The sequence below is a fragment of the Ewingella allii genome, assembly GCF_044430645.1.
Taxonomy (GTDB): domain Bacteria; phylum Pseudomonadota; class Gammaproteobacteria; order Enterobacterales; family Enterobacteriaceae; genus Ewingella; species Ewingella allii.
The window spans coordinates 56649-113621 of record NZ_JAWUDN010000008.1; the positions used below are offsets into that span (position 1 = coordinate 56649).

The 56973-nt window shown below is 54.1% G+C and carries 53 protein-coding genes, 2 tRNA genes and 1 pseudogene (2 of these 56 running past the window's edge); 30 read left to right on the plus strand and 26 right to left on the minus strand.

What is annotated here, in order from left to right:
* A protein-coding gene (gene pmrA, locus SBO83_RS16640; protein WP_353500675.1) for a two-component system response regulator PmrA crosses the window boundary here: on the minus strand, nucleotides 1-637 show its 5' portion. The gene continues 26 nt to the left of window position 1, outside the view; only the first 637 of its 663 coding nucleotides appear in the window; the start codon lies at nucleotides 635-637; its stop codon lies beyond the left edge, outside the window.
* A gap of 10 nt (nucleotides 638-647) precedes the next feature.
* The gene (gene dacB, locus SBO83_RS16645) at nucleotides 648-2081 is read right to left on the minus strand and encodes a serine-type D-Ala-D-Ala carboxypeptidase (RefSeq protein ID WP_396132294.1); all 1434 of its coding nucleotides are present in this window, start codon (nucleotides 2079-2081) and stop codon (nucleotides 648-650) included.
* A gap of 282 nt (nucleotides 2082-2363) precedes the next feature.
* Here dacB and greA point away from each other — a divergent pair, with 282 nt between their 5' ends.
* Entirely contained in the window at nucleotides 2364-2840 is a 477-nt protein-coding gene (gene greA, locus SBO83_RS16650) for a transcription elongation factor GreA (protein ID WP_353500677.1), read from the plus strand.
* Between the two features lie 194 nt (nucleotides 2841-3034).
* Here greA and yhbY read toward each other — a convergent pair whose 3' ends face one another.
* Nucleotides 3035-3331, minus strand: a complete 297-nt coding sequence (yhbY, locus tag SBO83_RS16655; protein ID WP_034795256.1) for a ribosome assembly RNA-binding protein YhbY — start codon at nucleotides 3329-3331, stop codon at nucleotides 3035-3037.
* 183 nt (nucleotides 3332-3514) lie between these two features.
* Here yhbY and rlmE point away from each other — a divergent pair, with 183 nt between their 5' ends.
* The 17 genes and pseudogenes from rlmE (at nucleotide 3515) to SBO83_RS16740 (ending at nucleotide 21584) form a co-directional block, all read left to right on the plus strand.
* Nucleotides 3515-4144 carry a 23S rRNA (uridine(2552)-2'-O)-methyltransferase RlmE gene (gene rlmE, locus SBO83_RS16660; protein WP_034795258.1) on the plus strand — a complete coding sequence of 210 codons (630 nt, stop codon included), beginning with the start codon at nucleotides 3515-3517 and terminating at the stop codon, nucleotides 4142-4144.
* Nucleotides 4145-4200: 56 nt separating this feature from the next.
* Nucleotides 4201-6144, plus strand: coding sequence for an ATP-dependent zinc metalloprotease FtsH (ftsH, locus tag SBO83_RS16665; RefSeq protein WP_396132295.1), 1944 nt, complete (start codon nucleotides 4201-4203; stop codon nucleotides 6142-6144).
* 119 nt (nucleotides 6145-6263) lie between these two features.
* A pseudogene (gene folP, locus SBO83_RS16670) lies at nucleotides 6264-7119 on the plus strand (dihydropteroate synthase).
* A complete protein-coding gene (glmM, locus tag SBO83_RS16675) occupies nucleotides 7106-8446 on the plus strand; it encodes a phosphoglucosamine mutase (protein WP_353500680.1) in 1341 nt (446 codons plus the stop codon). The pseudogene folP and the gene glmM overlap by 14 nt, the downstream one beginning before the upstream one ends.
* Nucleotides 8447-8701: 255 nt before the next feature.
* Nucleotides 8702-9040 carry a preprotein translocase subunit SecG gene (gene secG / locus SBO83_RS16680; RefSeq protein ID WP_034795265.1) on the plus strand — a complete coding sequence of 113 codons (339 nt, stop codon included), beginning with the start codon at nucleotides 8702-8704 and terminating at the stop codon, nucleotides 9038-9040.
* A gap of 99 nt (nucleotides 9041-9139) precedes the next feature.
* A tRNA-Leu gene (locus SBO83_RS16685) sits at nucleotides 9140-9226 on the plus strand.
* 59 nt (nucleotides 9227-9285) lie between these two features.
* Nucleotides 9286-9362, plus strand: a tRNA-Met gene (locus tag SBO83_RS16690).
* Nucleotides 9363-9576: 214 nt separating this feature from the next.
* On the plus strand, nucleotides 9577-10029 hold the full coding sequence (gene rimP, locus SBO83_RS16695; protein WP_072009938.1) for a ribosome maturation factor RimP: 453 nt from the start codon (nucleotides 9577-9579) through the stop codon (nucleotides 10027-10029).
* 21 nt (nucleotides 10030-10050) lie between these two features.
* Entirely contained in the window at nucleotides 10051-11538 is a 1488-nt protein-coding gene (gene nusA / locus SBO83_RS16700; RefSeq protein ID WP_034795271.1) for a transcription termination factor NusA, read from the plus strand.
* Between the two features lie 24 nt (nucleotides 11539-11562).
* Nucleotides 11563-14256 (plus strand): translation initiation factor IF-2, encoded by a 2694-nt coding sequence (gene infB / locus SBO83_RS16705; RefSeq protein ID WP_353500681.1) that lies wholly within the window; start codon nucleotides 11563-11565, stop codon nucleotides 14254-14256.
* 80 nt (nucleotides 14257-14336) lie between these two features.
* Nucleotides 14337-14747 (plus strand): 30S ribosome-binding factor RbfA, encoded by a 411-nt coding sequence (rbfA, locus tag SBO83_RS16710; protein ID WP_034795277.1) that lies wholly within the window; start codon nucleotides 14337-14339, stop codon nucleotides 14745-14747.
* A 2-nt stretch (nucleotides 14748-14749) separates the two neighbouring features.
* Nucleotides 14750-15694 carry a tRNA pseudouridine(55) synthase TruB gene (truB, locus tag SBO83_RS16715; protein WP_278877706.1) on the plus strand — a complete coding sequence of 315 codons (945 nt, stop codon included), beginning with the start codon at nucleotides 14750-14752 and terminating at the stop codon, nucleotides 15692-15694.
* Between the two features lie 123 nt (nucleotides 15695-15817).
* Nucleotides 15818-16087 (plus strand): 30S ribosomal protein S15, encoded by a 270-nt coding sequence (gene rpsO, locus SBO83_RS16720; RefSeq protein ID WP_034795283.1) that lies wholly within the window; start codon nucleotides 15818-15820, stop codon nucleotides 16085-16087.
* A gap of 273 nt (nucleotides 16088-16360) precedes the next feature.
* Entirely contained in the window at nucleotides 16361-18481 is a 2121-nt protein-coding gene (gene pnp, locus SBO83_RS16725) for a polyribonucleotide nucleotidyltransferase (RefSeq protein ID WP_353500683.1), read from the plus strand.
* 132 nt (nucleotides 18482-18613) lie between these two features.
* Nucleotides 18614-19498, plus strand: a complete 885-nt coding sequence (gene nlpI / locus SBO83_RS16730; protein WP_034795290.1) for a lipoprotein NlpI — start codon at nucleotides 18614-18616, stop codon at nucleotides 19496-19498.
* A gap of 120 nt (nucleotides 19499-19618) precedes the next feature.
* Nucleotides 19619-19693 (plus strand): protein YrbN, encoded by a 75-nt coding sequence (gene yrbN, locus SBO83_RS16735; protein ID WP_223499600.1) that lies wholly within the window; start codon nucleotides 19619-19621, stop codon nucleotides 19691-19693.
* Nucleotides 19683-21584: a DEAD/DEAH family ATP-dependent RNA helicase gene (locus SBO83_RS16740; RefSeq protein WP_353500684.1), complete on the plus strand. Its 1902-nt coding sequence runs from the start codon at nucleotides 19683-19685 to the stop codon at nucleotides 21582-21584. The genes yrbN and SBO83_RS16740 overlap by 11 nt, the downstream gene beginning before the upstream one ends.
* A gap of 93 nt (nucleotides 21585-21677) precedes the next feature.
* On the opposite strand, the gene SBO83_RS16745 is transcribed toward SBO83_RS16740, so the two are convergent.
* A complete protein-coding gene (locus tag SBO83_RS16745; RefSeq protein ID WP_396132296.1) occupies nucleotides 21678-22703 on the minus strand; it encodes a luciferase-like monooxygenase in 1026 nt (341 codons plus the stop codon).
* A gap of 333 nt (nucleotides 22704-23036) precedes the next feature.
* Between SBO83_RS16745 and SBO83_RS16750 the strand changes: the two genes are divergently transcribed.
* Genes SBO83_RS16750 through SBO83_RS16760 form a run of 3 tightly spaced genes read left to right on the plus strand, consistent with a single transcriptional unit; the run spans nucleotide 23037 to nucleotide 26328 of the window.
* Nucleotides 23037-24008, plus strand: a complete 972-nt coding sequence (locus SBO83_RS16750) for an efflux RND transporter periplasmic adaptor subunit (RefSeq protein ID WP_396132297.1) — start codon at nucleotides 23037-23039, stop codon at nucleotides 24006-24008.
* Nucleotides 24009-24013: 5 nt separating this feature from the next.
* Entirely contained in the window at nucleotides 24014-25162 is a 1149-nt protein-coding gene (locus SBO83_RS16755) for an ABC transporter permease (protein WP_396132367.1), read from the plus strand.
* Nucleotides 25159-26328, plus strand: coding sequence for an ABC transporter permease (locus SBO83_RS16760; protein WP_396132298.1), 1170 nt, complete (start codon nucleotides 25159-25161; stop codon nucleotides 26326-26328). The genes SBO83_RS16755 and SBO83_RS16760 overlap by 4 nt, the downstream gene beginning before the upstream one ends.
* Nucleotides 26329-26375: 47 nt before the next feature.
* Here SBO83_RS16760 and SBO83_RS16765 read toward each other — a convergent pair whose 3' ends face one another.
* On the minus strand, nucleotides 26376-27254 hold the full coding sequence (locus tag SBO83_RS16765) for a U32 family peptidase (protein WP_396132299.1): 879 nt from the start codon (nucleotides 27252-27254) through the stop codon (nucleotides 26376-26378).
* 14 nt (nucleotides 27255-27268) lie between these two features.
* Nucleotides 27269-28264 (minus strand): ubiquinone anaerobic biosynthesis protein UbiU, encoded by a 996-nt coding sequence (gene ubiU, locus SBO83_RS16770; RefSeq protein ID WP_396132300.1) that lies wholly within the window; start codon nucleotides 28262-28264, stop codon nucleotides 27269-27271.
* Nucleotides 28265-28573: 309 nt separating this feature from the next.
* On the opposite strand from ubiU, the gene ubiT reads away from it, so the two are divergent.
* The 4 genes from ubiT (at nucleotide 28574) to SBO83_RS16790 (ending at nucleotide 30563) form a co-directional block, all read left to right on the plus strand.
* Entirely contained in the window at nucleotides 28574-29095 is a 522-nt protein-coding gene (gene ubiT / locus SBO83_RS16775; protein WP_353500690.1) for a ubiquinone anaerobic biosynthesis accessory factor UbiT, read from the plus strand.
* The gene (locus tag SBO83_RS16780) at nucleotides 29089-29592 is read left to right on the plus strand and encodes a GNAT family N-acetyltransferase (protein ID WP_396132301.1); all 504 of its coding nucleotides are present in this window, start codon (nucleotides 29089-29091) and stop codon (nucleotides 29590-29592) included. The genes ubiT and SBO83_RS16780 overlap by 7 nt, the downstream gene beginning before the upstream one ends.
* 176 nt (nucleotides 29593-29768) lie before the next feature.
* Nucleotides 29769-30038 (plus strand): type II toxin -antitoxin system TacA 1-like antitoxin, encoded by a 270-nt coding sequence (locus tag SBO83_RS16785; protein WP_396132302.1) that lies wholly within the window; start codon nucleotides 29769-29771, stop codon nucleotides 30036-30038.
* A 3-nt stretch (nucleotides 30039-30041) separates the two neighbouring features.
* On the plus strand, nucleotides 30042-30563 hold the full coding sequence (locus tag SBO83_RS16790; protein ID WP_396132303.1) for a GNAT family N-acetyltransferase: 522 nt from the start codon (nucleotides 30042-30044) through the stop codon (nucleotides 30561-30563).
* An 8-nt stretch (nucleotides 30564-30571) separates the two neighbouring features.
* On the opposite strand, the gene SBO83_RS16795 is transcribed toward SBO83_RS16790, so the two are convergent.
* Nucleotides 30572-30868 carry a GIY-YIG nuclease family protein gene (locus SBO83_RS16795; RefSeq protein ID WP_396132304.1) on the minus strand — a complete coding sequence of 99 codons (297 nt, stop codon included), beginning with the start codon at nucleotides 30866-30868 and terminating at the stop codon, nucleotides 30572-30574.
* Nucleotides 30869-30972: 104 nt separating this feature from the next.
* Here SBO83_RS16795 and SBO83_RS16800 point away from each other — a divergent pair, with 104 nt between their 5' ends.
* On the plus strand, nucleotides 30973-31413 hold the full coding sequence (locus SBO83_RS16800) for a YhbP family protein (protein WP_396132305.1): 441 nt from the start codon (nucleotides 30973-30975) through the stop codon (nucleotides 31411-31413).
* Nucleotides 31414-31502: 89 nt separating this feature from the next.
* On the opposite strand, the gene SBO83_RS16805 is transcribed toward SBO83_RS16800, so the two are convergent.
* Nucleotides 31503-32021, minus strand: a complete 519-nt coding sequence (locus SBO83_RS16805; RefSeq protein WP_034795315.1) for a type 1 glutamine amidotransferase domain-containing protein — start codon at nucleotides 32019-32021, stop codon at nucleotides 31503-31505.
* Between the two features lie 193 nt (nucleotides 32022-32214).
* On the opposite strand from SBO83_RS16805, the gene SBO83_RS16810 reads away from it, so the two are divergent.
* On the plus strand, nucleotides 32215-32853 hold the full coding sequence (locus SBO83_RS16810; RefSeq protein WP_396132306.1) for a hypothetical protein: 639 nt from the start codon (nucleotides 32215-32217) through the stop codon (nucleotides 32851-32853).
* Between the two features lie 12 nt (nucleotides 32854-32865).
* Here SBO83_RS16810 and phnP read toward each other — a convergent pair whose 3' ends face one another.
* The 13 genes from phnP to nrdD form a co-directional block, all read right to left on the minus strand.
* Nucleotides 32866-33615, minus strand: a complete 750-nt coding sequence (gene phnP, locus SBO83_RS16815) for a phosphonate metabolism protein PhnP (RefSeq protein ID WP_396132307.1) — start codon at nucleotides 33613-33615, stop codon at nucleotides 32866-32868.
* Between the two features lie 23 nt (nucleotides 33616-33638).
* A complete protein-coding gene (locus tag SBO83_RS16820; RefSeq protein WP_396132308.1) occupies nucleotides 33639-34274 on the minus strand; it encodes a DapH/DapD/GlmU-related protein in 636 nt (211 codons plus the stop codon).
* Nucleotides 34271-34858 (minus strand): ribose 1,5-bisphosphokinase, encoded by a 588-nt coding sequence (gene phnN, locus SBO83_RS16825; RefSeq protein ID WP_396132309.1) that lies wholly within the window; start codon nucleotides 34856-34858, stop codon nucleotides 34271-34273. Before phnN ends, SBO83_RS16820 begins: the two co-directional genes overlap by 4 nt.
* A gap of 14 nt (nucleotides 34859-34872) precedes the next feature.
* On the minus strand, nucleotides 34873-36009 hold the full coding sequence (gene phnM / locus SBO83_RS16830; RefSeq protein ID WP_396132310.1) for an alpha-D-ribose 1-methylphosphonate 5-triphosphate diphosphatase: 1137 nt from the start codon (nucleotides 36007-36009) through the stop codon (nucleotides 34873-34875).
* Entirely contained in the window at nucleotides 36006-36713 is a 708-nt protein-coding gene (gene phnL, locus SBO83_RS16835; RefSeq protein ID WP_396132311.1) for a phosphonate C-P lyase system protein PhnL, read from the minus strand. The genes phnM and phnL overlap by 4 nt, the downstream gene beginning before the upstream one ends.
* A 13-nt stretch (nucleotides 36714-36726) precedes the next feature.
* Nucleotides 36727-37518 carry a phosphonate C-P lyase system protein PhnK gene (phnK, locus tag SBO83_RS16840; RefSeq protein ID WP_396132312.1) on the minus strand — a complete coding sequence of 264 codons (792 nt, stop codon included), beginning with the start codon at nucleotides 37516-37518 and terminating at the stop codon, nucleotides 36727-36729.
* Complete coding sequence (locus SBO83_RS16845; RefSeq protein ID WP_353500701.1) at nucleotides 37518-38408, minus strand: alpha-D-ribose 1-methylphosphonate 5-phosphate C-P-lyase PhnJ; 891 nt, start codon at nucleotides 38406-38408, stop codon at nucleotides 37518-37520. Before SBO83_RS16845 ends, phnK begins: the two co-directional genes overlap by 1 nt.
* Entirely contained in the window at nucleotides 38395-39492 is a 1098-nt protein-coding gene (locus SBO83_RS16850; protein WP_396132313.1) for a carbon-phosphorus lyase complex subunit PhnI, read from the minus strand. The genes SBO83_RS16845 and SBO83_RS16850 overlap by 14 nt, the downstream gene beginning before the upstream one ends.
* Nucleotides 39492-40073 carry a phosphonate C-P lyase system protein PhnH gene (phnH, locus tag SBO83_RS16855; RefSeq protein ID WP_396132314.1) on the minus strand — a complete coding sequence of 194 codons (582 nt, stop codon included), beginning with the start codon at nucleotides 40071-40073 and terminating at the stop codon, nucleotides 39492-39494. Before phnH ends, SBO83_RS16850 begins: the two co-directional genes overlap by 1 nt.
* Nucleotides 40074-40076: 3 nt before the next feature.
* Nucleotides 40077-40520, minus strand: a complete 444-nt coding sequence (gene phnG, locus SBO83_RS16860) for a phosphonate C-P lyase system protein PhnG (protein WP_396132315.1) — start codon at nucleotides 40518-40520, stop codon at nucleotides 40077-40079.
* Nucleotides 40521-41246 carry a phosphonate metabolism transcriptional regulator PhnF gene (gene phnF, locus SBO83_RS16865; protein WP_034795434.1) on the minus strand — a complete coding sequence of 242 codons (726 nt, stop codon included), beginning with the start codon at nucleotides 41244-41246 and terminating at the stop codon, nucleotides 40521-40523.
* A gap of 311 nt (nucleotides 41247-41557) precedes the next feature.
* Complete coding sequence (gene nrdG / locus SBO83_RS16870) at nucleotides 41558-42022, minus strand: anaerobic ribonucleoside-triphosphate reductase-activating protein (RefSeq protein WP_396132368.1); 465 nt, start codon at nucleotides 42020-42022, stop codon at nucleotides 41558-41560.
* Nucleotides 42023-42026: 4 nt separating this feature from the next.
* Nucleotides 42027-44162: an anaerobic ribonucleoside-triphosphate reductase gene (gene nrdD / locus SBO83_RS16875; RefSeq protein WP_396132370.1), complete on the minus strand. Its 2136-nt coding sequence runs from the start codon at nucleotides 44160-44162 to the stop codon at nucleotides 42027-42029.
* Between the two features lie 486 nt (nucleotides 44163-44648).
* Between nrdD and SBO83_RS16880 the strand changes: the two genes are divergently transcribed.
* A complete protein-coding gene (locus tag SBO83_RS16880; protein WP_034795356.1) occupies nucleotides 44649-45176 on the plus strand; it encodes an NAD(P)H-dependent oxidoreductase in 528 nt (175 codons plus the stop codon).
* Between the two features lie 24 nt (nucleotides 45177-45200).
* Here SBO83_RS16880 and treC read toward each other — a convergent pair whose 3' ends face one another.
* From treC to treR, 3 genes are all read right to left on the minus strand, one after another.
* Nucleotides 45201-46838, minus strand: a complete 1638-nt coding sequence (gene treC, locus SBO83_RS16885; protein ID WP_396132316.1) for an alpha,alpha-phosphotrehalase — start codon at nucleotides 46836-46838, stop codon at nucleotides 45201-45203.
* A 33-nt stretch (nucleotides 46839-46871) separates the two neighbouring features.
* Nucleotides 46872-48290 carry a PTS trehalose transporter subunit IIBC gene (gene treB, locus SBO83_RS16890; protein WP_353500707.1) on the minus strand — a complete coding sequence of 473 codons (1419 nt, stop codon included), beginning with the start codon at nucleotides 48288-48290 and terminating at the stop codon, nucleotides 46872-46874.
* Nucleotides 48291-48475: 185 nt separating this feature from the next.
* A complete protein-coding gene (gene treR, locus SBO83_RS16895) occupies nucleotides 48476-49426 on the minus strand; it encodes a trehalose operon repressor TreR (RefSeq protein WP_353500708.1) in 951 nt (316 codons plus the stop codon).
* 437 nt (nucleotides 49427-49863) lie between these two features.
* Here treR and mgtA point away from each other — a divergent pair, with 437 nt between their 5' ends.
* Nucleotides 49864-52578: a magnesium-translocating P-type ATPase gene (gene mgtA / locus SBO83_RS16900; RefSeq protein ID WP_396132317.1), complete on the plus strand. Its 2715-nt coding sequence runs from the start codon at nucleotides 49864-49866 to the stop codon at nucleotides 52576-52578.
* Nucleotides 52579-52709: 131 nt separating this feature from the next.
* Nucleotides 52710-55103, plus strand: a complete 2394-nt coding sequence (locus SBO83_RS16905; RefSeq protein ID WP_396132318.1) for a family 20 glycosylhydrolase — start codon at nucleotides 52710-52712, stop codon at nucleotides 55101-55103.
* A 132-nt stretch (nucleotides 55104-55235) separates the two neighbouring features.
* Here SBO83_RS16905 and sstT read toward each other — a convergent pair whose 3' ends face one another.
* Both sstT and SBO83_RS16915 read right to left on the minus strand, forming a co-directional pair.
* A complete protein-coding gene (gene sstT, locus SBO83_RS16910) occupies nucleotides 55236-56447 on the minus strand; it encodes a serine/threonine transporter SstT (RefSeq protein WP_396132319.1) in 1212 nt (403 codons plus the stop codon).
* A gap of 126 nt (nucleotides 56448-56573) precedes the next feature.
* On the minus strand, nucleotides 56574-56973 hold the final stretch of the coding sequence (locus SBO83_RS16915; RefSeq protein ID WP_034795384.1) for a TerC family protein. Its footprint extends 572 nt past the window's final position; the window shows 400 of its 972 coding nt (coding positions 573-972); the start codon falls outside the window, past its right edge; it ends in the stop codon at nucleotides 56574-56576.

Sequence of the window (56973 nt, forward strand, 5' to 3'; positions counted from 1 at the left end):
CGTTACCGCGAATGGTGCGGATAACCTCTTTGCCTAATTTGCGGCGCAGGTTGTGCATATGCACTTCCAGCGTGTTTGAGCCGAGATCGTCATTCCAGGTGTAGAGATCTTGCTGTAGAAGTTCGCGATTCACGGTTTGGCCTGCCCGCATCATCAGCCGGGAAAGGATAGCGAACTCTTTCGGCGTCACTTCGACGGGAGCGCCATCTTTATAAACTTGCTGGGTGGAGAGGTTAATTTTGAGGTAGCCGACGATAACCTGATTATCGCTCTGCCCCTGATAGCGGCGGATTAAGGCTCTGACCCGCGCCAATAGCTCGACCAGCGCGAAAGGTTTAATCAGATAATCATCTGCACCGGCATCAAGGCCGTCTACGCGATCCTCAAGGGCATCGCGCGCTGTGAGGATCAGCACGGGGATGGAGATATGCTCCCGGCGCCACTGGCGCAGGAGAGAGGCGCCATCGCGATCGGGTAGGCCCAGGTCTAACACCACCAAGCTGTACTGGCTTGCCAGAATTAGGCCATGGGCCTCTGCCGCTGTCGATGCGCAATCACAAGCGTAATTCTCTCCGCTGAGGGCCAGTGCCAGACCCTGACGTAAGAGTTCATCATCTTCAACGATCAGTAATTTCATCGTTTAGAACTCAGTTATTTTGATATACATCCCGATAGAGACGGCTTTCAAAACGAACCAACGGTGCTCTACGCGTGCGCTGATCTTCCGGCGGAACAGCATAGCCAGATAAGAACTGCACAAAGGCCATACGTTGGCCGCTGGCCGTCGTGATGAAGCCCGCGAGGTTATAAACGCCAGCCAGTGAGCCGGTCTTCGCAGAAACTTTTCCATCCACGCCCGCTTCGTGCAAACCACCACGATATTGCAATGTACCGTCATGGCCCGCCAGAGGGAGCATTGATATGAAGTTTAGCTCCTGATCGTGTTGAGCAATGTATTGCAGCACTTGCATCATGGTCGCAGGTGACAACAGGTCGTGGCGCGACAGGCCAGAGCCATCTACCTGAATAGAGTTACCTAAATCGATACCGGCTTTCTGGCGAAGGATCTGACGCACGGCGTCGGAGCCCGCACGCCACGTGCCCGGCACGCCAAAACGCTGGTGTCCTATGGTGCGGAACACGGTATCAGCAATCATGTTGTCTGACTTCTTCAACATGATGTGCAGCAAATCGTGCAGCGGCGCGGACTGCGTTTGGGCCAGAACCGTACCCACTGGCGTCGGCTGTGTCTGGCGCTTCAGCGTGCCGTCGATTTGAATCTCAGCCTGTTGCAGCTCATCTTTAATGATGGCACCGGCATAGCTCGCTCCGTCTTGAATGGCGAAGGCCAAAGGCAGAGGTTCGCTGCGCTGGGTCAGGCAGCCCGTCAGCGTGTAACGGTTGAGTTCGCCAGGCACCACGTCCAGCTCGCAATATTGCGCATCAGGTGAGCCTTTCGCCAGTGTCCGCACTTCGCTAAACATGTGGACTGGATAGTATGATGCGACGCGAATGAAGGCGTTATCATTAGGTTTTGGCGCACTGTAGAGCGAAACCGAGAAGCAGTTTCGATCGACAATTGCCGCCGCCGGCGGTGCGCTGAAGCACTGGGTAATATCGTTCCACGGCCAGCCTGGCGCTTTGTCATGGCTGGCGAAAACCGAGCTGTCGATGATCACATCGCCAGTAATTTGTTTGATGCCCTGCTTGCGTAATGCAGCCACCATATTGCGAATATTCTGACGCTTAAAGGTGGGATCTCCACCGAAACGCGCGACCAGATCGCCTTTCAGCACACCATCGCTGACGGTGCCTTTGGTTTCGAATGTGGTCGTAAACCGGAAATCCGGGCCTAGCTGGAGCAAGGCTGCCAGCGCGGTCAAAATTTTCATCGTACTGGCGGGCAAAGCCATCTGCTGCCCGTGATAGTCTATCGAAGGGGTTGTGGCTCCAATCTTCTGTACCAGTAACGCCAGGTTTGTACCGTCGGGCAGATACTCGGTGTAATTTTCGACCTGAGCTGCGTTTGCGTTCAAAACAAACGCGCAAGCTAATCCACTGACAATTTGTAAAAAACGCATTATTTTGAGTAAGGGCCTTGGGTAACTGCGGAATGACGTGCCGCCATACTACGATGCTACGAAGTGGGGTGCAACGAGGGCGAAAGTAAACGATGACCCTCAGGGAACTCTACGTTAAAATACGTATCAAAATGCAAAACCAATCCTGACTTGGGTCTTTGACTCCGGGTTAGGTTTTTTTTGTTTTTAGCCAGAGAGAGTCGGTCAAGAGCACTGACTTATTTCTACCTGATTCGATCAGGACGGTGTTTACCGAAAGGACAAGTTAGAGGTAGTTAATATATGAAACCGATTCCGATGACATTACGTGGCGCAGAAAGATTACGTGAAGAACTTGATCATCTTAAGAGCGTTCGTCGCCCGAAGATCATTGCAGATATCGCCACTGCACGTGAACATGGCGACTTGAAAGAGAATGCTGAATATCACGCCGCTCGTGAACAACAGGGCTTCTGTGAAGGACGTATTCAGGAGATCGAAGCCAAGCTTTCTAATGCTCAGGTGATCGACGTAACCAAAATGCCGGCAACGGGTCGCGTGATTTTTGGTGCCACGGTATCCGTGATGAACCTTGATACTGAGGAAGAGCAAAAATACCGCATCGTGGGTGATGATGAAGCAGATTTTAAGCAAAATCTGATTTCTGTTAACTCGCCTATTGCCCGTGGTTTAATTGGCAAAGAACAAGATGACGTCGTGGTGATTCGCACGCCAGGCGGCGATGTTGAGTATGAAGTGTTGAAGGTCGAATATCTTTAATCCGCCTCAGCCAACCTGAATAAAAGGTGCCATTCTTCGAGCTCGGCCCCCATTCAAAACTCTCACTTCCCGCGTGAATTACCTCACAGGGAAGTGAAAACTAACGTAAAAAGGCCGCGAGCGGCCTTTTATTGAAAGTAATAACGTGTCACCGTTCCACTTATCTACAGCGTTTTTCGTTAAACCTTAAACAATTAACGCGGTAAGATAATTTTGCGGTCTTCAGTCGAAGGGCGATAAAGTACCAGAATATTGCCGATGACTTGCACATTGCTCGCCTTGGTTTCACGCACAATAGCGTCAACAATCAAGGTCTTCGTTTCACGCTCTTCAGCGGCTACTTTCACTTTGATAAGTTCGTGGTGTTGCAGAGCCAGTTCGATTTCTGCGAGCACACCTTCGGTAAGGCCGTTATTACCTAGCATGACAACCGGTTTGAGTGGATGTGCCAGACCTTTCAGGTACTGTTTTTGCTTATTGTTAAGATTCATCGTCTTTTTTGCTTAAGTTGGGATTGAAAACGGGTCATTCTACCGCCATCTCATGGTTATCACCAAATCGGACTGCTTTGGCGCGAAGATTTGAGTGGCTTTAGCTATCGACGTAATGACGCTAAGAGCTTGTTCCAAATGCTCTATATGAGTGTTAATGGAAAATTAAATGGTTAATAAATAATGTCTAATAAAAAGCGTTCTGCAAGTTCCAGTCGCTGGTTGCAGGAACACTTTAGCGATAAATATGTGTTACAAGCACAGAAAAAGGGCCTACGTTCCCGCGCCTGGTTTAAACTGGATGAGATACAGCAAAGCGACAAACTGTTCAAACCAGGAATGACCGTGGTTGACTTGGGCGCTGCGCCGGGTGGTTGGTCACAATTTGCTGCCACCCAAATCGGGCATAAAGGCCGCATTATCGCATGCGATCTTTTACCTATGGATCCCATCGTTGGAGTCGACTTTCTTCAGGGCGACTTTCGTGATGAATTAGTTCTCAAAGCTCTGTTGGAAAGAGTGGGAGATAACAAAGTTCAGGTGGTCATGTCCGATATGGCCCCGAATATGAGCGGTACTCCGGCAGTCGATATTCCAAAATCGATGTATCTGGTTGAGTTAGCGCTGGATATGTGTCGTGATGTATTGGCACCAGGTGGAGGTTTCCTGGTGAAGGTGTTCCAGGGAGATGGCTTTGATGAATACCTACGGGAAATTCGCTCCCTTTTTACGAAGGTGAAGATTCGTAAGCCAGACGCTTCTCGTGCACGTTCGCGTGAAGTGTACATCGTAGCGACAGGGCGGAAACTGTAATACCCTAACGCTGTTTGTTAACACAGTTGTAATATGAGGTTAATCCCTTGAGTGACATGGCGAAGAACCTGATTCTCTGGTTAGTCATCGCGGTTGTATTGATGTCTGTATTTCAGAGCTTTGGGCCCAGCGAGTCTAATGGCCGTAGGGTAGATTATTCTACCTTCATGTCCGAATTGACCCAAGACCAGATTCGTGAAGCACGTATCAATGGACGTGAGATTGACGTTGTTAAAAAAGATAGCAACAAATACACGACCTACATCCCAGTTGATGACCCTAAATTGCTGGATACGCTGCTGAGCAAAAACGTGAAAGTTGTTGGCGAACCGCCAGAACAACCTAGCCTGCTGGCCTCTATTTTTATTTCATGGTTCCCGATGCTGTTGTTGATTGGCGTCTGGATATTCTTTATGCGGCAGATGCAGGGCGGCGGCGGCAAAGGGGCAATGTCCTTTGGCAAGAGCAAGGCGCGCATGCTGACGGAAGACCAAATTAAAACCACTTTTGCTGACGTCGCTGGTTGTGACGAAGCCAAGGAAGAGGTTAGCGAACTGGTAGATTACCTTCGCGAACCAAGCCGTTTCCAAAAACTGGGCGGTAAGATTCCAAAAGGCGTGTTGATGGTAGGCCCTCCAGGTACCGGCAAAACCTTGCTGGCGAAAGCTATCGCGGGTGAAGCAAAAGTACCTTTCTTCACGATTTCCGGTTCCGACTTCGTTGAAATGTTCGTGGGTGTGGGTGCATCTCGTGTGCGCGACATGTTCGAACAAGCGAAAAAAGCAGCGCCATGCATCATCTTCATCGATGAGATTGACGCCGTAGGTCGCCAACGTGGTGCTGGTTTGGGCGGTGGTCACGACGAACGTGAACAAACGCTGAACCAGATGCTGGTTGAAATGGACGGCTTTGAAGGCAACGAAGGCATTATCGTTATTGCTGCAACTAACCGTCCAGACGTACTTGACCCAGCGTTGCTGCGTCCAGGTCGTTTTGACCGTCAAGTGGTTGTTGGCCTGCCAGATGTTCGCGGTCGTGAGCAGATCCTGAAAGTCCACATGCGTCGTGTGCCACTGGCACCAGATGTTGACGCATCTGTGATTGCACGTGGTACGCCGGGCTTCTCTGGTGCTGACTTAGCTAACTTGGTTAACGAAGCGGCTCTGTTCTCTGCTCGTGGCAACAAACGCGTTGTTTCGATGGTTGAGTTCGAGAAAGCCAAAGACAAAATCATGATGGGTGCGGAACGTCGCTCCATGGTGATGACCGAAGCGCAGAAAGAATCTACGGCATATCACGAAGCGGGCCACGCCATCATTGGTCGCCTGGTTCCTGAGCATGACCCAGTACACAAAGTCACTATCATCCCTCGTGGACGTGCTTTGGGTGTGACCTTCTTCCTGCCAGTAGGCGATGCGATTAGCGCCAGCCGTCAGAAGCTCGAAAGTCAGATCTCTACCCTGTACGGTGGTCGTCTTGCTGAAGAGATCATCTACGGTGTAGAAAAAGTCTCTACCGGTGCATCCAACGACATCAAAGTGGCGACTTCCATTGCGCGTAACATGGTTACCCAGTGGGGCTTCTCTGAGAAATTGGGTCCATTGCTCTACGCTGAAGAAGAAGGCGAAGTGTTCTTGGGTCGCTCAGTCGCGAAAGCCAAACACATGTCTGACGAAACTGCTCGTATCATCGATCAGGAAGTTAAATCTCTGGTTGAGCACAACTACCAACGTGCCCGTAAGCTGTTGATGGAAAACATGGACATCCTGCATTCAATGAAAGATGCATTGATGAAATATGAAACCATTGAAGCGCCACAGATTGATGACCTGATGAACCGCAAAGATGTTCGCCCGCCAGCTGGCTGGGATGAGTCTAGCGCGAAAAATGGTAACGACAGTTCCAATGACGGTGGCGCCCCTAAAGCACCAACGCCAGTAGACGAACCGCGTACGCCGAATCCAGGCAACACGATGTGTGAACAATTTAGCGGCAAATAAGCCGGTAATTGGACATCATTGTTGACGTTGTTAATAAAAACCTCGGGCTTGCCCGGGGTTTTTTTATGCATAATGTACGGACGACACAGAATATTTATCAGAAGCGATAGGACACTAGCATGCTGCTAAACGCCCAAGGGGTTTCGTTAGACCTCAGATTTCCTCAGGTCATGGGGATCCTTAACGTTACGCCAGATTCTTTCTCTGACGGTGGCCGCCATAACCGCATTGATTTGGCACTGCAGCATGCTCAGGCCATGGTTGATGCCGGCGCAACGATAATCGATATCGGCGGCGAGTCTACTCGTCCGGGCGCCGCAGAGGTCAGCGAGGATGAAGAACTTTCCCGCGTCATCCCCGTGGTCGAAGCTATTTATCGCCGGATGGAAGTTTGGATATCCGTCGATACCTCGAAAGCCGCGGTTATCCGAGAATCAGCTGCCGCCGGCGCCCACATCATCAATGATATTCGCTCTCTGCAAGAGCCTGGCGCCCTAGAAGCCGCTGCGGCGACCGGCCTGCCTGTCTGCCTGATGCACATGCAGGGGCAGCCAAAAACGATGCAACATTCACCGAAATATGACGATCTGATTGGTGAAATCGATAGCTACTTCGCCGCACAAATTGCGCGTTGTGTGAGCGCGGGTATTCCGAAAAATAAATTGTTGCTCGACCCAGGCTTCGGTTTCGGTAAGAATTTAAACCACAACTACCAGCTGCTCGCAAGGCTGGCTGAATTCCACCATTTTGGGTTGCCATTACTGGTTGGGATGTCGAGAAAATCGATGATTGGGCAGTTACTCAATGTGTCCCCGGAAAATCGGGTGAGTGGAAGTATTGCCTGCGCCGTTATTGCTGCAATGCAAGGCGCGCAAATAATCAGAGTGCATGACGTAAAAGAAACCGTCGAGGCGATGCGTATCGTTGAGGCAACACTTTCAGCAAGGGAAGAATAAAAATTATGAGCAACCGTAAATACTTTGGTACAGATGGCATTCGTGGCAAAGTTGGCGAAAGCCCGATCACGCCTGATTTCGTATTAAAGTTGGGCTGGGCCGCAGGTAAAGTCCTCGCCCGCCATGGTTCGCGCAAAGTCATTATTGGCAAAGATACCCGCATTTCTGGCTATATGCTGGAATCAGCACTCGAAGCCGGCCTTGCTGCCGCAGGTCTTTCCGCCTCTTTCACCGGCCCAATGCCAACTCCGGCCGTTGCTTACCTGACCCGCACCTTCCGCGCGGAAGCAGGTATCGTCATTTCAGCCTCTCATAACCCTTATTATGACAACGGCATCAAATTCTTCTCCATCGACGGTACTAAGCTGCCTGACGATGTTGAAGAAGCCATTGAAGCTGAAATGGATAAGCCGCTGACCTGCGTTGAGTCGGCAGAGCTGGGTAAAGCCAGCCGCATTGTGGATGCAGCTGGCCGCTACATTGAATTCTGCAAAGGCACATTCCCAAGCGAACTAAGCCTAAATGGCCTGAAAATCGTGGTTGACTGCGCAAATGGCGCGACCTACCACATTGCGCCAAGCGTGATGCGCGAGTTAGGCGCGAAAGTGATCGCTATCGGCTGCGAACCCGATGGGATGAATATCAATGAAAAATGCGGCGCGACGGATGTTCGTCTGCTGCAAGAGCGCGTTCTGGCTGAGAAGGCCGATGTCGGTCTGGCCTTTGATGGCGACGGCGACCGTATCATCATGGTTGACCATGAAGGAAATAAGGTCGATGGCGACCAGATCATGTATATCATTGCGCGCGAAGGTCTGCGCCAGGGCCAGCTGAAAGGCGGCGTGGTGGGCACCTTGATGAGTAACATGGGTCTTGAGCTGGCATTGAAACAGCTAGGTATTCCATTCACTCGCGCCAAAGTTGGCGACCGCTACGTTCTTGAGAAGATGAAAGAGAAGGGTTGGAGCATTGGTGCCGAAAATTCAGGCCATGTGATCCTGCTGGACAAAACCACCACCGGTGACGGCATTGTGGCAGGCCTGCAAGTGCTGACCGCCATGGCGCGTAACCACATGAGCCTGCATGACCTGTGCAGCGGCATGAAATTACTGCCACAAGTGCTGGTTAATGTTCGTTTCGCCGGAACCCATGACCCGCTGGAAACTGAAGAAGTGAAAACCATTACTGCTGAGGTTGAAAAACAGCTGGCAGGGCGGGGCCGAGTATTACTGCGTAAATCAGGTACTGAGCCGTTAATTCGCGTTATGGTGGAAGGTGAAGACGGCGCGTTAGTAGAAATGCTGGCTAACCGCATTGCTGATGCCGTAAAAGCGTCAAAGCCATAATTGAGTAACAGCACTGATTCTTAAAATAATTTGGGCCTTTTTTGAGCATGAAAAAGGCCCGAAATTTTTCTGACGCACAGACTTTGACTGCTTTTGACGTTTTTTTCCGCAAACGAACAATCCTCGTCAAATTGCCCTTGCGTCCCCATACACCTTTGGTTAGTATTCACACCCGCTTCAGTGGGTCATTGAAATCCACTAAATTGGTGAGAAGCATTTAGCATGCGGTGAACCCGCAAGGATACAGGTACTACTATGTACGAAGCTCTTCTGGTGATTTTCCTTCTCGTAGCAATCGGCCTGGTGGCTATGGTTATGCTGCAACAAGGTAAAGGTGCTGATATGGGAGCCTCTTTCGGAGCAGGTGCTTCTGGCACATTGTTCGGTTCGAGTGGTTCCGGTAACTTCATGACCCGTACGACAGCTATTTTAGCGGCGCTTTTCTTCGTTATTAGCTTGATCTTGGGCAACATGAGTACCCATAAGGGCCAGCAAGGTAGTGAGTGGGAGAACTTGGGTCAGCCAGCGAAAACTGAGCAGACTACAACTGCACCAGCGGCTCCAGCAGCGCCTAACAGTGATGTTCCTCATTAATCTGTAGATTGAATGTTATTGCTCTTATAAAGAAGTGGAAGTAAGCTTTTCAATCAATGGCTTATGCTTGGACAGTAGAAGCGATTGTGAAAAATAAGTGCCGAGGTGGTGGAATTGGTAGACACGCTACCTTGAGGTGGTAGTGCCCGAATGGGCTTACGGGTTCAAGTCCCGTCCTCGGTACCAATCTTTGTGATAACTTGCTTTTAAGCGGTTATCGGCGTAGTATTTGCCACGTTTTCGGACGCGGGGTGGAGCAGCCTGGTAGCTCGTCGGGCTCATAACCCGAAGGTCGTCGGTTCAAATCCGGCCCCCGCAACCACTTTCCCTAAGTGTTTATTTCAAATAGACTTTCAGTTTCCTCCTGTTATGTTCTGCAGTTTCAATTTGAAATAACACTTTCGAAAGTTGCGCCGAAGTCGCTTTTCGGCGAACAGGGTCCAGTTTCATAAAGCCCCGATTTATCGGGGTTTTTTGTTATTTGGCAGCAGAATCACTGGGCTATTAGGCCCTTTTTTTATGTCTTGGGGGTGGGCTTGTCCACATTAGAACAAAAATTAACAGAGATGATTTCAGCACCGGTTGAAGCATTGGGCTTCGAGCTGGTAGGCATCGAGTTCGTAAGAGCTCGCCAATCGACGCTACGCATCTATATTGATAGTGAAGACGGGATCACAGTTGATAATTGTGCTGATGTCAGCCACCAGGTTAGCGCCGTGTTGGATGTCGAAGACCCCGTCACTGTTGCATACAACCTGGAAGTTTCCTCTCCCGGTCTCGATCGCCCTATGTTTACCGCTGAACATTACCAACGTTTTCTCGGTGACGAGGTGAGTCTGGTACTGCGGATGGCTATGCAGAACCGTCGCAAATGGCAGGGAATTATTAAGGCTGTCGAAGGCGAAATGATCACGGTTACTGTGGAAGGCAAAGATGAAGTGTTCGCGCTGAGCAATATCCAGAAAGCGAACCTGGTACCCCACTTTTAAAGTTTGGATGAGGCAACTAGGATGAACAAAGAAATTCTGGCTGTTGTAGAAGCGGTTTCTAATGAAAAATCACTCCCGCGCGAGAAGATTTTTGAAGCGCTGGAAACTGCGTTATCGACAGCGACTAAGAAAAAGTACGAACAAGAAATTGAAGTCCGCGTCACCATCGATCGTAAAACCGGTGACTTTGACACCTTCCGCCGTTGGGTTGCTGTTGACGAAGTTACGCAACCAACGCGTGAAATCACCCTTGAAGCTGCCCAATACGAAGACCCTTCTATTGAATTAGGCGGTTACATCGAAGATCAGATTGAGTCTGTCACCTTCGACCGTATTACAACTCAGACCGCGAAACAGGTTATCGTACAAAAAGTACGTGAAGCTGAACGTGCGATGGTGGTTGAGCAGTTCCGCGAACAGCAAGGCGAAATCGTCACTGGCGTGGTTAAGAAAGTTAACCGTGATAGCATCGCTCTCGATTTAGGCAGCAATGCTGAAGCGGTTATTCTGCGCGAAGACATGCTGCCACGTGAAAACTTCCGCTCTGGCGACCGTATTCGTGGCGTGCTGTATGACGTCCGCCCAGAAGCACGCGGCGCACAGCTGTTCGTCAGCCGTTCTCGTAACGAGATGCTGATTGAACTGTTCCGCATCGAAGTACCAGAAATTGGTGAAGAGCTGATTGAAATTAAAGCAGCAGCTCGTGACCCAGGCTCTCGTGCCAAAATTGCCGTTAAAACCAACGACAAACGCATTGACCCAGTGGGTGCATGTGTTGGTATGCGCGGTGCTCGCGTGCAGGCCGTGTCTAGCGAATTAGGCGGCGAGCGTATCGATATCGTATTATGGGACGACAACCCTGCCCAGTTCGTTATCAATGCTATGGCGCCTGCCGATGTTGCTTCCATCGTGGTTGACGAAGACAAACACACTATGGATGTCGCTGTTGAAGCCAGCAATCTGGCTCAGGCGATTGGTCGTAATGGCCAAAACGTTCGTTTAGCCTCTCAACTGAGCGGTTGGGAACTGAACGTTATGACTGCGGATGACCTGCAAGCCAAACATCAGGCTGAGGCTCATGCCGCGATTGAAACTTTCACCAAATATCTGGCTATCGACGAAGATTTCGCCACTGTCTTGGTAGAAGAAGGTTTCTCAACGCTCGAAGAATTGGCCTATGTGCCAATGAAAGAATTGCTAGAAATCGATGGCCTGGATGAAGACACGGTAGATGCTCTGCGCGAACGTGCGAAAGAAGCATTAACTACACTGGCTTTAGCTCAGGAAGAAAGTCTCGGCGACAATAAGCCTGCAGAAGATTTGCTGAACCTGGCGGGTCTGGAACGTAGCATGGCATTTAAACTGGCTGCACATGGGGTTTGTACGCTGGAAGATCTTGCCGAGCAGGGTGTCGACGATCTGGCGGATATTGAAGGTCTTAGTGACGAACAGGCTGGTGAACTTATCATGGCCGCGCGCAATATCTGCTGGTTTGGCGACAATGCGTAATAAACTGTAGCAGGAAGGAACAGCATGACAGATGTAACCGTAAAATCGCTGGCAGCAGAGATTCAAACTCCGGTTGATCGCCTGGTACAGCAATTTGCTGATGCAGGGATCGACAAGTCTGAAGCTGACTCTGTCACCCAGCAAGAAAAAGAGACATTATTGGCGCACTTGAACCGTGGAAACGGCAGTGCTCCAAACAAACTGACCTTACAACGCAAAACGCGTAGTACACTGAACATTCCGAGCACCGGCGGAAAGAGTAAATCGGTGCAAATCGAAGTCCGCAAGAAACGCACTTATGTAAAACGTGATATGACCGAAGCTGAACAAGCCCAGGCCGAAGCGGAAGAGCAGGCGAAGCGTGAAGCGGAAGAACAGGCACAGCGTGCAGCAGCAGAGCAAGCCCAGCGCGAAGCTCAAGAAAAAGCGAAGCGCGCCGCCGAAGAGCAAGCCAAACGTGAGGCCGCTGAAAAAGCTAAGCGCGACGCAGCGGAAAAAGACAAAGTGACAAATCAACATACCGACGAAGTAACCAAACCAGCTCAGGCAGATAAAGCACGCCGTGAAGCTGAAGCCGCAGAGCTGAAACGCAAAACGGAAGAAGAAGCCCAGCGTAAGATCGAAGAAAACGCGAAACGCGTTGCAGAAGAGGCCCGTAAAATGGCTGACTCTGGCGTCTGGACTGAAGTTGTTGCGCCAAGCGAATCCGAATCCGCTGACTATCATGTCACCACTTCTACCCACGCTCGTGCAGCTGAAGACGAAAATGACGCCAAGGTTGAAGGCGATCGTCGCAGCCGTACTCGCGGTGGCAAAGCGACCAAGCAGAAGAAAGGCAATAAACTGTCTGAATCTAAAGCAGACCGCGAAGAAGCGCGCGCTGTAGGTCGTAACGGTAAAGGCAAACGTAAGCCAAGCACGCTGCAACAGAGCTTCAATAAGCCAGTTGTTGCTGTAAACCGTGACGTTGTGCTGGGTGAAACCATCACCGTTGCTGAGCTGGCGAACAAAATGGCTGTTAAAGGCTCTCAGGTCATCAAAACAATGATGAAGCTGGGTGCGATGGCGACCATCAACCAGGTTATCGATCAGGAAACTGCTCAGCTGGTTGCTGAAGAAATGGGCCATAAAGTTATCCTGCGTCGTGAAAACGAGCTGGAAGAAGCGCTGATGAGCGACCGTGACACAGGTGCGTCAGCAGCTGCTGAGCCACGTGCTCCAGTTGTGACCATCATGGGCCACGTTGACCACGGTAAAACCTCTCTGCTTGACTACATTCGTTCAACGAAAGTCGCAGCGGGCGAAGCCGGCGGTATTACGCAGCATATCGGTGCTTATCACGTTGAAACTGAAAACGGCATGATCACCTTCCTGGATACTCCAGGACACGCCGCATTTACCTCAATGCGTGCTCGTGGTGCTCAGGCAACGGATATCGTGGTTCTGGTTGTTTCTGCAGATGATGGCGTTATGCCACAAACCATCGAAGCTGTTCAGCATGCGAAAGCCGCTGGCGTGCCAATCGTGGTTGCAGTAAACAAAATTGATAAACCAGAAGCGGATCCAGATCGCGTTCGCACCGAACTGTCTCAGTACGGCGTTATGCCAGAAGAGTGGGGCGGCGAGTCTCAGTTCGTACACGTTTCTGCGAAAGCAGGTACAGGTATCGACGAACTGCTGGACGCTATTCTGCTGCAAGCCGAAGTTCTGGAACTGAAAGCAGTTCGCAGCGGCATGGCAAGCGGTGTTGTTATCGAATCCTTCCTGGATAAAGGGCGTGGCCCAGTGGCGACTGTTCTGGTTCAAGAGGGTACGCTGAACAAGGGTGATATCATCCTGTGTGGCTTCGAATACGGCCGTGTTCGTGCAATGCGTGATGAGTTGGGCCGTGACATTTCGTCTGCGGGTCCTTCTATCCCTGTGGAAGTGCTGGGTCTTTCTAGCGTTCCTGCTGCCGGTGACGAAGTGACTGTTGTACGTGACGAGAAGAAAGCCCGTGAAGTTGCCCTGTATCGTCAAGGTAAGTTCCGTGAAGTTAAACTGGCTCGCCAGCAGAAATCTAAACTGGAAAACATGTTTGCGAACATGACCGAAGGCGAAGTTTCTGAACTGAACATCGTTCTGAAGTCTGACGTACAAGGTTCTTGTGAAGCGATTTCTGACGCGCTGCAAAATCTGTCTACCGACGAAGTGAAAGTTAAGATTGTTGGTATGGGCGTAGGTGGTATCACCGAAACCGACGCAACGCTGGCTGCTGCTTCTAACGCTATCATCCTTGGCTTCAACGTACGTGCCGATGCATCTGCTCGCCGTGTCGTAGAAAGCGAAAGTCTGGATCTGCGTTACTACTCCGTCATCTATAACCTGATTGACGAAGTTAAGCAGGCGATGAGCGGTATGTTGGCGCCAGAATACAAACAGCAAATCATTGGTCTGGCTGAAGTTCGTGACGTATTCAAGTCACCGAAATTTGGCGCAATCGCAGGCTGTATGGTTACTGAAGGTATGATTAAGCGTAACAACCCAATCCGTGTACTGCGTGACAACGTGGTTATCTATGAAGGCGAGCTGGAATCCCTGCGCCGCTTCAAAGATGACGTTGCCGAAGTTCGTAACGGCATGGAATGTGGTATCGGCGTGAAGAACTACAACGATGTGCGTACTGGCGATGTGATCGAAGTATTCGAAATCATCGAGATCAAACGTACCATCGCGTAATCTTAGCGACGTCGCTTATATCCAGTTGGGGGGCCTTGAGCCCCCCTCTTTGTCTGGAGATTGTCTGAAGGAGTTTTATCATGGCAAAAGAATTTAGCCGTACCCAACGTGTCTCCCAAGAGATGCAAAAAGAGATCGCCATCATCCTACAGCGCGAAGTCAAAGACCCGCGCGTAGGCATGGCGACCGTTTCTGGCGTTGAAGTGTCTCGTGATCTGGCCTATGCCAAAGTCTTCGTGACCTTTTTAGATGTTTTGACAACAGACAATCACGATCCTGATCGTGTGAAGAATGGCATTAAAGCTTTGCAAGACGCGTCTGGTTTCATCCGCACGTTGATTGGTAAAGCCATGCGTCTGCGTGTTGTTCCAGAGTTAACCTTTGCTTACGACAACTCACTGGTTGAAGGCATGCGTATGTCTAACCTGGTGACGAACGTAGTGAAGAATGACGCTGAGCGTCGTTCTGCTGCAGGTGATGACGAGGAATAACAATGAGTCGCCCACGTCGTCGCGGCCGTGATATTCACGGCGTTCTGTTATTGGATAAGTCCCTTGGTCTGTCCTCTAACGACGCGCTGCAAAAAGTAAAACGTTTGTATAACGCCAACCGTGCGGGCCATACCGGTGCGTTAGACCCACTGGCTACCGGTATGCTGCCGCTGTGTTTAGGGGAAGCGACCAAGTTCTCGCGTTTCCTTCTGGACTCAGACAAGCGTTATCGCGTGGTTGCCCGCATGGGGCAGCGCACCGATACTTCTGATGCCGAAGGTCAGATTATCTCCGAGCGCGATGTCACCTTTAACCAACAGCAGTTGGATGAAGCACTGGACAGCTTCCGCGGCGAAACTCAGCAAATTCCTTCTATGTATTCCGCACTGAAATACGAAGGGAAGAAGCTCTATGAGTACGCCCGTCAGGGGATTGAAGTCCCTCGCGAATCTCGCCCGATTAACGTGTATGAACTGAAGTTCATTCGTTGGGAAGGCTTTGAGGTTGAGCTTGAGATCCACTGTTCCAAAGGCACTTATATCCGCACTATCGTTGACGATTTGGGTGAAAAGCTAGGCTGTGGCGCGCACGTGACTTACCTGCGTCGCTTGCAGGTGGCGACTTATCCTTTCGAACGCATGGTGACGATGGAACAGCTGCATGCGCTGATCGCACAGGCGGAAGCCGAAGGCATTGAACCGCGCCTGTTGCTGGACCCTCTGCTATTGCCGATGGACAGCGCCTGTGAAGATTTCCCTGAAGTAAACCTTTTGCCAGTTGTGGCGGGATACGTGAAGCAGGGGCAACCCGTACAGGCTTCCGGCGCCCCGACGTCAGGCATGGTGCGCATCACCGAAGGCGAAGAACGTAAGTTCATTGGCGTCGGTGAAATTGACGATGATGGCCGCATTGCGCCGCGTCGTTTGGTGGTTGAATACACCGAGTAAGCCCTTTCTGCTCACCTTGCGATCGTATTATGCAAAGAGTAGAATAGCGCAGCTTATGCATTGGGTAGCTGAATTAGAGATCGGCACCCGTATTAATTATCTATAATATTTTGGAGTATGATTATGTCTCTAAGCGTTGAAGCTAAAGCTCAAATCGTTGCAGACTTTGGTCGTGGCACTAACGACAGTGGTTCTACCGAAGTTCAGGTTGCTCTGCTGACTGCTCAAATTAACCATCTGCAAGGTCACTTTGCAGAGCACAAAAAAGATCACCACAGCCGTCGTGGTCTGCTGCGTATGGTTTCTCAGCGTCGTAAACTGCTGGACTACCTGAAGCGTAAAGATGTAGCACGTTACACCAGCCTGATCGAGCGTCTGGGTCTGCGTCGCTAATCAAGCGAGTTTCAGTGTAAAGGGGCCTATAGGCCCCTTTATTCTAGGAAGCGACAGCAAATCAGGTTACTGTATGGCTGTTTTTTCTGTAGTACTTTTAAGAACATGAACTTCCGTTACAGATGTTTTCGCGCGGCTAATGAGAGACTTTATTGCCACTTTGTCAGGTATATAAGGATTGTCATTAGTCGCGAGAATGTAGTGAGAAGCTCGGATATTTATCGGCGTGAACTGCTGTCATAACAGCTGCGCGCCACAAAAAAGGATATTACATTGCTTAATCCGACTATTCGTAAATTCCAATACGGTCAACATACCGTAACGCTTGAAACCGGTATGATGGCTCGTCAAGCGACAGCCGCAGTTATGGTTAGCATGGACGACACCGCAGTATTCGTTACTGTTGTTGGCCAAAAGAAAGCAAAACCAGGTCAGAGCTTCTTCCCACTGACCGTAAACTATCAGGAGCGTACTTACGCTGCTGGCCGTATCCCGGGTAGCTTCTTCCGTCGTGAAGGCCGCCCAAGTGAAGGCGAAACGCTGACTTCACGTCTGATTGACCGTCCAATTCGTCCACTGTTCCCAGATAGCTTCCTGAATGAAGTTCAGGTTATTGCTACCGTGGTGTCTCTGAACCCACAGGTGAACCCAGATATCGTTGCGATGATTGGTGCTTCTGCTGCACTGAGCCTGTCTGGTATTCCATTCAATGGCCCAATCGGTGCTGCACGCGTAGGTTACATCAATGACCAATACGTTCTGAACCCAACCGCTGACGAACTGAAAACCAGCCGTCTGGACTTGGTGGTTGCCGGTACTCAGGGCGCTGTGCTGATGGTTGAATCTGAAGCTGAAGTGTTGAGCGAAGATCAGATGCTGGGCGCAGTCGTGTTCGGTCACGAACAACAACAAATCGTTATCGACAACATCAACTCTTTAGTTGCTGAAGTGGGTAAAGAGAAGTGGGATTGGCAGCCAGAAGTCGTGAATGCAGAACTGCACGCACGCGTTGCTGCTCTGTCCGAAGCTCGTCTGGGTGATGCTTACCTGATCACTGAGAAGCAAGAGCGTTACACTCAGATCAACACCATCAAAGCTGAAGTTGTGCAGACTCTGCAAGCTGAAGATGAGACGCTGGACGCTGGCGAAATCTCTGATCTGCTGGGCAGCATCGAGAAAAACGTCGTTCGTAGCCGTGTGCTGCGGGGCGAGCCGCGTATTGACGGTCGCGAAAAAGACATGATCCGTGGTCTGGACGTGCGTACTGGCGTTCTGCCTCGTACTCACGGCTCTGCTCTGTTCACCCGTGGTGAAACTCAGGCACTGGTTACTGCAACGCTGGGTACTGCCCGTGATGCACAGAACCTTGACGAGTTGATGGGCGAGAAGACAGATAGCTTCCTGTTCCACTACAATTTCCCTCCATACTCTGTAGGTGAAACCGGTATGGTTGGCTCGCCAAAACGTCGTGAAATTGGTCACGGTCGTCTGGCGAAACGCGGTGTGTTGGCGATGATGCCTAAACCAGAAGACTTCCCGTACACCGTGCGCGTTGTTTCTGAAATCACCGAGTCTAACGGTTCTTCTTCAATGGCTTCCGTTTGTGGCGCTTCTCTGGCACTGATGGACGCAGGTGTACCAATCAAAGCGGCCGTTGCTGGTATCGCGATGGGGCTGGTTAAAGAAGACGAAAACTTTGTGGTTCTGTCTGACATTCTGGGTGACGAAGATCACCTGGGCGACATGGACTTCAAAGTGGCCGGTAGCCGTGACGGTATTACCGCACTGCAGATGGACATCAAAATTGAAGGTATTACCCGCGAAATCATGCAGGTTGCTCTAAACCAAGCTAAGGGTGCGCGTCTGCACATTCTGGGCGTGATGGAACAGGCTATCAGCACGCCGCGCGGTGATATTTCTCAGTTCGCACCACGCATCCACACCATCAAGATCAGCCCAGATAAAATCAAGGACGTGATCGGTAAAGGTGGTTCAGTGATCCGTGCGCTGACTGAAGAAACCGGCACTACCATTGAAATTGAAGATGATGGTACAGTTAAAATCGCTGCGACCGACGGTGAGAAAGCGAAATACGCTATCCGTCGTATCGAAGAGATCACTGCTGAAATCGAAGTTGGCCGTATCTACCAAGGTAAAGTTACCCGTATCGTAGATTTCGGTGCCTTCGTGGCTATCGGTGGCGGTAAAGAAGGTCTGGTCCACATCTCTCAAATCGCTGATAAGCGTGTTGAGAAAGTGACTGACTATCTGCAGATGGGTCAAGAAGTTCCAGTTAAAGTTCTGGAAGTTGACCGTCAGGGCCGCGTTCGCTTGAGCATCAAAGAAGCGACTACGCCAAGCTCGGATGAAACTGCAGAGCCTTCAGCTGAGTAATATCTGTAACATTTGTTTTACAGCTCTCTGTCTTTAAGGCAGAGAGCTGCTCGTATCATGAGCGCAGGATGCACTTGTGTTAAGCAGGCGGATGACAGGATGTTAATCCAATGTTTGTCTTCGGGAGTGGAAATGAAGCCTTTCTTGCGCTGGTGTTATGTTGCGACAGCACTTATGTTGGCAGGATGCAGCAACCATGATTGGCGTAAAAATGAAGTTCTGGCGATTCCGTTGCAGCCTACGTTGCAGCAGGAAGTCATATTGGCGCGCATGGAACAAATTCTTGCCAGCCGGGCTTTGACAGACGATGAACGCGCACAGCTGTTATATGAGCGCGGTGTACTGTATGATAGCCTTGGACTTAGAGCGTTAGCGCGAAATGATTTTTCACAAGCGCTATCTATTCGTCCTGATATGCCAGAAGTTTTCAACTACCTGGGGATTTACCTAACGCAGGCAGGCAATTTTGATGCTGCCTATGAAGCGTTTGATTCTGTACTAGAGCTTGATCCAACTTACAACTACGCGCGTTTGAACCGAGGTATCGCACTGTATTACGGTGGCCGATTCTCGTTAGCGCAGGATGATCTGCAGGCGTTTTATCGAGACGATCCAAATGATCCCTTCCGTTCGTTATGGCTTTATCTTGCGGAGCGAGAAATCAATCCGAAGAATGCCGACGTAGCATTGCAACAACGCTACGACAAAGCGGACAGAGGGCAATGGGGATGGAATATCGTCGAATTCTACCTGGGTAAGATCAGCGAAAAAACGCTGATGGAACGCCTCAAGGCGGAAGCAACGGATAACACTTCGCTCGCTGAGCATCTCAGTGAAACTGACTTCTATTTAGGTAAGCATTACCTAAGTCTGGGGGACAAGAACAGCGCCTTGGCACTGTTCAAACTGACGGTAGCTAACAACGTTCATAATTTTGTTGAGCACCGCTATGCATTGTTGGAATTGGCGCTATTAGGCCAAGAGCAAGACGACCTATCAGAATCGGACCAGCAATAGCTGACGACACCAATCAGCCCTCTTAACCATGGTTTAACCATTTTTAAGCGCCTTAACGGGCGAGGGTTGCTTTGTTCGTTTTATAATCTAATTTGAGCCGGTTCACACTTTTCAATGAAAATGACAGAAAATTTTCTCGACGAGTTATGTAGACTGGCTGCCATTATTAATGAGGCACGTGTACATGACTACTGAGCTTGAAACCTCTTTTGCTGACCTGGGGCTGTCCGCTCCAATCATTTCTGCCCTTACCGATTTGGGCTACGAAAAACCATCACCAATTCAGGCTGAGTGTATTCCTCACCTGTTGAACGGCCGCGATGTTCTGGGCATGGCTCAGACCGGTTCCGGCAAAACTGCAGCCTTCTCTCTGCCACTGCTGCACAACATTGATGCTTCTTTGAAAGCACCACAAATTCTTGTTTTAGCACCGACTCGCGAACTGGCAGTTCAGGTTGCTGAAGCAATGACCGACTTCTCTAAACACATGCATGGCGTGAACGTTGTTGCCCTTTACGGTGGCCAACGCTATGACGTCCAGCTGCGCGCTCTGCGTCAGGGGCCACAAGTTGTTGTGGGTACCCCAGGTCGCCTGCTGGACCACTTGAAACGCGGTACTCTGAACCTCTCTAACCTGAGCGGTCTGGTACTGGACGAAGCCGATGAAATGCTGCGTATGGGCTTCATCGAAGACGTTGAAACTATCATGGCGCAGATCCCGGCTGAACATCAGACCGCGCTGTTCTCTGCAACCATGCCAGAAGCGATTCGTCGTATTACTCGTCGCTTCATGAAAGATCCACAGGAAGTGCGCATTCAGTCAAGCATCACTACCCGTCCAGACATCAGCCAGAGCTACTGGTCTGTGTATGGCCTGCGTAAGAATGAAGCGCTGGTTCGTTTCCTGGAAGCTGAAGATTTCGACGCAGCCATCATCTTCGTGCGTACCAAAAACGCTACGCTGGAAGTGGCTGAAGCTCTGGAACGCAGTGGCTACAGCAGCGCAGCGCTGAACGGTGACATGAACCAGGCTCTGCGTGAGCAGACTCTGGAGCGTCTGAAAGATGGCCGTCTGGACATTCTGATCGCAACCGACGTGGCAGCACGTGGTCTTGACGTAGAACGTATCAGCCTGGTTGTTAACTACGACATCCCGATGGACTCTGAGTCTTACGTTCACCGTATCGGCCGTACCGGTCGTGCTGGTCGTGCTGGTCGCGCACTGCTGTTCGTTGAGAACCGCGAACGTCGCCTGCTGCGCAACATCGAACGTACAATGAAGCTGACCATTCCAGAAGTTGAAATTCCAACTGCGGATGTACTGGGTGAGCGTCGTCTGGCTAAGTTCGCCGCTAAAGTTCAGCAGCAGCTGGAAAGCAGCGATCTAGATATGTACCGCGCGCTGTTGGCTAAACTGCAACCCGCTGAAGAGCTGGACATCGAAACGCTGGCCGCAGCACTGCTGAAAATGGCTCAGGGCGAACGTCCACTGATCGTTGCTGCTGATCCAGTGTTCAAAAGCCGTCCGCCACGCCGTGAATTCGACGATCGTAATGATCGCGGTGACCGCCGTGAACGCCCATCTCGCGATGGTGATCGTCCTGCACGTGATGGCGATCGTCCACGTCGTGAGCGTCGTGACGCTGGCGAAATGGAGCTGTACCGTATCGAAGTGGGTCGTGATGACGGTGTTGAAGTTCGTCACATCGTTGGCGCTATCGCTAACGAAGGCGACATCAGCAGCCGTTACATCGGTAACATCAAGCTGTTCTCTTCGCATTCAACGATCGAGTTGCCGAAAGGCATGCCGGGCGAGATCCTGTCTCACTTCACCCGCACTCGTATCCTGAACAAGCCGATGAACATGCAGTTGCTGGGTGATGCACAGCCACAGGCTGCACGTCGTGAACGTCCTGCTGGTGCAGGCGGTGAGCGTCGTGGTAACGGTGCTCCGCGTCCTTTCAACGGTGAACGTCGTGAAGGTGGCCGTGGCCGTCCTTTCAATGGCGAACGTCGTGAAGGCAGCGCACCAGCCGGTGAGCGTCGCGCTCCAAGCCGTGCTCCGCGTCGTACTACTGACGCATAATTTGGCTGCTGCTTCGGCAAACGTCAGATAAACAAAAACCAGCCTGCGGGCTGGTTTTTTTATGCGTGCAATATAGGAAGGAAAAAGAGGGCGTTAGCCGATCCGCACTTCTTTCACCAGGTCGCCCTGCAACTGCGAAACAATATCGAAAGAGTGCAAGCGCGCCTGATGGTCAAAAATTTGGCCATTAATCATCAATTCGTCGGCTTCGGTTTCGCGCAGGATATTTTGCAGTCCGGTGCGGATAGTCTCTTTATTCCCCACCACTGACATGCGCAGTGCCTGATCTACGCCAAAGCGTTCGGACGCCGACCACAGACTTTCAATGTTATCCACCGGCGCTGGCAGTTTGCCCGGATTGCCGCGACGCAGATTGATGAACTGCTGCTGGTTCGAGGTGAACATGCGGCGCGCTTCTTCATCAGTATCGGCCGCGATGGCGTTGATGCACACCATGGCATGCGGCTTTTCGAGCTGCTCGGAAGGTTTGAACTGGCTGCGATAAATCGCCAGCGCCTGATACAGCATGTCTGGTGCGAAGTGGGAGGCGAAGGCAAACGGCAAACCCAGTGCTGCAGCCAGCTGTGCGCTATACAGGCTGGAACCCAGTAGCCACAGCGGTACGTGCAGGCCCTGACCCGGCACGGCTTGTACTGGCTGGCCCGGCTGGACATCGCCAAAGTAGTGCTGCAACTCCTGCACGTCGCGCGGGAAATTATCCACATCGCCAGACATATGGCGGCGCAGCGCAATCATCGTGCGCTGGTCAGTGCCCGGCGCACGGCCCAGGCCCAGATCGACACGGTCCGGATAGAGCGTTGCCAAGGTGCCGAACTGCTCGGCAATCACTAAGGGTGAGTGATTGGGCAGCATCACGCCGCCGGAGCCTATACGGATGGTTTTGGTGCCGCCAGCGATAAAGCCAAGCAGTACGGAGGTCGCCGCACTGGCGATACCAATCATGTTGTGGTGCTCGGCCATCCAGTAACGCTTATAGCCAAGCTTTTCAGCGTGTTGCGCTAACTCCAGCGAAGAATGAAAGGCTTGTTTAGGGCTTGAACCTTGAGGTACGGGGGCTAAATCCAGCACGGAAAGGGGAACGGTGTATTTCTCAGACATAGTCGTCGCTCACTCGTTGAGGGCTGAGGGCGAAGCCAATCGCCCGCTAATTATACAGGTCAGTATTACCGAATATGTTTGGGCTGAATACTTGATTTGTGCTCTATGTATTTGGCTTTGGGTGAATGTATTTGGTTTAGTTTATAATTTTAACCAATATGTTGTTTCGTGTTAAAAAAACCAAACCGCACCCCGCTATCATGCGTCCTCTTCATGACCTGAAGACGCAAATAGCAACGGACGACGTTCGATGGAAATGGAAATGCCAATGCTCGAATCCCGAGGGTTCTCGCGCTGAGTTTCACTCTGGCAAATAAAAAGGAAGCTAAAACAATGAGTAAGAGAATATTATTGACCCTGCTGTTAGTAGCAGTGGCCATTTCGCTGGCGGTACTTTTCCGCGCGGGCAACCAGGACTTATTATTGCAAGGAGAAGTGGACGCACCGGAGGTGATTGTTGCGTCTAAGGCTAAAGGCCGGGTGATTGAACGCTACGTTGAGCGTGGCGATGATGTGAAAGCCGGGCAGCTGCTGATGTCTCTCGACAGTCCGGAACTGATGGCGCAGTTACGCTCACTGGAGGCGGCACGCGATCAGGCCAAATCACAGCTGGAATTGTCGATTAACGGCACCCGCGAAGAGAGCATCCGCAACCTGAAAGCGACGTTGGGACAGGCGCAAACTGAGTACACCAATGCACGCGACGAGTACAATCGTAATGCCAAAGTGGCCTCCAAAGGCTATGTTTCTGCATCAGATTTAGAGAATTCCCGCCGCGCGCGCGACAGCGCTTATCAGCAAGTATTAGTCGCCAAAGCCAACCTCGATGAAGGCGTTAATGGCGACCGCGCCGAGCAGCGCCAGAGTTATGCCGCCCAACTGCGTCAGGCCGAAGAAGACCTGCTGGAAGTGAAAGCCCAAACGGATGACTTACAGGTCAAAGCGCCGGTTGATGGCGAAGTCGGGCCAATCCCGGTAGAAGTGGGGGAGCTGCAAAGTGCTTCCAGCCCGTTGCTCACTCTACTGCGCTTGCCGGACGCCTATTTCGTTTTCAACCTGCGTGAAGACATCCTCGCCGGGATACATAAAGGCGACAAAATCAGAATTCGCGTTCCCGCGCTCAATAACCAAGAAGTGGAAGCCGAGGTGCGTTACATCGCGCCATTAGGGGATTACGCCACCAAGCGCGCCACCCGTGCGACAGGCGACTTCGACTTGAAAACCTTTGAAGTTCGGCTCTATCCGCTGCAAAAAGTGCCTAACATGCGCCAAGGCATGAGCGCGCTGTGGAACTGGAAAGAGTAGTGGCAATGTACCGGGTAAAAGCCGGCTGGCGCTGTTTCTCTCGCTCGTTCAACCGTGAAACGCGTGACGCCTTTCGCAAGCCGGTGATCCACTGGCTGGGTTGGATATTCCCTTTACTGCTGTTCATCCTAATCAGCAGTAACTTCTCCGAGGGTACCTTGCTGAAACTGCCGGTGTCAGTGGTGGATAACGACCACAGCACGCTGTCCAAAACGCTGATCCGCAAGATGGACGCCGGTTCGCACGCCCACGTGCAGACTTTTGACGGTGGGTTGCAGGAGGCTAAGCATCGGCTGCGCACCGCGCAGGATTACGCCTTGCTCTACATTCCACCAGACTTTGAAGCCGACGCGCTGGAAGGCAAACAGCCAAGCGTGGTGCTCTATTACAACGCGCTGTTTTACGGCGCCGGGCTTTACTCCACGCAGGACTTCAGCGGTTTAATCACTGAATTAAATAGTCAATATCGGGCGATTCTGGCAAATGAAATGGGCAAAACCATGCCGCCGCTGGCGAGCGTGGAGCTGCTGTATGGCAGCCTGTTTAACGCCAGCGGCAGCTACATTTACTACCAGCAGTTTGCGGCGATGATCCACCTGATTCAGCTATTTACCGTGACGTGCATGATTTACGTGATGGCGCGCAGCCAGTCCCTGCTGGGCGCGCCGTCTTTTACCTTTGCACTGTTGGGCAAACTCGCGCCTTATACCCTGTGTTTCACCACGCTGCTGCTGGTGGAAATCGCCATGCTGGTGGGTTTTTTTGACGCGAGGGTCAGTGGCAATCCGCTGTTTATGGTGTTGATTAGCTTCTTCTATGTGATTGCCGCCCAAAGCATCGGGCTATTGCTGTTCACCTTCACCAGCACCACGATCACCGCCTATACCCTGATGGGGATTTTCGTCAGTATCGCGCTGACTTTCTCGGGCATGGCGGTGCCGGAGCTGTCCATGCCACTAGTGGCGCGGATCATCTCGAATATTGAGCCGCTGACCCACGCCCTGTACGCGATGTTTGACATTTTCCTGCGGCAGGTGCCAGCCAGCGCTATCTTCAGCGTGTGCGCCATTTTGCTGATTTACCCGCTGATCACTGGGTTACTGGTGCATAAGCGATTGTACCTGCGCCTTAAGAAGCAGGAGCCAGGAAAATGACGCTACGCCAATGGCTTACCACTTACTGGAAGACCTTCGTTAAAGTCCTGACTGGCATGCTCGACAAGCCGATGTGGATGATGTTGCTGATTTCGCTGTGCGTGATGAGCACGGTGTACGCCAATCGCACGGTGTGGGATTTGCCGGTGGCGGTGGTCGATCAGGACCACAGCACGGCCAGCCGGATGCTTATCCGCCAGCTTGATGCCACCTCGAAAATCAAGATGAACAGCTATGACAGCGTGGATCTGGCCGAGAAGGATCTGGCGTGGCGAAAACTGTTCGCGGTGATCATCATGCCGGTCGATCTGGAGAAAAAGATCCTCGCCGGCAGCGACGTGGTGATCCCGGTGTACGGTGATGCCACCAACCGTCTGGCGAACGGCCAGATCCAGCAGGACGTGGTGGCGGCCTACCAGTCGATTTTGACCCAGTACAACACCGAATTGTTGATGCGTAGCGGCTTCAACAGTAAGCAGGCCAATGTGCTGTTGACGCCAATCGTCGGCCAGACGCTGGACTTGTTTAACCCCGGCATCAGCTTCGCGGCCATCATCTTCCCCGGCCTGCTGGTGATGTTGCTGCAACACTCCTTGCTGATCGCCAGCGTGCGGGTGAATATCACCCTCAATAGCGCGCCCGACGGCAAGCCTGCCATCCCGGTTTTCCTCGGCGGGCTGACGGCGCTAATCCCCATCTGGCTGTTCCTGTCCATCGTGCTGTTTGTACTCTGGCCTTGGATCTTGGGGTATCGGCAGACGGCGACCATTCCCGAAATCATCATGCTGACCTTCCCGTTCCTGCTGGCGGTGCTCGGGCTGGGTAAACTGGTGACCGAATGTCTGCGCAGCGTGGAGATGATCTACCTGACGCTCTCTTTCATCACCATGCCGGTGTTCTACATCTCGGGGACCATTTGGCCGTTACAGGCTATGCCGACTTGGGTGCGGGGCGTGTCATCTATGCTGCCGTCCACCTGGGCCACCAAGGCGATTGCGGGGGTCAACCAGATGGGACTGCCGTTCAAAGAGGTGGGCGGCGATATGCTGATGCTGCTGCTTCTCGGCGCGATTTATACCATTTTGGGTATTGGCTTGGGTATTTTGCGAGACAGCGGGCGGCTGCGTGGCCTGCTGCATCGCAAGAAACCGTTGAAGAATGATTAAGGGATGAAACGTGGAGAACAGGCGCAGTCGCTGCGCCTGTTTTGGCTTTATTGCACTAATTCCAGCCCGGCGACGCGCTGCCAGTAGCCGTTACAGTCGGCTTTATCCTGCAACTCCAGCGCCGATAGCCCCTGTTCATTGCGGCGGAACTGCTCGAGCACCTGCAAGGTTTGCAGGCTTTCCGGCGACAGCCTGACGATATCCACCAAGCCCTGCATTGACGTTTGCTCATTGCCGAGGTTGTAGCAATATCCGCTTTGGGTCTGAATGCCGTTGAGCACGAACACCTGCTGGTTCTCCTGCGACAGCACTTTGCGGCCCTGCGGATACTTGATGCAGCAGGTTTCACAATCATCCTTGGCCCGGTCTTCCGAGCGCGCGGTAAAGCAGCGCGCCGAGTAGGCCAGCGGCAAGTGGCCGTAGGAGAGCACTTCCACCTCGAACTTGCCGCCAATCCCCATGTCCTGACACTGATTGAGCAAGTTCACCAGCCAGTCGCGAGAAAGCTCCACCGGCATGCACCAGCGCGTCATGCCCTGTTGATGCAGAATTTTCAGAGTCGCGGCGTTGTAGCAGTTGAGCGCGTGGCCGGCGACAAACGGCAGTTTGCGCTCGGCGGCCATGTTCACCGCGCCAAAATCGTTGGCTTCCAGCAGAAACTCGCCGTTTTCCACGTAGCGTTTCAACTCGTTCAGTTCCGACGGCGCTTGCAGCAGCGCGAGGGTTGAAAGCACCACCTGTTTGCCGCTGGCGGCGAGCTGGCGGGCGATTTCCAGCCAGTCATTGACCTTCATCTCACGGCGTTTGGTACAGACATTTTCGCCGAGATAGATGATATCGGCACTGCTGCTGGCGGCGGTCTGATAAAACGCCTCAACGTCCTGCTTTGGCCAGTAATAAAGGATGGCGCCTAAAGAGTATTTCATCGTTTCCCCTGCCATTATTGCCATTTGCGATGATAGGCACCGAGCGTGGTTTGGGTGCCTTCGGACATTGAACCTAGCTGCGTCATCCACTGGGCATCCGTGGTGAACGCCTGCGGATTGGCCTTACAGCGATCGATAGCGGCGCGCCAGACGCGGGTCACTTCGCTGACATAGGCCGGGCTGCGCTGACGCCCCTCGATTTTCACCGACGCGATATTGGCGGCAAACAGCTCAGGCAGCAGCTCCAGCGTATTCAGGCTGGTGGGCTCTTCTAGCGCGTGGTACTTCGCGCCGTCCACCAGATAGCGCCCCTTGCACAGCGTCGGATATCCGGCGTTTTCGCCTTCGTCATAGCGGTCAATCAGCACATTGTTGAGGCGCGACTCCATGCCCTGTGCCGTCTGCTGCCAGCGAACAAAACGCGCGGGAGAGCAGGCACCCACGGTGTTTGGCGACTCGCCGGTCAGATAAGAGGAGAGGTAGCAGCGGCCTTCTGCCATGATGCACAGGCTGCCAAAGGCGAACACTTCCAGCGGCACGACGCTGGTACGCGATAGCTGGCGGACCTGATGCATCGACAGCACGCGGGGAAGCACTACGCGGGCAACATCAAAATTGCGCTGATAAAATTTAATGGCTTCATCGTTGGTAGCCGAAGCCTGAACCGACACGTGGCGCTCAACCTGCGGGTAGCGTTTGGCGGCATAATCGAGCATCGCGATATCGGCCAGGATCAGCGCGTCGGCGCCCAGCTGCGCGGCCATGTCGACGGCGCGCTCCCAGCGCTCAAAGCCGTCAGGATGGGCGAAGGTGTTAATGGCGATATGCAGCTTGCGGCGGTGGCGATGTACGTAATTTGCCGCCTCCTGCAATTTCTTCTCAGTAAAGTTCAGACCGGCAAAATGGCGGGCATTGGTATCGTCTTTCAGGCCGATATAGACCGCGTCGGCACCCTGATCAATGGCCGCTTTCAACGCGGGTAAATTACCCGCCGGGCAAAGTAGCTCCATGGTTTATTCCTGACTTTAGCCGGTAAAACTGCGCCGGTAAGAATGAAAGAGGGGGGCTCGCTGACGTAAGGCCTTCATCAGAGAGCATTTTACTGGGGAGCTATTTTAGAGAAGGCGGTCGCACAGTATTTTGATTTGAGGCAGTTTATACCCGGTTGGAGCCGACTCGGGGCGAGGGTGGTTGTGCGCGCTTTCTTTCTGTTGCAGTATTTATTGATGCAGGACGCGGTACTGAATAGACGATGTGGCAAAATAGGGCCCATCTCTTGAGCGAATCAGTGTCCAACGTTACTTAAAGGAGTGGTGCCAGTGTTGCAAAAACTACGAGCACGTATGGTGCGTCAGGGGCCGTCATTACTAAGTTTGCCGGTAAAATTCACGCCTTTCGCCGTACAGCGGCAGGTTTTGCAACAGGTACTTAGCTGGCAATTCCGGCAGGCGCTGGCCGAGGGCGATTTGGATTTTCTCGAAGATCGCTGGTTAAAAATCGAAGTCAGCGATCTTGGTCTAAGCTGGCTGATGTCAGTTGAAGATAGCAAGCTGGTGATTAGCGAGCAGGGCGAGGCGGATGTCAGTTTTAGCGGTAATGCTAACGATTTGGTACTGATCGCCGCGCGCAAGCAAGATCCTGATACGCTGTTCTTCCAGCGCCGGTTGCGTATCGAAGGAGATACGGAACTCGGGCTGTACGTCAAAAATCTGATGGACGCCGTCGATCTGGACAGCATGCCTTTGCTGCTGAAAAGCGGCTTAATGCGCCTGGCAGACTTCATTGAAGCAGGTTTACAAGAGGACCGCGAGCCTGGCGCTCCGGTAGTGCAAACATGTTAATTCGTACCGAAATACCGATTGATGCCGCCGGCATCGACCGTTTACTGCGCGAAGCTTTCAAGCGAGACGACGAAGCAGACTTGGTCAGAGAGCTGCGCGAAGACGGTTTGCTAACCCTCGGCGTGGTTGCCACCGATGACGAAGGTCAGGTGGTCGGCTACGTGGCTTTCAGCCCGGTTGATATCAAAGGAGAAGACCGTAATTGGGTCTCTCTGGCTCCTCTGGCGGTTGATGAATCATTGCGCGGACAGGGCTTTGGCGAAAAGCTGGTGTACGAAGGTTTGGACTCACTCAATGAGTTTGGCTACGCCGCCGTGGTGGTGCTGGGCGACCCGAACTACTATCAGCGTTTCGGCTTCAAACCCGCGGCCCCGCACGACCTGCACTGTCGCTGGCCAGACACCGAAGCCACTTTCCAGCTCTACACCCTGAGTGATGACGCCCTCAACGATGCCCACGGCGAAGTGACTTTCCCGGCGGCGTTTAATCGTTTTTGAGTCTGACGGGCTGCTTATAAAAAGCACGTATCCGTTGAAATATTAACCACTTCCTTCTATAGTATCTGTACGGTAAAAAACCGTACAGATATGAATTTCGTGCATCTTTCCAAATTATAAAACCACAAAAGAAGAGAATGGCTGCCGTCTGTGCGTTAGCAGTCTAGGAGTACCACATGTCAGCCTTGAAGAAACAGCGCATCGATCTGAGATTATCCGACGCTGATAAAAGCGCGATCGAAGAAGCTGCGGCAATGTCCAACCAGACCATCACGCAGTTTATGGTTGCCAGCGCCTCGAAACGCGCTGCCGAGGTTATCGAACACCATCGACGGCTCATCCTTAACGAAGAGTCGTGGAAGTTGGTGATGGATGCCCTCAGCAACCCACCTGAACTGAATGATAGGTTGAAACGAGCTGCCAAGCGTCTCGAGAATATGGAGTAAGAGGTGGACGATTTAACAATAGGGATGTTGGTTGAAGATGCCGAATATGATTTTGCGGCATTTGACTGCGGAGAGGAGTCTCTCAACGTTTTTCTAGCCGAGCACCTTGTGCGGCAACACAGAAATCGCATTTTGCGCGGTTATCTGCTCATGACCAAAGAGCCAAAACCCAAGGTCTTAGGTTATTACACGCTTTCGGGCAGCTGCTTTGAGAAGGCTGCTCTGCCATCAAATACTCAGAAAAGAAAAGTGCCTTATGAAAATGTCCCGAGCATTACATTGGGCCGTTTGGCGGTTCATAAAGATCTGCACGGGCAGGAGTGGGGAACCACGCTGGTAACACATGCGATGAAGGTGGTTTACTTAGCTTCTAATGCCGTTGGCGTTCACGCACTGTTTGTTGATGCGCTGAATGTGAAGGCAAAAGGCTTTTACCAGAAATTGGGTTTCATCCCTCTTGCTGGCGATAATGCCCATTCTCTTTTCTTACCGACTAAGTCGATAGAAAAGCTTTTCGCTTACTAACTGGTCGTTTACTCAGCCAAGTAACTCTCCAAACTCCCCGGCTGTTCTTTCACCAATTTCTCTTTCTGCACTTTCGTCAGTTTCTTCACTTTTAGTTCAAGCTTTGAGGCCTGTGAGCGATCTCCGGCGGGGCAGTGGAACACTAATTCTAGTTCGCCTTTACCGCGCAGCGCTTTGGCACCTTTACCCGACTGATGCTGGGCCAAACGGCGTTCGACTTCGGTGGTGATGCCGGTGTAAAGCATGCCGGACGGCGTGCGCAGCATGTATAAAAACCAGCGGGATGGCTCGGCAGACTCGGACATTTTGAATGGCAACGCGATGCTATGAATTGAAGTTGAACGGCAAGTTTACCTTATCGCGCCGATAGCGCGCTAAACTGGCGGCAGATAATTTTGAGGAGCAGGGCATGACTGACGCGACCGATGTAAAACATATCAGCACCTTTCTTGATGACAATCACGTGCTGGCGCTGTGCGCGTTGGCAGATGGGGAGATGTGGAGCGCCAACTGTTTTTACGTGGCGGACACGGAAATCATGACGCTCTATTTCATGACCGAGCTGAAAACCCATCACGGTGCGATGATGGTGAAAAACCCGCAGGTGGTGGGCACCGTTGCACCCCAGCCGGAGAGCATTGCGCTGATTCGTGGTATTCAGTATCGCGGCGAGGCGGTGATTCTGTCTGGTGATGAAGAGCAGGCGGCGCGCCAGCGTTACTGCCAGCAGTTCCCCATCGCGGCAACGATGAAAGCCCCCGTCTGGGCGTTAAAACTCAATGAAATCAAGATGACCGATAATAATCTCGGGTTTGGCACCAAGTTGAGATGGCAGCGTAGCGAAAGCTAGATTGGCAGACACCAAAAGGGCCGGTTTCCCGGCCCTGTGGTTCAAACTATTCAGTCAAACTATCGCATTAGTTTGGCTATTTAGCTGAGTTATGCCGCCAGCACTCTAAGCGACTCGCGGTTAAACGCAGGTAAGTCATCTGGCGTGCGGCTGGTGACCAGCGTGTCGTTATCGACCACCACTTCTTTGTCGAAGAACTCGGCTCCGGCGTTTTTCACATCAACCACCACCGGTTTCACTGTAGTCAGCTTGCGTCCGCGAATCACATCCGCGTTAATCAGCAGCTGTGGCCCGTGGCAAATGGCGAAAATAGGCTTGCCGCTTTTGGCGAATTGGCGAGTAAACTCGACGAAGCGATCGTCGCCGCGCAAAGTATCTGGCGAGTGGCCGCCCGGCAGCAGCAGAGCGTCGAAGTCAGCGACTTTGACATCATCAATGGATTTATCAATGGTGACTTTGGCTTTGCCCTGCTTGCCATGAATGACGTTGCCGGCTTTATGCTCAATGGTAATCACCTGGTGGCCGGCTTTCTTGTAGGCTTCCGCTGGCGAGGTGAATTCTGAGTCTTCAAATTCGTCAGTGATTAGGACTGCAATTTTCTTGCTCATCATGTCTCCCGTTGCTTAATGGAAAATGTCTTGATGTATAAAGCTTGGACCCCATGACGGCTGAGGTCAAACCGGATTCGTCCGAGTCTGTTTCTCCATCTGGCTTATACTCAGTCAGTAACAAGATATGTCTGATGGCGCTCCCGCGCAGAAAAGACAACGCTACGCGGCTGAATCGACATAAGGAAATATCATGGCAAAGGTACTTTTGCTGGGGGCCAGCGGGCTGGTGGGGGCGGAGCTGCTCTGCCTGCTTGAGCAAGACTCACGTGTGAGTCGCATTGTTGCCCCGACGCGGCGACCATTGGCCTCACTAAGTAAGCTGGTCAACCCCGTCGGCGATGATATCCCCGCGCTGGTGGCGGACCTGGATGAGCCTATAGACCTTTTTTTCTGCTGCTTAGGCACTACTCGCAAGCAGGCGGGAAGCGCGGCGGCTTTTCGCGAAATCGAATTCAAGATGGTGGTGAACAGCGCTATCGCAGCGCGTAGACTCGGCGCCAGCCATTGCCTGCTGGTCAGTGCCAACGGCGCCAACCCTCATTCGCGTTTAATCTATAACCGCACTAAAGGCGAGATTGAACAGGCGCTGATTGCGCAGAAATGGCCATTGCTGACGCTGGTTCGCCCCTCATTGCTGGTGGGACAGCGCCAGCCTCCGCGCTTACTTGAACAGTTCAGCGCGCCGTTATTCAAGCTGCTGCCCGGCAAATGGAAAGCCATCGATGCCCTCGACGTGGCGAAGGCGATGCAGCAACAGGCTTTCAATGCCGGTCTGGGCGGTATCACCGTGCTGGAGTCCAACCAGCTGGCCGCTATTGCCCGTCAATAAAGCCCGTGATATTTACCAACTCAGCGTCTGCCCGTCTCGCGCCGCGATGACGTTTTCCGGCAGTGGGTTGCTCTGAAGCCATAAATCCAGCTTGTGGCTGATATGGGTCAGATAGGTTTTGCCCGGTTTTAACTGCTCATGGATAGCCAGCGCCTGATGAATGTCATTGTGATTTTTGTCGGGGATGTCGCGCGGCGGGTGGCTGCAATCCAGCACCATGGCATCCAGTGGGATCTCCTCCAGATATTTCGCCGTCGCCAGCGGCAAACCGGCGGTATCGGTGAGGTAAGCCAGCGTCGCCCGCTCGGTTTTAATCAAATAGCCGAAGGTGATTTTAGAATGATTGAGCGGCAGCGGCGTCAGTTGCATGTTGCCGAAATTACGGGTGACAAAGGGTTGAAACGGCGGCTGAAAATTCAGAATGCCCGGATGTTTGAACAGGTCGTCGCAGCCGTTTTCATCCGGCGGACCATAGACCGGGATCGCATTTCCAACACCCCAGCGCAACGGAAATAACCCCTGAACGTGATCCATATGATAGTGTGTAAGCCAAAAACGCTGAATTTCGCCCGTCGCAAACTGTTGGGCTAACTCCGGCAATCCTGCATCAATCAGCGTCACTTCCCCCTGATATTCCAACTTTGCACTGCAAGGCTGACGGCGAAACGCCGGGTCTTTACGCGCCTGTTCACACACGCCGCAGTCGCAGCCAAAAACGGGCACCTGCTGTGCTCCGCCGGTGCCAAGAAAGGTCAATTGCATGCACGGATCCTTTAATGGAGTACTCAAAGGTATTTTTCGACAAAGCTTTCGAGGTTGCGGAAATCAGGCATGCGCGCTCTTAGCGTCTCGTGATCCCAGTTCCACCACTGGCTGCGCTCGATTTTCTCGATCAAGCTGTCGTTAAAGCGCATGCCAATCTTCTTCGCTGGCACGCCCGCCACGATGGAGTAAGGCTCAACGTCTTTGGTTACCACGGCGGAGGTGCCGATCACCGCGCCATTGCCCACTTTCACGCCGGGCATAATCACCGCGTTGTGGCCGATCCAGACATCATTGCCCACGGTGACGTGATGCTCGCGGCGCCAGTCGAAGAAATTCACGTCATCTTCACCCAAATCATAGGCCGAAGCGCGATAGGTAAAGTGATGCTGAGCAATGCGATTATAGGTCGGATGGTTGCCCGGATTGATGCGCACATAGGTGGCAATCGAGACAAATTTGCCAATGGTGGCGTAATGAATCTGGTTGTTACCGGCGGTATAGGAGTAGTCGTCGATAGTGGATTCTTCAAAGATGGCGTTATCGGAGATGTGAACGTAGCGCCCGGCACGGGACTTATTCATCACCACGTTTTCGCCAATTTTAGGCTGTGAGAAGTCGATTTCAGCGTGTTGCGGGTTTTCAACAATGTCACTCATGGCTCAACCTTCTGGGGAGAAATAGGGTAGAGAAACGCGGTGGAAGGCGCAGCGAGTAGCTGCAACAGTCCTGCCAGCGTCTGTTGTAATTGGCCGTTGTTTTCCAATCTCTGACAATGGGCGGGCATCTGATTGGCGTACTGCGCCGCCCGTTGCAAACGATGCTGGATCTGCTCGCTGTTTTCCCGCCCGCGCTGCTCTAAACGCTGGCGCAAAACGTCTTCGGACACCTGCAAGCAGACCGGGATCAGCCGCTGGCCGTAGCGCTGCATCGCCTGTTCAAGATAAGCACGAGAGCCGTTGATCACCACGTTGCAGCCTTGCTGCATCCAGTGGTCTATCTCAATGCCGACCGCGTAATGGCAACCGTGAGCCTGCCACTCCAGCGCAAACAGGCCGCGCTCGGCTCGCTGGGAAAACTCATGCTGGCTGAGAGCAATATGGTTCTCCGAGCCAGCATTGGCAGGGCGAGTAATGTAGCGATGGGCCACCATCAAATTGGGCGGCAGGTCGTGGCGCAGGGCATCCAGCAGGCTATCCTTGCCTGCTCCCGATGCGCCCATCAAGTAAACGAGTCGGCTCATCAATCATTCCTTTATCAAAACACCTGAATTCCCTGACGCCACACGTTCTGCACGTAGTGGTGGTCGGCGTGGGTGCGAGCCAGCACCAAATCGGCGCGTTTTCCTTCAGCGATCACGCCCCGGTCTTGCAGACTCAGCGCGCGGGCCGGGTTACGCGTCACCAGACCAACCGCCTGCGGCAGCGTGAAGCCGTTGCTGTCGTCATTGGCGATACGGAACACGGCGTCGAGCAGGCTGGCCGGGTAGTAGTCAGAAGACAGGATGTCGAGAATACCCAGTGACGCCAGATGATGCGCGGCGACATTGCCAGAATGCGAGCCGCCTCGAACGATATTTGGCGCACCCATCAACACTTGCAGGCCACATGCGTGTGAGGCCCGCGCAGCCTCTTCAGTGGTGGGGAATTCGGCAATCACGCTGCCCAGCGCGCGCGACTCTTCGACGTGCGCGGTGGTGGCGTCATCGTGACTGGCCAGCGCGATGCCCAGATTGCGGCAGTGCTCGGCGATGGCATAGCGGTTCGGTTTGGCCCAGCGCAGGGAGTTCTGGATTTGATCTTCCTGAAACACTTCCATCTGGTCGTCATTCAGGTTGTATTTGCCCTGATAGTATTCGCGGTACTTTTGCGGCGTGGCGAACTGGCGCTGGCCCGGCGAGTGGTCCATCAGGGAGACCAGCGACAGCACTTCGGTGTGCATTAACTTCTCAAACAGCGGCAGAGTGCTTTCGTGCGGCAGCTCGCAGCGCAGGTGCAGGTGATGCTCGGCGCGGTTCAGGCCCGCCTTGCCGCTGTTGACCACGGCGTCGATCATCTTTTGCAGATTTTCCAGACGATGTCCACCGTCGCGCACGTCTCCCACCGCCACCGCGTCGAGCACGGTAGTAATGCCGCTGGCGACCATTAGCGCGTCGTGGCTGCTCATCGCCGAGTGGGCCGGCCAGTCAACTTTCGGGCGCGGGGTGAAGAACTTGTCGAGGTTGTCGGTATGCAGCTCGATAAGCCCCGGCAGCAACCAGCCGCCTTCGGCATCGATCGCCTGCGGCAGTTGGCTGCTGGTGTCGGCGAAGGCGGTAATGACGCCGTCCTGCACTTCCAGCGAGCCTTTAACTACCTGATCTTCTAGGACCAAATTGACATTGTTAATGATCATGCTGGGATCTCCGCAGAGGGCGCTGGTGTCATGGCATAGAGTCTATCGGCGACGCGCTCGCGCACGTCTTCATCGTGGAAAATGCCCACGACGGCGGCTCCGCGAGCTTTGGCTTGCTGGATCAGGGTCACCACCGCGGCGCGGTTGGTGGCATCCAGTGAGGCGGTGGGTTCGTCGAGCAGTAAAATCGGGTAGTCGACGATAAAACCGCGCGCAATGTTCACGCGCTGCTGTTCGCCACCGGAGAAGGTGGAGGGCGCGAGGTGCCACAGGCGCTGCGGCACGTTGAGGTGAGTGAGCAGGCGGCTGGCGCGATCTTCGGCTTCGGCTTTGTCGACGCCCAGTTCAATCAGCGGCTGCATCACCAGATTCAGGGCGCTAATGCGCGGAATAACCCGCAGGAACTGGCTCACCCAGCCGACGGTGTGGCGGCGCACGGCGAGAATTTCCCGCGCTTCTGAGCCCACCATGTCGACCCACTGGCCCTGATGCTCGACCCAAATATGGCCGCTGTCCGGCAGGTAGTTGCCGTAGAGCGAACGAAGTAAGGTTGATTTTCCGCTGCCGGAGTGGCCGTGAAGCACCACGCATTCCCCGGCATCAACTTGCAGGCTGGCGTTATTAAAAACCGGCAACCGTGCGCTGTTCTGGTTATGTAATACAAAGGTTTTACTGAGGTTTTCGACCCTGAGCTTTGTCGTCATTTTTGGTCACCTATTAAGACAGCACGGAAGACACGAGTAACTGCGTATAAGGATGATGCGGATCGTCGAGCACGCGGTCGGTTAAGCCACTTTCCACCACCTGACCCTGCTTCATCACCAGCAGACGATTGGCCAGCAGGCGCGCGACGCCCAAATCGTGGGTCACAATCACCACCGCGAGCTGCATCTCCACCACCAAGGTACGCAGTAAGTCGAGCAGGCGGGCCTGTACCGACACATCCAGACCGCCGGTCGGCTCATCCATAAACACCAGGCGCGGGTGGGTCACCAGATTGCGGGCGATTTGCAGACGCTGCTGCATGCCGCCGGAAAAGGTGGTTGGCATGTCGTCAAGGCGCGACACTGGGATTTCCACATCTTCCAGCCACTTTGCGGCCTGTTTGCGGATGTCGCCGTAGTTACGCTGACCAATAGCCATCAGGCGCTCGCCGATATTACCGCCAGCGGAAACCTGACGACGCAGGCCGTCCATCGGGTGCTGATGCACCACGCCCCAGTCGGTGCGCAGCAGGCGACGGCGGTCGCTCTCCGGCATGTCATAAAGCGACTGTGGTGCCAGTTGGCCGTTGTTATAAATAACCTGCCCCTGCTGCGGCGCGAGGCGGGCGGAGATTGACTGCAACAGGGTGGTTTTGCCGGAGCCAGATTCGCCTACGATGCCCAGCACTTCACCCGGATAGAGATTAAAAGAGACCTCGCTGAAGCCTTTGCCCGGCGCATACAGGTGGGTCAAGTTGTTGACCGACAGCAGAGGTTTAGCGTTGAGTTGGCGTGAAGTGGTCATCAGTGTTGCGCCTTATTCTGGGTTTGTTGGCTGTTCAGTTCGACCTGCTGGGCGCAGAAGTCGGTGTCTGAGCACACGAACATCCGGTTGCCGAGGTCGTCGAGCACCACTTCGTCGAGATAGCTGTGGTGCGAGCCGCAGATAGCGCAAGGCTCGTCCCACTGCTGCACGGTGAACGGGTGGTCCTCAAAGTCGAGGCTTTCCACCTTGGTGAACGGCGGCAGGGCGTAAATGCGTTTCTCGCGACCGGCACCAAACAGCTGCAGCGCCGGCATCATGTGCATTTTCGGGTTATCAAATTTCGGGATTGGCGACGGGTCCATCACGTAGCGATCGTTCACCTTGACCGGGTAGGCGTAGGTGGTGGCGATATGGCCGAAGCGCGCGATGTCCTCATACAGTTTCACCTGCATCACGCCGTACTCTTCCAGCGCGTGCATCTTGCGCGTCTCGGTTTCACGCGGCTCGATAAAGCGCAGCGGCTCAGGGATGGGCACTTGGAAAATCAGCACCTGATCTTCGGTCAGCGGCGTTTCCGGGATGCGGTGACGAGTCTGGATCAGCGAGGCATCAACGGTTTTCTCGGTGGTTTTTACCCCGGCGACGCTCTGGAAGAACTTGCGAATCGACACGGCGTTGGTGGTGTCATCCGCGCCCTGATCGATGACTTTCAGCACGTCTTGCTGACCAATAATGCTGGCGGTGATCTGAATACCGCCGGTGCCCCAACCGTAAGGCATTGGCATTTCGCGACCGGCGAACGGCACTTGATAACCGGGGATCGCCACGGCTTTTAGAATGGCGCGACGGATCATGCGTTTGGTCTGTTCGTCGAGATAGCCGTGGTTATAGCCCGCGATGATGGGGGCGTGGTTATCACTGCTTTTCATGGTCTGAGTCCTGTGAAGTCGTTGAATCATGCTGCTGGCGCAGGCGTTTCAGCAGTTCCAGTTCGGCCTGGAAGTCAACGTAGTGCGGCAGTTTGAGGTGGGAAACAAAACCGGCGGCCTCGACGTTGTCTGCATGGGACAGCACGAACTCTTCGTCCTGCGCCGGGCTGTTCACCAGTTCGTTGTACTCTTTGGTCTGCAATGCGCGGTCGACCAGCGACATCGACATCGCCTTACGCTCGGCGCGGCCAAACACCAAGCCGTAGCCACGGGTGAAGTGCGGCGGCTTGTCGTCCGGGGTGACAAAGCTGTTCACCATTTCACATTCGGTTAGCAGGATCTCGCCGATATCAATCGCAAAGCCCAGCTCTTCCGGCACGATTTCCACCGTCATCCATCCGGTACGAATTTCGCCAGCAAAGGGGTGGGTGCGGCCATAACCACGCTGGGTGGAGTAGCTCAGGGAGAGCAGGAAACCCTCATCGCCGCGCACCAGCTGTTGCAGGCGAGCCGCGCGAGAAGCGGGGTAAACCGGTGGGGTGCGGGTGATGTCTTCCGGCTCGCTGCCGTCGTCCTCTTCTTTCACCGCCAACTGTTGCGCGGTCAGCAGGTCAAACACGTGGCTGCACTGCTCTGGCAGGGTTTCGTCGGCGATGGGCGTGAACGGCGCTTCGCCTTCGGCCAGCAGGGCGAAATCCAGCAAACGGTGGGTGTAATCGTACGTCGGGCCAAGCACCTGTCCGCCCGGCAAGTCCTTATAAACCGCAGAGATTCGGCGCTCGAGGCGCATAGCGCTGGTGTCCAGGGGCTGGCTGGTGGCGAGGCGCGGCAGAGTGGTGCGATATGCGCGCAGCAGGAAAATCGCTTCGACCAGGTCACCGCTCGACTGTTTGATAGCCAGCGCGGCCAGCTGGCGGTCGTAAATTCCGCCTTCGCTCATCACGCGATCTACCGCCAGACCCAGCTGCTGTTCGATTTGCGCGCATTCCAGTTCATCAACGCGGGTGTCGCCACGGCGCTCGTGCGCCAGAAGTTGATGGGCGGCAGCAATGGCTTTTTCGCCCCCTTTAACGGCTACGTACATCAGCAAACCTCCACACGGGTGGTGCGCGGCACGGCAATCAGCTCGTCACCGCAGGTAAACATGAAATCCAGCCCCAGCGGGAAGCGGTGCGGACGGTTAAGCAGGTATTGGCGCACCGCGTCTGGCAGTTGCGGGGTGATCACCCGCTCGGACTCAATGCCCGGCCCGGTCAGGCGCAGCGCAGTTCCGCCGCTCAAACCGTCGAGCTGCACAATCACGCTGGTGGCAAGCTCTGGAGACATTTCGTCGCCGCACGGAAAGGCCAGCAGGGTGGCGCTGTCGAGGGCCGGGTCTGCCAGCGCGAAGCTAACGGAGGACGGCTCTTCGGTCAGAACCGCGCCGGTATGGAAACGCAGGTTTTTACGCAGAATGTCGTCATTGAGCGCGACGCTTATCCACAGCGGTGTGTCTTGATCAATCAACGTTAACAGCACGCAGGCGCTGGCAGAGCCGAGCGCGCCGAAGCCCGGAACGGCAGGCAGTTTGACGCAGGTTCCCGGCTCGCTAAGGGCTTTAAGGATGCGGCGAAAGCTGAACTGTGCATCGGCGACGGGATTTTGGAAGCTGGCAACTAGTGACATGAATTACTCTCCGCGAACCAGGGTGAAGAAGTCGACGCGGCTGGCTGCCACTTCCCGGGCGCGCTGGTCGCGGCGCTCTTGTTGGGTAGCGGCCAGTGGGGCGATCAGGGATTTGTGCAACAGCTCATCCATGCCGTTGACCTGCAAAAGCGCGTCAATAATGGCGCACAGTTCGGCATGAACTTTGTCGCGACCGGCGACATAGCTGTAGCCATAAACACCCGAGTCGAGCTGCACCACGGCGCGAGTGACGGTCATGTCACCCATCACAAAGCGTTTGCCGGTGCCACCCATGCGGCCTTGCAATTGGGTCAAGCCGGTTTCTGCGGCGCGCAGGCGTTCAAATTTTGGAGAGAGGTTCAGCGGTTGCCACAGCGCCAGAAGTTCGGCGGGCTGGCTGTGTGCCAGCACTGACATCCAGCGCTGGCGATTTTCGAGGGCGTGCATTCAGTGCTCCATTGTCAATTCAATCATGTCGGCGCGGGTCAGCCCGACGGAGTATTCCGCCACGTTGCCACTGCCGTCACAGGTGTTGAGAGTCCGCACGCATAGCAACGGGGCCTGCGGGACGATTTCGAGTAATTTGCTTTCTTTCGCCAGTGCGCGGCGGGCGTTAATGCGGGTAGTGCGGCGGGTCAGGGTCTGTTTGATTTCGGTACGGATAAAGTCGTGCAGCGAACCATTGTGGAAATTTTGCAGAGAAGGCCACCAGTCGAGATCCGGCAGGTAGTGGTCGATGACGCTGACCGGCACCCCGTTCACCCGACGCAGCGTGCGCAAGTGAATCACCGTGTCGCCCTCTTGCCGCGAAAGGGCCGTCGCGACGTGGTCGGTGCAAGGTCGCAGCACGGCTAACAATCTTTCGCTGGTGGGGTGACTGCCTTGCTCCAGCAGGTTCTGACTAAAACGGGCCTGCGAGTGCAGCGGGTAGTCGTAAGGGCGCATCAGCACCAGCGTGCCAATCCCCTGACGGCGTTGCAGCCAGCCGCGCTCGACCAGCTCATCCACCGCGCGGCGCAGGGTGTGGCGGTTCACTTGAAAGCGGTCGGCAAGTTGTTGTTCAGGAGGAAGATAGTCGCCACAGCGATAGCCGTTGCGCAGTTCGAGTTCAAGTTCGGCAGCAATTTGCTGATATCGCGTGGGGTAGCTGGTCGGATGTCTAGATAAGTTCATCATAATGAAAACCTCGCACGGTCTTAACGAGCAGACAAAACCTAAAAAGTTGAGCTGGCGGGGAAGCGATGAAGAGAGAGGAATACGCTTTCATAGTGCCAACCTCGTTTCGGTGTTGGCATCAGAATGGCCGAGCTAAGTGACAATTTGGTGAATGGCGGGTTGCAGATAAATGAAGAGTGGAAGACAGCTCGCAGGAAAGTGATAGGAAAATTTACGGGGCAGGAGTGTTCAAATTACACTCAATGAGCAATTCGAAAAGGTAAGTCTCTCCCACATAAGGAATATGTACCTTCATTTACCTCATCACTTTACCTCAAGTAATGAACCACCTGATTCGAGCTGCCGCGCCAGATAAGCGCGGGGTCTTTCAGCTCTTGCACAAATTTGCCGTCCACCAACACGTTGATTAATTCGACCACTTGCTGTTGGTCGGCGGTTAATTCATCGAGCTTATAGCCGGTCCACATCCAGACGTTTTTGCCGGGGCATTCGGCCTGAACACGTTCTAGCAGATGGCGTACTGCTGACAAATTTTGCGGATGCAAAGGGTCGCCGCCGGACAGCGTCAGCCCTTGGCGGGGGATCAATTCGTCTTGCAGGTCGGCAATAATCTTATCTTCATCTTGTTGGGTGAAGGGTTTGCCCGAGTCCAGCCGCCAGGTGCTTTTGTTGTAGCACCCGCGGCATTCATGGACGCAGCCGGAGACGAACAGCACGCAGCGCGTTCCCGGCCCGTTGACGACGTCCACACTGTAATATTGATGGAAGTTCAAAGCGTTAGCCCAATTGCCCATTGCCTAAATGCTTGACGCGGCGTTTCACCTCTTCCTGCTTACCGGCGTTAAACGGGCGAGCGTCGGGGCTGCCGAGATAGCCACAAACCCTGCGAGTGACCGAGACGCGTGACGGCTCGTGATTGCCACATTTCGGGCAGGTGAAGCCTTTGCTGGTGCAGTCGAACTCGCCGGTGAAGTGGCATTCGTAGCACTCGTCAATTGGCGTGTTGGTACCGTAATAAGGCACCCGCGAGTAGCTATAGTCCCAGACATCTTCCAGCGCTTTCAGGTTATGTTGCAGGTTCGGGTATTCGCCATAGCAGATGAAACCGCCGTTGCTCAGTGGCGGATAGGGCGCTTCAAAGTCCAGCTTCTGATAAGGGTTCACCTTCTTCTCTACGTCGAGATGGAAGCTGTTGGTGTAGTAGCTCTTGTCGGTGACGCCGGGGATCAGGCCGAACTCGGCGGCGTCCAAACGGCAGAAGCGATCGCACAGGTTTTCGCTCGGCGTGCTGTAGAGGCTAAAACCGTAGCCGGTTTCCTCTTTCCACGCCTCGGTGGCTTCTTTCAGGCGATTGACGATGGCGATGGCCTTCTCGCGCAGCTGAACGGCGTCGAAAACGTGGGTCTGGTTGCCATACAGCGCGTTGATGGTTTCATGCACCCCGATATAACCCAGCGAGATTGACGCGCGGCCATTTTTGAAGATTGGCGCGATGTCGTCGTCCGCTTTCAGCCGAACGCCGCAGGCTCCCTCCATATAAAGGATGGGCGCGACGCGGGCTTTGATGCCGTCCAGCCGCGCAATGCGGGTCATTAGCGCTTTTTTCGCCAGCAGCAGCCTTTGGTCGAGCAAGGACCAGAACGCCGTTTCGTCCCGGCCAGCCTCAAGGGCGATGCGCGGCAGGTTCAGGCTGATCACGCCAATATTGTTGCGTCCGTCATGCTGCATCTCGCCGTTCTCTTCATAGACACCGAGGAAGCTGCGGCAGCCCATCGGCGTTTTGAACGAGCCGGTGACTTTGACCACCTGCTCGTAGTTGAGAATGTCCGGGTACATGCGCTTGCTGGCGCACTCAAGCGCCAATTGCTTGATGTCGTAATTGGCATCGGCGGGCTGGCGATTAAGGCCGTCGCGGATAGCAAACACCAGTTTGGGGAACACGGCGGTTTTGCGGTTTTTACCCAGACCGGCAATGCGATTACGCAGGATTGACTGCTGAATCAGGCGCGATTCCCAAGAGGTGCCCAGCCCGAAGCCAAAGGTGACAAAGGGCGTTTGGCCGTTGGCGGTGTGCAGCGTATTCACCTCATATTCCAGCGACTGGAAGGCGTCGTAACACTCTTTCTCAGTGCGGCTGCGGGCGAAGGCTTCACAGTCTGCCACCTGCCACTCTTCGGCTACGGCTTTATGTTTGTTGAAACTCTCGGTCACAAAGGGGGCGAGGATCTCATCGATGCGATTAATAGTGGTGCCGCCATAAATATGGCTGGCGACCTGAGCGATAATCTGCGCCGTGACCGCCGTTGCGGTGGAAATTGACTTAGGAGTGTCAATTTCCGCATTGCCCATTTTGAAACCCTTGGTCAACATGCCTTTTAGGTCAATCAGCATGCAGTTAAACATCGGGAAGAAGGGCGAATAGTCGAGGTCGTGATAGTGAATTTCACCGCGCTCGTGTGCCAAAACCACGTCGCGAGGCAAAATATGCTGCTTGGCGTAGTGCTTGGCGACAATGCCCGCCAGCAGGTCGCGCTGGGTGGGAATGACTTTGCTGTCTTTATTGGCATTCTCGTTGAGCAGCGCCACGTTGCTTTGCTCGACTAGCCCGCGAATCTCCTGATTCAGCCTGCCGCGCAGCTCGCGCGTCACATCGCGGTCATGGCGATATTCAATATAGGCGCGGGCGAGTTTTTTGTACGGGCCGGACATCAGCTGGTTTTCCACCGCGTCTTGGATCTCATTGATATCCACCTGCGATTTATCCAGCAGCGCCTCACTCACCACTCTGGCGACCTGTTGGCAATACTCTGCGTTATCGATACTGGCCGCACTCGCCGCGCGGCTGACAGCTTGATAAATCAGGCTGCTATCGAAAGGCACTTTGCACCCGTCCCGTTTGATGACGATCGGCAGTTGGTGGGGGGTATTGACGGGATCGGATTTCAACAGGTCAGCCTTCACAATTTAACTCCTTTTAGGCGCAATGCCGCACTGCTCAAGGCCTGGAGCCTTACCAGCAGAGAATAGTGCATAACGCTATATGTTGGGTTGTTTTTCTTAATCGGCCCACAATATATAGTCTATAAAGAATTTCTGTATTCTTGAAATACGCCTTCCCTTGACCTAAAACAAAGATTCCCCGCATAAGTTTATAGAATGAGCAAACGGCCAAAACGGCCTGTTAAATGGCGTAAAAATTGCTTCCTTTTAAAGCAGTTATCGAGGTCACATTTCCCTGCAAATTGCCTGCAATAAGAGAAAGTGCGGTGTCGGTTTGCTTGATACTTTAGGTTTAAACTGAATTGACCGCTGAGGGTCTACAGGGCAGGGCGCGGACATGAAAAGATAGCCTCAACAGGCAGAGCGATGCCTCTCTTATTACCTCTTGAGGAAGTGAATATGTCATCGATTTTAGTGTTGAGCGCCCACCGCACGCCGGACCAGTCTCGTATCAATAAGGCGCAGGTCGCCGCGCTGCGCGAGGTTCCGGGCATCACCGTGCACGAACTAATGCGTGAATATCCAGACTATAAAATCGACGTGGCGCGTGAGCACGAGTTGCTGAAAAACCACCAGCACATCGTCATGATGTTCCCGTTTTTCTGGTATAGCTCACCGGCGATTTTGAAAGAGTGGGAAGACGCGGTATTAACCTACGGTTTCGCCTACGGTACCAACGGCACGGCGTTGCAGGGTAAGACTTTGCAGGTGATTGTTTCGACGGGTGGTGATGAAAAGGCTTATACGCCAGAGGGTTACAATCGTTATCCGGCCAAAGACCAGCTGTTGCCGTTCCACGCCGTGGCTAATCGTACTGGCATGGATTGGCTGGAGCCGCTATTGATCCAAGGCGCGAACAACATGACTGACGAACAGGTGCCGCATCATGTTGAACGCACTCTGGCATTACTAAAAAGCCAGCTTTAATCGCGCTGGCTCTGAGCTACTGCTTTATAACAAATAGAGGCACTCGTACGGTCGCAGGCAGTTAGCGATCGGCGCATCAGCATAGTTGCTGAAGATAGGTGCCTGTTTTTGCGTATCAAGATTGAGGATCTGCTGCTCGTCGCTGAGGTTAGCAATCACCGTCAGCTGCTCGCCGTGCCAGGTACGGCGATAGCACCAAAGGTGAGGGTTATCCGGCAGCAGGTCTTGATAATCACCGTGAGTCAGCACCGGCAGCTCTTTGCGCAGGCGAATCAGATACTGATAGGTGTAAAACACCGAATCCGTATCCGCCAGTGCCTGCTCGGTGTTGATGTGGGTGTAATTCTCGCTCGGCGTGATCCACGGCGTCCCGGTGGTGAAGCCCGCATTGGCTGAGGCGTCCCATTGCATCGGCGTCCGGCCATTGTCGCGGGATTTCGAGGCCAAAATCTCCAGCAGTTCTGCCTCGTTTCGGCCACTGGCCTTCAGCTCAGCAAACATGTTCAGGCTTTCCACATCGCGGTATTGCTCAAGATGCTGGTAGCCCGGATTGGTCATCCCCAGCTCTTCACCCTGATAGATGTAAGGCGTGCCCTGCATGCCGTGCAGCACCATCGCCAGCATCTTGGCGGCAGGCACGCGCAGCTTACCGTTTTCACCAAAGCGGCTCACGATGCGCGGCTGGTCGTGGTTACACCAGAACAGCGCATTCCACGCGTGGCCGTGCATCCCTTGCTGCCACTCATTGAAAATCTGCTTGAGCTGCACGAAGTCTGGCGCGGCCTTGGTCCACTTCTCACCGTTGGGATAGTCCACTTTCAGGTGGTGGAAGTTGAAGGTCATCGACAGCTCGCTGCCATCGTTGGCGGCGTATTTGCGGCAGTGCTCCAGCTTGGTTGACGACATTTCGCCGACGGTCATCAGGCCCAGCGGCTTGAAGACGTCGCGGCTGAATTCTTGCAGGAACTCGTGAATACGCGGGCCATCAGTGTAGAAACGGCGGCCATCGCCGATGTCGTCGGACGGGAAATCCTGCTGCTTGGAAATCAGGTTGATCACGTCGAGACGCAGGCCATCCACCCCTTTTTCCGCCCAGAATTGGCAGATCTTTTTCAGTGCTTCGCGTACCGGCGGGTGCTCCCAGTTAAGGTCCGCCTGCTCGCTGGCGAACAGATGCAGATAGTACTGCTCGCTCGCCTCGTGCCACTGCCACGCGCCGCCGCCAAACTTGGAACGCCAGTTATTTGGTGGACCTCCGGCGCTGTCGCCATCGCGCCAGATGTAGTAATCGCGATAAGGACTGGCGGGATCCTGTGCCTGTTTAAACCACTCGTGATGGGTCGAAGAGTGGTTAAACACCATGTCCATAACAATGCGGATCCCGCGGCGATGGGCTTCGGTGGTTAAATTCTCGAAATCTTCCAGCGTACCGTAATCCGGGTCGATGGCGCAGTAATCGGCCACGTCGTAGCCGTTATCAATCTGCGGGGAAACGTACATTGGCGTTATCCACAGCGCATCAACGCCGAGGGTTTTCAGGTAGTCCAGACGGCGGGTGATACCGTTGATATCCCCCATGCCGTTGCCGGTGGTGTCCTGAAAGCTCTTCGGGTAAATCTGGTAAATCACGCCGTTTTTCCACCACGGCAATTCACTGCTCATCGTCTTATCCTTTTCTTAATGCGTCATCTTTTACTAAACAATCGCCAGCTCGCCTTTACGCGCTTTACGCTTGTAAACCAGTACCGTCAGAATGATTGGAATGACAGTAGCGACCAGCATTGCCAGTGCGAATACGCCCCAGAACTGCGGTTTAATGGACAGAATGCCCGGCAGGCCGCCAACGCCGATACCGTTAGCCGTGACGCCGCTCAGGCCACAAATCAGGGAGGCCACTGCGGAGCCAATCATCGCGCAGAGCATTGGGAAGCGGTATTTCAGGTTGATACCGTACATCGCCGGTTCGGTTACGCCGAGGAAGGCGGAGATGGCGGCCGGGACTGAAACTTCGCGCTCGTTGTGTTTCTTAGAAGCAATAATGATGCCGACTACCGCCGCCGCCTGCGCGATGTTGGAGATAGCAATCAGCGGCCAAACTGGCGTGCCGCCGGTGCTCTGCACCATCTGCATGTCGATAGCCAACGTGGTCTGGTGCACGCCAGTGATAACCAGAGGTGCATAGAGGAAGCCAAACAGGGCGGCGCCAATCGGCGCGAAGCTGCCGGTCATCACGGCTTTCACCGCCCATGCCACGCCATCACCAATCATGCGGCCAAATGGACCAATCAGGGTGTGGGCCAGGAACACCGCGAGGATCAGCGACACCACTGGCACGATGACCAAATAAAGGTAGTTCGGCACGATTTTCTTCAGGGCGTTTTCGATAATGGCTAATGCCATACCCGCTAGCATAGAAGGAATGACCTGCGCCTGATAACCCACTTTCTCAATGGTGAACCAGCCGAAGTTCCACACTTCAGGAATTTGCTGGCCGAGGTTGTAGGAGTTCATCAGCTGCGGGGAAACCAGCGTGATACCCAGCACGATACCGAGGATTTCGGTGCCGCCCATTTTCTTCACCGTGGACCAACACACTGCCACTGGCAGGAACATGAAGATGGCTTCACCCAGCAACCACAGGAAGTCGTAGATGGTTTTCCACATCGGGTGCATCTGGGCCAGCGTCTGGCCGCCGCTCATCGGGATATCACCGATGACGTTGCGGAAACCTAAAATCAAACCGCCGCTGATAAGAGCAGGCAGCAGTGGGAAGAAGATCTCAGCGAAGTGCGAAATGCCGCGCTCCACCCAGCTCATGTTCTGGCGGGCAGCCACTTTGGCGGCCTCTTTGCCGGTGTCATCTTTGCCGCTGCTGGCGATCAGGGCTTTGTAGTAATCGTCAACTTCAGGACCAATAACCACCTGGAACTGTCCGGCATTGGTGAAACACCCTTTGACCATTGGCAGTTCTTCAATGGCTTTCGGATCGGCTTTCTCTGGATTATTTAATACGAAGCGCAGGCGGGTAATACAGTGCGTGACCGTGGCGATATTTTCGCTTCCGCCGACCAGCTCTATTAGCCGATTAACAGCTTGCTGATTTACTTTGCTCATGGATTGACCTTATGTTCCCTTTGTACCTGACGCTAAGGAGGAGCCAAGGACGCTAGGGATATTGTGATTGTCGTTAGGGTACATTTCGACCTTTAGCATAGCCAAACCTATGGGAACTTGTCTGGGAACGTTCCCGGTTTTAAGCGGTAGATCACAATTTTTCTGCATGACTCAAAGTGAGGTATTCAGCTGGCCAATTGGCCGGGAATAATAATTTGCCTTAAGTCGGTTTTTTGGCTGAGTTGGGTGAGTAATTGGCGGGCAGCGGATTCGCCCCCCTTGCCATAACCCAGCTCGACCGAGAAGGTATTAGGGAAGAGGAAGCGGAGCAGGGGGTTGTTACCAATGCCGCACACCTGAACGCCGCTAACGTTCTGTTGTTGCAGGTATTTCTGTGCACCGAGCGCAATGGTGTCGGAGGCACAAATCACCGCGTCTGTTTCGGGGAGCAAGACTTGAGAAATCAGCTCGAAGCCGCTTTCATAGTTCAGTTTGCCCAGCGCCATATGCGGCGTCAGGCCGTGTTCCGCGCAGTAGCTTTGGTAAGCCTGAAAACGTAGCTGGCCGGTGGTGGTATCTTGCGGCGAGACGCCGATAAAGCTTATCTGCCGATGGCCTTTCTCCAGCAGGGTGTCCATCAGCAGCCGCACCGCGCCCGCGTCGTCATAGCAGACTGAGGAGAACTGCGGCATTTCGCGCGCCATCATCACCAGATTGTCCTGCCAGCCTTGCAGCATCGCGGCTTCTAACCCGGAGAAGCCAAACAGCACAACGCCGTCGATATTTCTCTGCTTCAGCACCTGCAAATGCTCTTGCACGCGTTCGGCGCTGAACTGGCTTTCCATCACAATAGGGTCGTAACCCTGCTCGTAAAATAGCGGCAGCATGGCGCGCACTGCCTGATTCTCAGAGGGAGAATCAAGGCGCGACACGATGATCGCCACAATCTTATCGCTGAACCCGCGCATCGCCCGCGCCGACTTCGACGGGCTGAAATTATGCTGCTCAATTACCGCCAGTACCCTTTCGCGCGTGCGTGGGCTGACGTTGCCTTCATGGTTTAGCACGCGTGAAACGGTAGATTTACCGACCCCGCTCAGGCGGGCAATGTCATTAATGGTCAGGCGATTTTGCATGATTTTAGCGCTAATGATTGATCAGGTTTATGTTTGGTTGCAGTTAACCAGCGTAAACTGCGGGCGTTTGATAACCACTGTATGCCAATTTGCCGATGAGCTGATGGTTTTGCTCAGCCGATAAATTGTAATACCGGACGGGTATCTTTTCCTAAACGTTCCTTACCGGAGATAAAAACCTAATGGGACCCGACCCCAATTCTGTAGGTCCGTTGTGATCCGGTAAGCACCCGCTTTTTAGCTACTGCTTACCGTGACACTAACGCTTGAAAAAGTGCTGTACAGGTAAGCGGTGGCGATCGATTTTCGTTCGTCCCCCCAATTTTAATTTATCCAATCCCCTGCACGGGCTAGCCACGCCTGCGTGTTGCAGTGGGACGGGTTTTGCTTTTGCCATGCCCAAATTTTAGGTTCTGGGCGCAACAAAGGGTCGAACGATGTTCAAAACTATGACTCAACGGCTGCTCAATGCACTAAGCCGTAACTTACCACGCCGTCTGGTTCGCCGTGATCCCCTGCTGGGTGATGCATTGCAACAAAATGTGCACGGCGGCAAAGCGCAGGAAATCCCTGCCAGCATGGCCAATCATAGCCTGAAGTGCGCCCGGGCGACGGAAGATCAGCTGTACCTGCAATTTGGCAGTCATCCGGAAGGGCTGACCGGCCCTGAGGTCGAGGCTATTCGCGAGCGCGTGGGCTTCAACCAGACTGACGACCAGCAGCCCACCCCTTGGTGGCAGCACCTGTGGCACTGCTATCGCAACCCGTTCAACCTGCTGCTCACCGTGCTGGGGCTGGTCTCTTACGCCACTGACGACCTGACGGCAGCCTTGGTGATTGGCGCGATGGTGCTGATCTCCACCTTTATGCACTTCATTCAGGAAGCGCGCTCTAACCGCGCGGCGGACGCGTTGAAAGCCATGGTCAGCAACACCGCCACCGTGCTGCGCAGCGATGCCGAAACGGGCCGCAGTGAAACCTGCGAAGTGCCCATCAGCCAGCTGGTGCCGGGCGACCTGATTAAGCTTTCCGCCGGGGATATGATCCCTGCCGACCTGCGCATTCTGTCGGCCAAAGATCTGTTTATCAGCCAAGCCGCGCTGACCGGGGAGTCCCTGCCGGTCGAGAAGCAGGCCAACAGCCGCATGCCCGCCAATACCGACCCACTGGAGCAGGATACCCTGTGCTTTATGGGCACTAATGTGGTCAGCGGCACGGCGATGGCCATTGTGATTGCCACCGGCGGCGAAACGTGGTTTGGCCAGCTGGCCGAGCGCGTGACGCAGGAAGAGACGCAGCCGAACGCCTTTCAGGCCGGGATCAGCAAAGTTAGCTGGCTGCTGATTCGCTTCATGATGGTGATGACCCCTATCGTGCTGGTGATCAACGGCTACACCAAGGGCGACTGGTGGGAAGCAGCGCTGTTTGCGCTCTCCGTGGCCGTGGGCCTGACCCCAGAAATGCTGCCGATGATTGTGACTTCTACGCTGGCGAAAGGGGCAGTTAAGCTTTCAAAACAGAAGGTTATCGTTAAACGTCTGGACGCCATTCAGAACTTTGGCGCCATGGACATTCTTTGTACCGACAAAACCGGCACCCTGACGCAGGATAAAATCGTCCTCGAGCGCCATACCGACGTGCTCGGCGTCACCAGTGATGAAGTGCTGCACTTGGCGTGGCTCAACAGCCACTATCAGACCGGCCTGAAAAACCTGCTCGACGTGGCGGTGCTGGAGCGCGGTGACATTGCCAATGCGCGCAACTCATTGAAAGTTGATGAGATCCCGTTCGACTTCGACCGTCGCCGCATGTCGGTGGTGGTGTCCGACCATGCCGACAGCCATCGGCTGATTTGCAAAGGCGCGCTGGAAGAGATGCTGTCGATTTGTACCTTAGTGCAGCTCAACGGTGAGATTGTGCCGCTGACCGATGTGCTGCTGGCGCGCATTCGCCGCATTACCGACGACCTCAACCAGCAAGGGCTGCGCGTGGTCGCCGTGGCGCACAAAGTGATGCCATCGCGCACTCAGGGTTACGGCATTAATGATGAATCCAGCCTGATTTTGGCCGGTTACATTGCCTTCCTTGACCCACCAAAAGAGAGCACCGCGCCTGCGCTGAAAGCCTTAAAAAACAAAGGCGTGACGGTGAAAATTCTTACCGGCGATAACCCGCTGGTGGCACGTAAAGTCTGTAAAGACGTCGGGCTGAAAGTGGATGAGATCCTGATTGGCAGCGATATCGAAAGCATGGATGACGCCCAGCTGCTGGCGGCGGCGGAGAGCACCACGGTGTTCGCCAAACTGACGCCAATGCACAAAGAGCGCATCGTGCGCGTGCTGCGCGGCGAAGGCCACGTGGTGGGCTTTATGGGCGACGGCATCAATGATGCTCCGGCGCTGCGCGCGGCGGATATCGGCATTTCGGTTGACTCTGCGGTGGATATCGCCAAAGAAGCGGCTGACATCATCTTACTGGAAAAGAGCCTGATGGTGCTCGAGCAGGGCGTGACCGAAGGGCGTAAAACCTTCGCCAACATGCTGAAATATATCAAGATGACCGCCAGCTCCAACTTCGGTAACGTCTTCAGCGTACTGGTCGCCAGCGCCTTCTTGCCGTTCCTGCCAATGTTGCCGCTGCACCTGTTAATTCAGAACCTGATTTACGATGTGTCCCAAGTGGCTATCCCGTTTGATAACGTGGATGAAGAGCAGCTCGCCAAACCGCAGAACTGGAACGCCGGGGATATAGGTCGCTTTATGGTGTTCTTCGGGCCGATCAGTTCAGTGTTCGACATTCTGACCTTCAGCCTGATGTGGTGGGTGTTCAAGGCCAACACGCCGGAAATGCAGACCCTGTTCCAGTCCGGCTGGTTTATCGAAGGCTTGCTGTCGCAGACCCTGATAGTGCATATGATCCGCACCCGCAAAGTGCCGTTTATTCAGAGCCGCGCCTCTTGGCCGCTGTGCGTGATGACCCTGATGGTGATTATCACCGGCATCGGCTTGATCTACACCCCAGCCGCCGGATTCCTGCAATTGCAGGCGCTGCCGCTGAGCTACTTCCCGTGGCTGATCCTGATTCTGGCGGGGTACATGGTGCTGACCCAAACAGTGAAAGGCTGGTTTGTTCGCCGCTACGGCTGGCAGTAACCGCGCGTTGTTAAGCTTAAGGCGGTGATTGTTAACTCAATCACCGCCTTTTTATTACACAAAGGCTATAGTTAATCCTTTACGATTCAGCAGGCTATGTCAGTCTGCTTTACCTCTAAGGGATCTTGCCAATGCCATTGCCATTCCGTCGTTCCTTATTTGCCTCGTCGTTACTCCTTGCTGTCAGCTCCTCGTCCTTGGCCGCTCCCGCCGGGGATTTGCCCCTTATGCCATGGCCGCAGCAGGTTGAAGTGGCCCCGCAGGCGGGGAAATGGGTGGTGGACAACAGCCTGTCGGTGGCGGTGAGTGGGGACAATCTCGGCGCTATTCCCCAGCGTTGGCGTGAGCGCATTGAGCAGCAGACCGGCTGGACGCTCCAGCCGCAGCCGACTGACGGCAAGCAGAGCAAAATTCAGGTAGTGATCAAACATAAAGTAGACGCCCTGCCGAAGCCCGACAGCGACGAAAGCTATGACCTTGACGTCACGCCGCAGGGCGCGACCATTACCGCCAACAGCCGATTTGGCGCGCTGCACGGCATGGAAACCCTGCTGCAATTGCTGCAAAACGACGGCGAAAACACCTACCTGCCACTGGTGAAAATTCACGATAACCCGCGCTTTGCGTGGCGCGGCGTGCTGCTGGACTCCGCGCGACACTTCCTGCCGATAAGCACCATTAAGCGCCAGCTCGACGGGATGGCCGCCGCCAAGCTGAACGTTTTGCACTGGCATCTGACTGACGATCAGGGCTGGCGCTTCGCCTCCGAGCACTATCCGAAGTTGCAACAGTTAGCCAGCGACGGCGAGTTTTATACCGTGGCCGAAATGAAAGACGTGGTGGCCTACGCCACTGCGCTAGGTATTCGCGTGGTGCCGGAAATCGACATGCCGGGCCACGCCTCGGCAATTGCCGTCGCCTATCCTGAGCTGATTAGCGCCCCCGGCCCTTACCAGATGCAGCGCGAGTGGGGCGTGCATGAGCCGACGCTCGACCCGTCTAACGAGCAGGTCTACCAGTTTGCCGACACTATCGTCGGTGAGCTGACCGCCATCTTCCCCGACCCCTATTTGCATATTGGCGGCGATGAAGTGAAAGACACTCAGTGGGTGAATTCCACGGCGATTCAGGCTTACATGAAGAAGCATAATATTGCCGACAGCCATGCGCTGCAGGCCGCGTTCAACAAGCGTTTGCAGGAGATTTTGCATAAACATCATCGCCAGATGGTTGGCTGGGATGAGATTTTCCACCCCGACTTACCGCACGACATTGTGATCCAGTCATGGCAGGGGCCGGACTCGCTGGGGGCCAGCGCGCAGCAGGGGTATCAGGGGATCCTTTCCACCGGCTTCTACCTCGACCAGCCGCAAAGCTCGGCCTACCACTATCGCAATGAAATCCTGCCGCAGCCGCTTGGCGTGGAGCAAAACGTCGCCGAGGGTGAAAAAGCCCAGAGCTGGGCATTCTCCATGCCGCGCCTGAAAGGCAGCGCGGTAGACGGCAGCTTTACGCTGATTGAAGGCAAGCAGGGTTGGCGCGGATTCATTGATTTCAAAGGCAAAACCCGCCGCGCGGTGCGCGATATCGTTTGGCAGAATGACGGCAAAGTCAGTTTCACGGTAGACACGTGGATGGGCGACACCCGCCCGGTGCTCACCCTGAAAGACGGCAAGTTCGACGGCTATTTCCTGATTGGCAACGCGCGCTATCCGGCTACCGGCAGCCAGCTTGGCGAAACGCCGCAGGGCACGCCGCCAGTGGTGCCAGACGCCAAAGCAATGAAAAACATTCTCGGCGGAGAAGCCGCGCTGTGGCAGGAAAATATCACCTCGCAGATTCTCGATCTGAAGCTGTGGCCGCGCGGCTTTGTGGTTGCCGAACGCCTGTGGTCCGCCGAGGATGTGAAAGATATCAACAACATGTACCAGCGTTTGGCGAAAGTGGATGCCTGGTCGGCGGTGTCGGTCGGGCTACAGCAGCATGCCGAAACCACCCGCCTGATGACCCGTCTGGCCAACAGCAGCGACATCACGCCGCTGTTGACCCTCTCCTCGGCCCTCGAGCCAGCGCAGTATTACACTCGCCAGCACCTGAAATTTAAGGCCGGAAACTACACCCAGTTTGAACCGCTGAATCGTCTGGTGGACGCGTTGCCAGCGGAGAGCAACGCGGTGCGCGAGCTGGATAATCAGGTTAAAGCCCTGCTGACTGACGGCAAAGACGCGCAAGCCGCCGCCGCCATTCGCAACCAGTTGACGCTATGGCAGGCCAACACTGCGCAGGTTAAGCCGATCCTGGCGCAAAACTACGTGCTGAAGCCGGTACAGCCGGTGGCGGAGCAGCTTGGCAAGCTGTCCGGGCTGGGGCTGCAATGGCTGGATAAAATCCAGAAAGGCCAGAGTATCACCGCAGAAGAGCGCCAGCAGGCGCAGGCCCAGCTGGACGGCGCGGCGCAGATTCAGGATGAGTTAGTGATCGCGGCGGTCTATCCGCTGGAAAGACTGCTGCAAGGTGTGAAGTAAGGGAAAGTGCGGCTGGGAGTCCATGATTGCGACAGATTTATAAACCCCGTTGCAACGGAAATAATGATCGGAGGAATGAAAAAAGCCGGAGGGGGAAATCTCCGGCTTGGATTAAGTCGTGCCGCTACGGCATCACACCTTCTGGCATGCCGCCGCAGTAAAGATAACGTCGGTGGAGGAGTTCAGCGCGGTTTCTGCGGAGTCCTGAATGATGCCGATGATAAAGCCGACGGCGACCACCTGCATGGCGATGTCATTGGGAATGCCAAACAGGCTACAGGCCATGGGGATCAGCAGCAGCGAGCCGCCGGCCACGCCGGAGGCACCGCAGGCGCAGACCGCCGCCATCACGCTGAGCAGCAGCGCGGTGAGGATATCCACTTCAATGCCCAGGGTGGTGACCGCCGCCAGTGTCAGCACGGTGATGGTGATGGCTGCACCCGCCATGTTGATGGTTGCGCCAAGAGGAATAGAGACGGAGTAGGTGTCTTCATCCAACCCCATTTTGCGGCACAGGTTCATGTTCACGGGAATGTTGGCGGCCGAGCTGCGGGTGAAGAAGGCGGTGACGCCGCTCTCGCGTAGGCAGGCGAAGACCAGCGGATAAGGATTACGACGGGTTTTTGCGAACACAATCAGCGGGTTGAAGACCAGAGCGACCAGCAGCATACAGCCCACCAACACTACTAGCAGGTGCGCATAGTCATACAGCGCGCCAAAGCCGCTGGTGGCGAGGGTTTCTGCCACCAAGCCAAAAATCCCCAGCGGCGCGAAGCGAATCACCACGCGGACGATTTTGGTTACGGCTTCAGACACGTCGCTAATCATCGCCTTACTGGTGTCAGCCGCGTGGCGCATAGCCAGCCCCAAACCAATGGCCCAAGCCAGAATGCCGATGTAGTTGGCATCAATCAGTGCGCGGAACGGGTTCGACACGACGCTCATGATCAAGCCTTTCAGCACGTCGACAATACCGCCCGGCGGGGTGATGGCAACATCGGCGATTTTAAGATCCAGCGTCGAAGGGAACATAAAGCTGACCACCACGGCGATCAGCGCCGCCGAGAAAGTCCCGAAAAGGTAGAGGAACAGAATAGGGCCAAGCACGGTTTTACGGCCCAGCGGATGGTTCATGATCGAGGCGGTAACCAGTACTAAGACCAGCAGCGGCGCGACGGCTTTTAATGCGCCGACGAACAAACTGCCGAGCAGCCCGACGGAGGTCGCTGCACCGGGCGCAAGCCACGCCAGAGCAATACCTGCCAATAGGCCGATGAGGATTTGTTTAACCAAACTTGCGTGCAGAATGCGTTGAATCAGCGATGGTGTTGATTGTGTTTGCATGTTGTTTTTCCTTGTAGTGTTGCACCTTTCCCAATCCTGAGAGGTGGCCTAGCAGAATTTAGCTTAAAAAATAACGGGCACTTTAAGGCGCCCGTTTTGGCTTCTCATATTGCGAGCTATGCCCGCTTATTTTTCTAATTTTGCGCGGTCAGTTCGATGATTGACCCAAGTATTGATCAGCAGCGTGGTCACCAAAATGGTCGCGATCACGCCCAGTGATACCCCAACCGGAATATGGAACACGTCGAGCAGCAGCATCTTGATACCGATGAAAATCAGAATCACCGCCAGACCGTATTTCAGCATCGAGAAACGTTCCGCCACGCCTGCCAGCAAGAAGTACATGGCGCGCAGGCCGAGGATAGCAAACAGGTTAGAAGTTAGCACGATGAACGGGTCAGTGGTCACGGCAAAGATAGCCGGGATACTGTCTACCGCGAAAATCACGTCGCTGAGTTCCACCATAATCAACACCAGCAGCAGCGGCGTAGCGAACAGCAGGCCGTTGCGACGCACGAAGAACTTC

Excerpts from the sequence above, each read along its gene's own strand:
- glmM (WP_353500680.1), top strand. The coding sequence starts at position 7,106 with ATGAGCAACCGTAAATACTTTGGTACAGATGGCATTCGTGGCAAAGTT.
- infB (WP_353500681.1), top strand. The coding sequence starts at position 11,563 with ATGACAGATGTAACCGTAAAATCGCTGGCAGCAGAGATTCAAACTCCG.
- mgtA (WP_396132317.1), top strand. The coding sequence starts at position 49,864 with ATGTTCAAAACTATGACTCAACGGCTGCTCAATGCACTAAGCCGTAAC.
- phnN (WP_396132309.1), bottom strand. The coding sequence starts at position 34,858 with ATGAGCCGACTCGTTTACTTGATGGGCGCATCGGGAGCAGGCAAGGAT.
- greA (WP_353500677.1), top strand. The coding sequence starts at position 2,364 with ATGAAACCGATTCCGATGACATTACGTGGCGCAGAAAGATTACGTGAA.
- phnP (WP_396132307.1), bottom strand. The coding sequence starts at position 33,615 with ATGCAATTGACCTTTCTTGGCACCGGCGGAGCACAGCAGGTGCCCGTT.
- ftsH (WP_396132295.1), top strand. The coding sequence starts at position 4,201 with ATGGCGAAGAACCTGATTCTCTGGTTAGTCATCGCGGTTGTATTGATG.
- SBO83_RS16750 (WP_396132297.1), top strand. The coding sequence starts at position 23,037 with ATGAGTAAGAGAATATTATTGACCCTGCTGTTAGTAGCAGTGGCCATT.
- SBO83_RS16805 (WP_034795315.1), bottom strand. The coding sequence starts at position 32,021 with ATGAGCAAGAAAATTGCAGTCCTAATCACTGACGAATTTGAAGACTCA.
- sstT (WP_396132319.1), bottom strand. The coding sequence starts at position 56,447 with ATGCAAACACAATCAACACCATCGCTGATTCAACGCATTCTGCACGCA.
- SBO83_RS16905 (WP_396132318.1), top strand. The coding sequence starts at position 52,710 with ATGCCATTGCCATTCCGTCGTTCCTTATTTGCCTCGTCGTTACTCCTT.
- secG (WP_034795265.1), top strand. The coding sequence starts at position 8,702 with ATGTACGAAGCTCTTCTGGTGATTTTCCTTCTCGTAGCAATCGGCCTG.
- rpsO (WP_034795283.1), top strand. The coding sequence starts at position 15,818 with ATGTCTCTAAGCGTTGAAGCTAAAGCTCAAATCGTTGCAGACTTTGGT.
- SBO83_RS16820 (WP_396132308.1), bottom strand. The coding sequence starts at position 34,274 with ATGAGTGACATTGTTGAAAACCCGCAACACGCTGAAATCGACTTCTCA.
- SBO83_RS16760 (WP_396132298.1), top strand. The coding sequence starts at position 25,159 with ATGACGCTACGCCAATGGCTTACCACTTACTGGAAGACCTTCGTTAAA.
- phnL (WP_396132311.1), bottom strand. The coding sequence starts at position 36,713 with ATGACGACAAAGCTCAGGGTCGAAAACCTCAGTAAAACCTTTGTATTA.
- rbfA (WP_034795277.1), top strand. The coding sequence starts at position 14,337 with ATGGCAAAAGAATTTAGCCGTACCCAACGTGTCTCCCAAGAGATGCAA.
- SBO83_RS16845 (WP_353500701.1), bottom strand. The coding sequence starts at position 38,408 with ATGAAAAGCAGTGATAACCACGCCCCCATCATCGCGGGCTATAACCAC.
- SBO83_RS16810 (WP_396132306.1), top strand. The coding sequence starts at position 32,215 with ATGGCAAAGGTACTTTTGCTGGGGGCCAGCGGGCTGGTGGGGGCGGAG.
- nusA (WP_034795271.1), top strand. The coding sequence starts at position 10,051 with ATGAACAAAGAAATTCTGGCTGTTGTAGAAGCGGTTTCTAATGAAAAA.
- SBO83_RS16755 (WP_396132367.1), top strand. The coding sequence starts at position 24,014 with ATGTACCGGGTAAAAGCCGGCTGGCGCTGTTTCTCTCGCTCGTTCAAC.
- SBO83_RS16765 (WP_396132299.1), bottom strand. The coding sequence starts at position 27,254 with ATGAAATACTCTTTAGGCGCCATCCTTTATTACTGGCCAAAGCAGGAC.
- treC (WP_396132316.1), bottom strand. The coding sequence starts at position 46,838 with ATGAGCAGTGAATTGCCGTGGTGGAAAAACGGCGTGATTTACCAGATT.
- SBO83_RS16745 (WP_396132296.1), bottom strand. The coding sequence starts at position 22,703 with ATGTCTGAGAAATACACCGTTCCCCTTTCCGTGCTGGATTTAGCCCCC.
- SBO83_RS16850 (WP_396132313.1), bottom strand. The coding sequence starts at position 39,492 with ATGTACGTAGCCGTTAAAGGGGGCGAAAAAGCCATTGCTGCCGCCCAT.
- SBO83_RS16880 (WP_034795356.1), top strand. The coding sequence starts at position 44,649 with ATGTCATCGATTTTAGTGTTGAGCGCCCACCGCACGCCGGACCAGTCT.
- treB (WP_353500707.1), bottom strand. The coding sequence starts at position 48,290 with ATGAGCAAAGTAAATCAGCAAGCTGTTAATCGGCTAATAGAGCTGGTC.
- SBO83_RS16785 (WP_396132302.1), top strand. The coding sequence starts at position 29,769 with ATGTCAGCCTTGAAGAAACAGCGCATCGATCTGAGATTATCCGACGCT.
- yhbY (WP_034795256.1), bottom strand. The coding sequence starts at position 3,331 with ATGAATCTTAACAATAAGCAAAAACAGTACCTGAAAGGTCTGGCACAT.
- ubiU (WP_396132300.1), bottom strand. The coding sequence starts at position 28,264 with ATGGAGCTACTTTGCCCGGCGGGTAATTTACCCGCGTTGAAAGCGGCC.
- truB (WP_278877706.1), top strand. The coding sequence starts at position 14,750 with ATGAGTCGCCCACGTCGTCGCGGCCGTGATATTCACGGCGTTCTGTTA.
- phnF (WP_034795434.1), bottom strand. The coding sequence starts at position 41,246 with ATGAACTTATCTAGACATCCGACCAGCTACCCCACGCGATATCAGCAA.
- treR (WP_353500708.1), bottom strand. The coding sequence starts at position 49,426 with ATGCAAAATCGCCTGACCATTAATGACATTGCCCGCCTGAGCGGGGTC.
- SBO83_RS16740 (WP_353500684.1), top strand. The coding sequence starts at position 19,683 with ATGACTACTGAGCTTGAAACCTCTTTTGCTGACCTGGGGCTGTCCGCT.
- dacB (WP_396132294.1), bottom strand. The coding sequence starts at position 2,081 with ATGCGTTTTTTACAAATTGTCAGTGGATTAGCTTGCGCGTTTGTTTTG.
- phnK (WP_396132312.1), bottom strand. The coding sequence starts at position 37,518 with ATGACCACTTCACGCCAACTCAACGCTAAACCTCTGCTGTCGGTCAAC.
- phnM (WP_396132310.1), bottom strand. The coding sequence starts at position 36,009 with ATGATCATTAACAATGTCAATTTGGTCCTAGAAGATCAGGTAGTTAAA.
- phnG (WP_396132315.1), bottom strand. The coding sequence starts at position 40,520 with ATGCACGCCCTCGAAAATCGCCAGCGCTGGATGTCAGTGCTGGCACAC.
- rlmE (WP_034795258.1), top strand. The coding sequence starts at position 3,515 with ATGTCTAATAAAAAGCGTTCTGCAAGTTCCAGTCGCTGGTTGCAGGAA.
- SBO83_RS16800 (WP_396132305.1), top strand. The coding sequence starts at position 30,973 with ATGACTGACGCGACCGATGTAAAACATATCAGCACCTTTCTTGATGAC.
- SBO83_RS16780 (WP_396132301.1), top strand. The coding sequence starts at position 29,089 with ATGTTAATTCGTACCGAAATACCGATTGATGCCGCCGGCATCGACCGT.
- nlpI (WP_034795290.1), top strand. The coding sequence starts at position 18,614 with ATGAAGCCTTTCTTGCGCTGGTGTTATGTTGCGACAGCACTTATGTTG.
- phnH (WP_396132314.1), bottom strand. The coding sequence starts at position 40,073 with ATGTCACTAGTTGCCAGCTTCCAAAATCCCGTCGCCGATGCACAGTTC.
- SBO83_RS16795 (WP_396132304.1), bottom strand. The coding sequence starts at position 30,868 with ATGTCCGAGTCTGCCGAGCCATCCCGCTGGTTTTTATACATGCTGCGC.